This window comes from Streptomyces sp. NPDC090021 (assembly GCF_044748225.1).
Classification (GTDB): Bacteria; Actinomycetota; Actinomycetes; order Streptomycetales; family Streptomycetaceae; genus Streptomyces.
In genome coordinates this window covers 1-53382 of record NZ_JBIVFO010000007.1, presented here as the reverse complement: position 1 = coordinate 53382, position 53382 = coordinate 1, and the positions used below count along the sequence as shown (strand labels likewise).

Here is a 53382-nt window from a genome sequence, read left to right as displayed (position 1 = left end):
CGTCGAGGATGGAGGCGATGTTCCCCTTGCCGTGGGCGAGGCTCGTCGCGTTCACGACGAGGTCGCTCAGCGACAGTCCGGTCACATCTTTACACTCGAAGCCGAAGTAGTCGCAGATCAGCTCGCGGACCTGCACCACGGTGCCACGGAACACAGCCCAGGTGTCTTCGTATGATTTGCCGTATTTGATGGTGACGCCGATCGTGCCGTCCGCATAGGACGTTACGAGTTCCGCCTGATCTGCCTTCACTTCAACTCCCTGTCTCTTGGTACAAACTTAACACCCGTGCCGCAGTTATGCAGCCTTCGTATCTGTGACGCCGCTCACCCACGGGCGGAGTGCGCCCTTCACGCTGCGGGTCGCGCGTACGTCGAGGGCCAGGCGCGCGGCGGCCCACCCGATCTCCAGGTCGGCCCAGTGGAGCGTGCACTCACCCGATCCGGCCGGAAGGCTGATGACGATGCCCCACTTTCGGGACACCCCCTCAAGGGGCGTGTACGCCTGCGCGGCCTCAGCCGCCGGCACCTCGCGCTTCTTCCAGGCGGTGAACGCCTTCCTGTCCGCCGGGTCGACGGGGAAGCGGCTGTAGTCGTAGAACTCGCCGCGCGAGTACACGGCGAGCTGCATCGCCATCTTCAGCGCGTTGTACTCGATGCTGCCCGTCTTCAGGTCGCCGATGAACAGGCCCGAGACGTGGTTGCCGTCAGGGTCCGGGCCCTCGTATTCGAGGAGCCGGTCGAAGGTCCCGCCGGTCCGCAGCTCGGGCACGGCGACGAACCTCTCGACGGCCCTCACCGTGAAGTCGGCCGTCTCCATCAGGTAGGCGCTCATGTCGCGCTGGTCCACCGCGGATGTGCCGGCGGGAAGCGGGCATCCGGCATCGACGTACTCGGAGAGCTTGTGCAGGTGAGTGCCCTTCTCCCTCTTCACATTGGCGCCCGCGATCTCGGCGGCCTGCGCGGCGAGCTGGTTCAGCCGCCTGATGTCCTCCCGCTCGTTCGGATCGAGCTGCCTGACCGCGTCAAGGAGGTCGGGGCGCTTCGCGGCCCCGGCCAGGGTCATGCGGGACTTCCAGTCGGACAGGGCCGTCTTGTCTTCGAGGCAGTCGATGAACGTCGTGGTGCGGGTCAGGGCGACCGGCTTGCCGCCCTGCTTCGGGATGACAAGAGGCCGGTCCCAGCCGTCGCGCGGAACGGTGGGCTCGTGGGTCAAGTCGATGATCTTCAAGCGATGGGCTCCATGTTGTCGTTGTATTCGAACGGATCGCTGGGTGCTGTCGGGACTAGCCAGATACGGACCGACCCGTCATCGAGCAGATCAGGCTCGCACTCCTCCTCGCCAAGCGGTTCCAGGCCGAGGTGATGAACGAGCGCCAGTCCCTTGCGCATGTCCGCCGAGGAGGTGTCAGCTCGAACGACTAGCGCTTGGTCCCAGGTGGCCGCGTCGCCAACCAGCCACATGCCGTCTGGGAGTCCGGCGGAACTGTCAGTGGCGACGAGGGGCGCAGCGCCTTCGATTCGCAGTTCACCGTTCAACGCGCTGGGCCCCCTGTTGCATGTAAAGATTGGACTATCTGATTCCAGTTCTACGTGGGGCCCTGCATGGTTGTCAATCGAACAACCTTCACAACTCCGCCCCCCGGCAGGCATCGAACATACACTCGGATCGCTTGAAGTTCACCCCCTTAGCCGCAGGTCAGGGCCTTGCGCCGCCTCAGGCAAGAGGAAACCCCCCGCCTGTCAGTGGCGGGGGGTAAGGTCGAACGCGGACCGGTTGGGAGGGGGCTAGTCACGTGCCTGGTTGCCGGTCTTCAGCATGGGTTCGCGGATGAGGTCGGTATCGCGCTCCTCGCGCGGGATGTAGAAGAAGCCGTCTTCGGTCTCGGGGTCGTAGTGCACGACGAGGCTGTCCTCTTCGAGGGACTGCTTCCAGCTCGCCAGCTTCTTCATGATCGCCTCGGAGACCGGCTTGCCAGCCCGGAGGCGCCCCTCGGCTCGCAGCATCATGACTGGGTATAGGTGTCTGTGATCCTTCCTGATCTTCCAGGGGATCAGGTCGTCAGCGCGGGTATTCCGCCTGTCGAGGCCGTTCCGCCGGCGGAACGCTGCCCACATGGGGACCGTGGTCGTGATCTCGTACTTCTCCTCGTATGCCTGAACCATCCACTCGTAGGTGCGGCCTTCCTCGAACCAGCGCAGCACCTCTGCCTTGTCCTGGATCTTCGTGGCGGGCATGTCTCCCCTTGTGTGTGGTGGTCATCTCAATCAACCGGGTCAGTACAACCTTCTGCGTTCAAGGTAAAGATTGACCTAACCCGGATGATCATGTCAAGCTGTGACCAGACAACCGGGCGAGACTGCCCAAAATAAACAGGTGACCCCGGCAGCGCGCCAACGCTCCGGGGTCCGGCATCGAGAGTGGTAGCTCCCAATGCGTATCCATCGTACTCGGCATGACCGTGACTTCACGGTGGTGCCTAACAGCATCGCCCAGAACAAGGGGCTGTCGTTCACAGCCCGTGGCCTGCTCGGTTACCTGATCAGCCTGCCCAGCGGCACCAAGGAGAACGTGCGCAAGCTCGCGGACGAGAACCCCAAGGTCGGCCGCAAGGGCATCGAGCACGCGATCGACGAGTTGATCGAGCACAGGTACTACTTCCGCGTCACGACCCGTGACGACGAGGGCCTCATCCGGACGCAGGTCTACGTGTTCGACGAGCCCCAGGACAGCTTCTCTCCGCTTCCCGCCCTGCCGGGAACCGGTGAGCCGGGCGGCGAGGAAGCGGGAACGTCCCCTTCGGGGAAAAGGAACTCCTCAAAGGACGGTGGGAAACTCCCTCCCTTCCCTCCCGCTGACGAGCACCACCCGGCCGCGTCTGCGGCGAGGGAGGGCTCCAGCAAGAAGCAGGACACCCAGGCCCCCCAGCTCACCGAGGCGGCCCGCATCGTGCGCCGCTTCGCCGCGATCGACAGCCGCCTGAACCTCTCCGAGCGGCAGGTCGCCAAGCTCGCCCCCTCGGTCGCCGACTGGCTCGGCCGTGGCGCCACCATCGGCGAGATCACCGACGCCGTGACCCAGGGCCTCCCCTCGAAGGTCTACTCCGCCGCGCGCCTGATCGCCGATCGCCTCGACCGCAAGCGCCCCGAGCCCAAGCGCCAGTGGAAGCAGTACGCCGACTGCCCCGAGGGCTGCGGCAACCTGCTGCCCGCAGGCCAGGAGTCCGGCATCTGCGCCGAGTGCGCCCTCGGCGCCACCACGTACTTCGAGATCGACTGCACCTCCGGCGAGATCAGCGAGGCCCCGGCCGAGTCTGCGCCCGCGCCTGTGATCGACGGCCCTAACGCCGCCTGGCGTGCCGCCCGCGCGGCCATGCGCACCGCCTGACACACCCCTCACCTCCCTCCGCACCACCCTGAAAGGCACACCCATGTCTCAGCCTGCCCGTATGCCCCGGTACGCCTACGTCGTCGGCGGCCTGGTGCTCGCCGTCGCCCTGGCCATGTCCGCCCCGGGCGAGTACCAGCTCGCCCGCACCGCCGGATGGAACGAGTGGGTCGCCGCCGGTATGCCGGTCTGCATGAGCGTCTACGCCGTCGTCGCGGTCTGGTTCACCGAGAGCCGCGCCAAGGGCGAGAAGGGCCGAGGAAGCGCCATCGCGGGAGCCATCGGCGCCCTGGGCATGACCCTCGCCGGTCAGGTCGTCGCGCACTGGATCTCCGCTGGATACATGGCCTCGTCGAAGGAGCTGGTCGCCGCCGTCTCCGCCGTCCCCGCGATCGTCGCCGGACACGTCGCTCACATGGTGATCCGAGCCGTCAAGCAGGTGCCGGCGGAAGCCGCGCTGGTCGCCGATGACCAGGAGCGCGACGAGCCCCAGGGCCAGGATGCCGAGCCCGTTCAGACGACCCTCGACGGCGAGGAGCTGCCGGTCGACGAGGTGGCCAAGGCCCGCAACCGGCGCCGTCCCGGCCGCCCGGCCCCCAGCCTCGAAGAGATCAAGGAAGCCGCGAAGTCTCTGGTCGAGAAGGGGGAGGAGATCACCGGCCCGAACCTGGCAAAGGCCATGGGCCGTGAGCGCCGCACCGGCAGCCGCTATCTCGCCCGCCTCAACGCTTCCTGACCCGATCACGAGCCGCAGCCCCCAGGAGTGAGGGACAATACGACCAGACGTGCCTCACTCCTGGGAAGCGGAGGAATGGACCTAACGATCACCGTGCGTGTCTGCGACAAGTGCAAGCGGCAGGACCGGCCTGCCAAGAGGTACACCCTGACCCCGGATGAGGGCAGGCCGATACAGCGCGACTTGTGCGACGAGGACGCCGCTCCCGTACTCGACCTCTTCGACCTGGAGGCCGAGAAGCCCCAGCCTGCCTCCGAGGCCAAGCCGCCGGCACAGCGGAAGGCCACCGGCAAGAAGGCAACCGCGAAGAAGGCGACGACCAGGCGGGGCCGGACGCCGGTCAAGACCCTCGCGGAGATCGAGGCAGAGAAGGCGGCCAGGGCCAAGGAATCCTGAGACGACGAAAGGCGCCCCCCTGCCGACCCGAGAGGGCCAGGAGGGGGGCGCAGTGCTACTCGGCGTCGGGTCCGTCGACCAGACCCAGGGAAGTCGCGATCTGGACGATGAGAGCGACCTCGGGCTTGTCGGCGTAGACGATGGCGGCGACGCTCACCAGCACGCCGAGGGCCGCGAAGACGGCCCCGAAGCGCGAGCGGTAGCGGACGGGGAGGGCGGACAGGAAGGCCGTGACGGGCTTGCGGTGCTTACTCATCGGCGGCCCGCCTGCTTCTGGAGCGCGACGAAGCCCTTGGGCCCGATCCGCGGATCGTGCAGGCCGCTGCGGTACGCCGGGTTGCGGTCGTGGAACCTCGCGACCGCTCGCTGAGTCTCCGGACCGTAGAAGTCGGTGACCGCGCCCGCGATCGGGCCGTACCCGGCCTTGATGAGGAGCTGCTGAAGTTCGCGCACCTGCTTGTGCTTGGCGCCCGGCTTGACCGCCGCGTTCAGAGCGACGATCGTCGAGGCGGGCTTCGGGGCAGGCTTGGGTGCCGGCGGCTTCGGCTTCTCGACCGCAGGCTTCGGCGCCTTCCCCTTCCACGCCGGGTCGGCTGACTTGATCCCCTCGGCGAAGGCCGGGTAGCCGTACCCGTACACGTAGGAATCCTTGCGGCGGTGCTTCTTCAGGTAGACGCCATCGCCCTCGGGACTTCCGCCCGCGTTGGTGTTGCCTTCGACCGTGTAGACGTACCCGTCCGGGTCGTCGTCGTAGTCGTAGACGAGGCCAGTGTGCGTCCCGCCGTTCGCGCCGAAGAAGACCTGGGCACCGATTGCGGGATAGGCGCTGAACTGTCCCCGCTGCTTGAACCAGGACACCGCCGTCAGGCACCCGGCCGTCTTCGGGTAGAGGCCCGCGAGTCCCGCCTCGGCCGCGCACCAGGCCACGAACGCCGCGCACCACGGCCAGCCGTAGCCGCTCTCGCCGTAGCCGGGGATCTTCCCGAACCAGCGGTTGTACTTGGAGTCGTTGACCCAGTGGCCACCCGACCGCTTCTCCTGGGTGCCGACCTCGGCCTTTGCGATGCCGACGATCTTGCTTACCTGACTGGTCACGTGAGCCCCTCCTTCGGGACATGCGAAAGGCCCCGTCCGCTCGGGACAGGGCCTTCAGGGGGTGGATGTCTCAGGTGGAGACAGAAGAGATGTGGGAGTCGAGACGCTCGGAGACGGCCAAGCGCTCGGCGCGCTCGTGGGACAGCTCGGAGCGCAGTTCGCGGATGTCCCGGCTGTGCTCGGCCTGTCCTTCGAGGACGAGGTCAAGTCCCGAGATCACGCGGTCGAGGTCGTCTCGAAGGTTGCTGGTGTGATCGTTGGAGACTTGATCGCGGGCCTCCTGCGCGTGCTCGCGCACTTCGGCGAGGGCTGTCCCCTGGCGGCGAACCAGCTCGACGAGGACGCCCATGAAGGCCGCGGTGACCACTCCGCCGGCGGAGACGAGTGCGACCTGCACATTGGGGTCGAGGGTCATCGGGACATGTCCCTTACGAGCTGCTCCAGGCGCTCGATGCGCTCGGCCTGGTCCTGCACGACGCTCAGAAGGGCCACGCCCAGGAGGTCATAGCGGAGGGCGTCGATGCGTCCCTCCTCGTCGTAGGTGACGATCTCGGGGAGTGTCTCGGCGACCTCCTCGGCGATCAGGCCGAACTCGTCCCGGAGGTAGTCGCTGCCCTCCTCCTTCGGGCGCCGGTCGTAGACGCGGGGACGCAGGGACAGAACTGCGTCGGGGTCGATGTCGATGTCCCGGATGTTCTGCTTGAAGCGGCGCGAGCTGGTGTTGCGGGCGAAAGTGCCGTCGCCCTGCACCCACACCGCGTAGTACGTCCCGGAGCCACTGACGCTGTCCGCATGGACACGCTTCGTGCCGTTCGACCAGGCGATCGTGTCCCCGGGCTCAAGGTACTGGGAGTGGTAGTGCGTGCTGGGCGGGAACGTCGTCGGCTTCGAGGTGATGCTCGACCACGCGTGGGAGTGAGTTGAGGGCGGGTAGGAGGAAGGTGTCCCCGTGATGCTGGACCAGGCGTGTCCGTGCGTGCTGGGCGGGTAGCTCGTGGGCTTGCCCGTGACCTGTCCCCAGTCGTGCGTGTGTGAGGCCGGAGGCAGGGACGAGGGGGCGTCGGTGATGTCCGCCCACTTGTGGCTGTGCGTGGACGGCGGGAAGGTGGCGGGCTTGCCGGACAGGTTTGCCCAGTCCACATTCGAGATGAGCGGGACGTAGGCCGTCTCGTTCCAGTACTCCCATCGGTTGCTGTCGGCGTTGTAGCCGAGGAGGCCGAAGCGGGGATTCGTCGGGCGGGTGTTGGTGTTCCACACGCCGACGCGGTGGCCGGTGAAGGTGCGGATGCGGGCGATGTCCCCGGACGTGATCGAGGTGGCGTTTGCGCCAACTGTGACGGACGCGAGGGCGATCTCGAAGATGCCGGTGTCCGTCTGGGTCAGGTTCGGCGGAGTCGTCGAGCCCGCCGTGCCCTGCTTCACCGCCAGGACGATGCTGTTCAGGGACGGGTCGAGGCGCAAAACGACCCGGTCGACGCGGACGGAGGTGTTCGCGGCCGGGATCGTCACGGCCTCGGTCGCGGTGGACTGCACCATGAAGCCCCGCAGGAAGGCCAGGCCCGACGAGACGTTGACGCTCATGCCGGTGCCGGCGGTGACGTAGAAGCCCGACGACGAGCCGAAGCTCGCCACGATGCCCGAGTCCTGGAACTCGCGGAACATCTGGCTGTACTGGGTCTCCGTGACGACCTGGGCATCGAAGGGGTAGGAGGTGATTGCCAAGAGAGGGGACTCCTTAAAGGGCCGCGCCCGCGTCCTCGATCGCCAGTTGCGACATCCCGCTCGGCAGGTAGCGCACCATGCCGTACGTCGCGGCGGCCCTGCGGGTGTTGAGCGTGACGCCGACCGTGATCGGTCCGGCCGGGGGGTTGTTGATGAAGCAGTCGATGTTCAGACCGGTCGACGTGCTTGAGTCGTCGTCGTAGACCGTGCTGTAGAAGTCGGCGGCAAGCGTGCTCGACGGGGTCACGGTGGTGCCGGTGGCCCACCGAATGCAGGTGAAGGCGCTCTGCTTCGCGTAACGGATACTCGCGTTGGCATTGTCGCCCGCGCCGTCCGTGTCCACGGAGGCGACCCGGAGCGTGACCTTGTAGCACCGGCCCGCCTCAGCCGTGAACTGCTGTGTGTAGACCATCGTCGCCGTATCGCCGACGTACGCGCTCGTGCCGAGGGTCTGGAGGGCCTTGACCCCCCGTGCGGTCTCATTGGCGTACGAGAGCTGACGCCAGGCGGACCAACCCGACTCCGGGCTTCCGTGCCTCTGCCACTCCTGATGGGCTTCGGAGCTGGCACCGAGTCGGGTCCACCGCTGCGTAACGTAGCCGGTGCTCGTCGCCGTGGTCAGGATGTAGCCCCACATGGGCGCGAATCCCCAACCGCCGTTGACTGAAGCGGCGGAGTTGACGTAGAGGCGTGACTCGCCATACGGGTAGGCCGTGGGGGCTGTGGACTGCGTGAAGTCCGCTGAGTCGATGATCTGTACGTAGCCGAGGTGCCGCCAGGGTGCCCAACCTGTGCTGCGGTTGCCGCCGCGAACCCAGTCCTCACGGTTGGTGCTCGCGGCGTGGACGCGGCTCCACGTCTGGAAGGCGTCGCCGTTCTCGTGCCTACGGGTCATAAGGAAGCCGTACTTGCCGCCGAAGTCCCAGCCACCGGCCGTAGCCTCGGCCGCGGTGAGGTACGAGATGGACGCGCCCTCCGGGTAGGCGTCCGTGGGGCTGGCCTGGGTGATGGTGATCGCCGGCAGTTCGCGAGGGCCTGCGGGCATCGCTTCGGCCGTGCGCTCCAGCGAGGAGACCCGGGATTCCAGACCCTTCACGGCTTTCGCCTCGGCCGCCGCAGCGTCGAGCGGGGTCGGGTCACCCAGGATGGCGCCAAGCCGGTAGCCGTCCGAGTCGACCTTCAGGACCATGCCGGTGACCACGGCCGCCATCTCGGCGTTGCCCACGATCACGGAGACCCTGTCTCCGAGGAACCAGTCGCGGCCGAAGTCGAGGGCGCTGTCCTCCATGGGGACGGCCTGCGCCGCCCTGACCGTAGTGCCGCCGTCCGCGAGAGCCTCCGTGCCCTTCTGCGTCAGCTCGGCCGTGTCGGTCGAAGAGCGCTCGTCGATGAAGTTCTCGATCCGCCGGCCCCAGTCGGCCTCGGCCGCGAGCGAGTCGGCGTTGTCGACACCGACGAACAGCCGGTTCGAACCGTCCCCGTCGCCGCCCACGATGACCCGCGTCTTCTGTGGGGTGGACACTGCCACCCGCTGACCGGCGAGCGTGTTGTTCACGACGCCGAGCCGGGCCTCCTTCGTCCGGTCGGCGACCGCGTACGTCTCGAAGACCAGGTTCGCCCCCCGCTGCACGACGCGGAAGCCGAGCCCGGCAGGATCAGCCAGCTCCTTGCACAGCTCTCCGAGCTGCTGGAAGCGCGCGGCCTTCGAGACGCTCGCGCCCCGCGCGCCGTTGGTACCCATGATGAGCCCGGCCCGGCGACGGTTGGCCGGGGCGCTCGGGCCGCAGTTCGCGTTGACGTACGCGTGCATGAGCGTCTCGGCCGCGCCGGTGCGCTCGTCGTAGGCGAAGTTCTGCGAGTTGGCGTTGCCGTTGGCCGGGTCGGGCCAGGCGAGCATGTCCGACAAGATGATCGTGTCGTCCACGCCCTCGACGGTTAGCGTGCCAAGGGGATCGGTCGCCGTGACGGCCGTCTCCGTCTTCGTCACCGGCCCGGAGAACAGCACGTCGCTTGGGCCGGTCACGATGATGCCCGCGCCGGGCGTCGACAGGACGGCGGCGAGCGGGTGCTCGGCGTTGATCTGGAGCTTCCACGTGCCGACGTTGTTGTGGATGTCCTCGGCATCCATGGTCAAGAGATCCGCGGGGATGGCCCCGACGCGAGTCAGCGTCTTGTCGCGCACCTCGACGAGGAGATCGTCTTGCCTCACTAGATCACCACCCACTTGCGAGGACGCCACGAGACGACGATCTTCGAGGCGGCCGTCGTGTTCAGGAGCGAGACGGAGACCGTCGAAGTGCCGGGCGGGACGGCCCAAAAGCTCGGGGCCGGGGCGAGGTAGCGGTACACGTTCGTCTGCGCGCCGTCGCGCACGACGCCAGTCCCCATGTCCACGTTGATGCTGCCCATGGACGTGATCGCCCCTGTGTAGTGCAACGTCTGTCCCTTCGGGCCGATCGCCTTGAAGTTGTCGCCCGGCCCGAACACCTGGAAGGTGGGGTAGGCGGGCACGTCGCCCTCGTTGGAGAGCTGCACGGAGCCGATCGCCTGGGACGAGGCGAGCGGCATGGACGACATGGACGACAGGAAGGCGCCGGCTGTGGCCCCGCCGATCGTGACCGTCTGCGGTGACTCGGCGAGGAAGTAGGGGGACGGCGCCCGCAGGGTGATGACGGTCTGCACGTCCCGCGTTCCGGCGCCTGCGTCCATCTCCCCGCCACCGATCCATGCGACCGGCGTCGACCAGCGTCCGCCCTCGCTGTCGATGTACGTCAGGGTCAGGCCGCTCTCATCTGCCAGCACCCGCGCGAGACGAGTCACCAGTTCAGACAGGTGCGCCCTGTCCCTCCCCACGATGTCGAGGGGGATGTCGATGTCGCGGGGCAGAACGCGCCGCCCGCGATAGGCGGCGCCGTCCCCCGCTCCTTCGAGCCACTGAACGGAGAGCTGGGGGAGGCCCAGGCCGGTAGCCCCGGCAAGGGCCTGGAACCCCACCCCTTCCATCTCGAACCCGTCCAGGCTGAGCCTGTCCGAGGCGCTGCTCAGTTCGAGCTTCACCAGCCGACCATCCTTGCCCGCGAGGCAGCCGCGAACAGCTCCTCCTCGGACGAGAGGGAGCTTCCGGAACCCGCGTAGTAGTTGAGAACCTTCGTCACGGCCTGGCCGGACCCGGCAGCCGTCAGGCCGCCAGAGACAGCGGCCGTGACCTCGCGGGACGCCCCCGAGGTGGCGCTCGATGCGAGCGCGTTCGCCGCGCGCTCGACCCGCCCGCGCTCGTCCTCGACACCGAGGCCGAAGCCCTCGCCGACGAACGAGCCGAGCTTGCGGAACAGCCTCGAAGGGCTGTGGATGTCCAGCGCCTTCTTGATCGCCTTCACCATGGCGTCGGCGATCTTGAGCATCTGCTTCTCGATGCTGGACTGCTGCGCCTCCAGGCCCTTGACGAGGCCCTCGGCCGCCCGGACCCCCGCGTCGTACATGTAGTGCGAAGCGGTCGATCCGGCCTGCGTGGCGTACTTCTGCAACTCCTTCTGCAAGTCGTTGATCTCGGACACACCGGATGCGCCCGCGTTGGCGATGGCCTCGGCTGCGGCGAGCCCGGCCTCCGGTCCGGCCATGGCGATCTGGTCGAACGAGGTCTGGTTGAGCCCGAGCTTCTTGAGCTTCGCGAGGACGGCCGCAAAACGCTTAGCCTGTTCGACCGCGTTCTTGAGGGAGTCCGTGACCGTCTCGAAGGTCGCGTCCTTGACCTTGGTCACGTCGCCCGTGTCGAGCACCCGGTCCGCGACCCGCGCGGCGTAGTCGGACATCTGCTCGCGGAGCTTGTCGAGCTTGGCCTGAGCGGCTTCGAGCTTCTTCGCCCCGGCCTCCCAGGCGGAGGCCAGCTTGAGGAGCTGGGCCCGGTCCCGGTTGATCCGGTCCTTGAGGCCCTTCGAAGCGTTCTTCGGAATCCGCGCCGTCAGCTCGTTGAGCGACTTCTTGACGGCGTCGTACTGGGACTCCAGGCCCTTGATGAGGCCCTGGATGATCAGTCGACCGGCGTCGTAGAGGAGGATCGCGTCCTTGGGCGCCGGGCCCTTCCAGTCGGCGATCTTGCTCGTCAGGTCGCCGAGCGTGCTCTTGACGGACCCGATCATCGACTTCAGTCCGTCGATCAGACCGGTGATGATCTTCCTGCCGGCGTCGAGGAGCAGGCTCTTCGCGTCGGAGAAGATCTCCTTGACGTTCTTCGGGATGTCCCTGACGAACTTGACGCAGTCGTCGATCTTCTCGGAGAAGACCTTCTTGACCGCTTCCCAGGCGGTACCCGCCTCGGACCTGATCGTCCTCCAGCAATCACCGAAGAACTTGATGATCTCCCGAAGTGCGGCGCCCGGAGCGTTCCGCAGGTTCGTCATGAACGTCGAGAAGTTCGCCTTCAGCGAGTTCCAGAGCCCGATCGCGAACGTCTTGATACTGTTCCAGGAGTTGTCCCAGAGGCTCTTGATTCCGGTCAGGATCTTCTTTCCGACGCCGAGAATTCCGACATTCAGGAAGATCATGAAGGCGCCCTTGATGACGTCCCACAGACCGGACAGGAACGTCTTGATGCCGTTCCAGATCTGCTTGAGGCCGTCCTCGAACATGCTCCAGTCACCCGTGAGGGTGCCGACGAAGATGCCGACGACCATCTTGAAATAGCCGACGATCATGTCCCAGACGCCCTTGAAGACGTTCCAGAGACCGGTGAACACATCGGCCACGCCGTTGATGGCGGCGACTAGGGAATCAAGCAGGAGCCCGGCTATGAACTCGATCGCTGGCGCCAGGATCGGCATCAGGAAGTTCACGACCTGAAGCAGGGCGTTCAAGAACGGCTGGACCGCCGTCATGACTGCGGAAAACGCTTCCGAAATCTTGGGCAGGTATTCGGCGGCGAGCGACTGGACTACCGGGATGAGCGGCAGAATCGCGGCCGTCAAGATCTGCATCAGGATTTCGATAATCGGCTGAAGTGCAGCCGACATCGCGGACAGCGTCTCGACGATGAGCGGAATGATCGGCTGGAGGCCAGCGACCAGGGCCTCGATCAGCGGAACGAGCGCCGTGACGACGGCCATGATCAGCGGGGCCAGCGCGGCTACGACGCCGCCCAGGGCCTCGCCGAGGAGGGCGATCAGCGGCTCGATCGCCGGCACCAGCATGACGAACGCCTCGGACAGAGGCGTCAGAACGGCGGCGACCAGCGGGCCGAGCATCGTCAGGAACGAGCTGACCAGCGTGAGGATCGCGCCGAACGCCGTGCCGAGCGGGGCCAGGGCGGGAACCAGGGCGGTCACCGCAGCCTGTATGCCGTCGAAGAGGGCGTAGACGCCCGCGAACACCTCGGGCTGGTTAAGGGCCGCAGCGATGCCGCCCAGCGCCGTGCCGATGATCGTGCCGACCTGCGGCATGACTTGCGTGATGAGCCCGACGAACTGACCGAAGAACGCCTGGACTTCGGCGCCACCTGCGGACGCCATGTTGGACATCGCGTCGTGCGCGGCGGTGAACAGTCCGACGAGCTTGGCCTGTACGCCACTGCTGTCGACGGCTTCGTGGACTCCGGCGAGGGTGTCCCGGATCATCCCGAGCGTGGAGCCGCCAGCCTCGGTGGCCGCGCGGGAGATGCCGGCGAAGATTCCGCCGGTCTCCATGAGGATGCCGCCGAGATCCTTCAGGGCCGTGATGCCGTCGTTGATCTCCTTGCGGAGGCCAGACTCGCCCTTCTTCTCCAGCCAGGCGTTCGCCTTCTCGGAGACGTTGACGAACCACTGGGCGAGCTGGGGGAGGTATCCGGCGCCGACCTCACCGAGGATCTTGATCATGTTCGCCCAGGTGGACGTGCCGCCCGTGGCGATCTCGATCGACTTCGAGAGGTCGTCGAACATGCCGCCCAGCGCGGGGGCGACTGTGCTCTTGATGGCGGTGGCGAAGCCGCCGAAGAACCCGCCGAGCTGCGTCGCGGTCTTCCCGAAACCGGCCGTCAGCTCGGGTATCAAGCTGTCGATCAGCTTCCGGATCGGCGTCTCGGCCTTGGCCCAGAAGTTCTCGCTGATCAGGTTTTGCAGCTCAGACAGCTTGCCCTTGACCTCGGGAAGGACCTTGTTGAAGTCCTTGAAGGCGGCGACCGTGACGCCGAGGCCGATCGCCATTCCGCCGAGAATTCCCGGCAGCGCAAGGGAGGTTGCGCCGATCTGGGCCAGCGATGCCGATAGCGTGAACAGGTTGGAGGCCGCCGAGATACCCCATGCCGACAGGCCCGCAATCGCGGTCGCCAGGGTGCCGATGATCGGCGCCGACCGGTCGAGGTTCTTGATCGAGTTGCCGAGGCGCTCGAACATGTCGCCCAGGACGCGGGCGCCCGACAGGGCTTGCAGCATGGCCGTGGCCGTCGCGGCGGCCGAGAGCTTGACGCGGGGGATCAACTCGACGACCCGGTCCCGAGAGAGGGCCGCGAGGTGGGCGATCGAGGCCATGATGCCGGCGCGGGAGACTTCGGGCTCGATCGTCGACCGCAGCTTCTCGATCTTGTCCTGAAGCTCTTCGACCTCGCGCTCGACCTTGCGCTTCTCCATGGCGTCCAGCTCGGGCGTGATCTTCGCCTTCAGCTCCCGCATCTGCTCGAAGGAGGCTTCGAGCTGCCGCTTCGTCTGGGCGACCATCTCCTTGTCGAGCTTCGGCCGGACCTTGATCCCGTCCATCTGAGCCTGGATCTCGTCGCGCGCCTTCTGGGCGGCCTCGCGATCCGCGGTGACCTTGGCCTGTATCTCGGCGTCGAGGATGGCCTTCATCTGGGCCTGGGCAGTCACGAGGGACCGGCGGTCCATCTTGACCTTGATCTCTTCCCGGCCGAGATCGGCGAGCTGGTCCTCGATCTGCTTCAGTGCGCTCTCGACCGACGACATGGACTTCTTGTCGACCGTCAGGTCAAGGGTCAGGTGCTTTTCGAGGCGCTTCCGGGCCTTCAGGAGAGACGCCTCGTCCATCTTGACCGAGAGGTCGATCTCCTTGAACTTCTCCAGCTCGGCGTCGATCTTCGCGATGGCGGCCTTGACGGAGTTCGTCGAGCGGGGGTTGAAGCCGATCTCCAGGCGGAGGAGCTTTTCGAGCCGCTCCTTCTCTGCTTCGAGCGATGCCTCGTCGAGCTTGACCTTGACGTTCACGGCCCGGAGGTCGGACAGCTCGCGGTCGATCTGGGCGATGGCCGACTTCACGGAGGACTGGGAGTCCTTGTCGACGCGCAGGTTGATGTGCGCGATCTCGCCGAGCCGCTCTTCGAACATGTCCACGGCCGCGTTCAGCGAGTCCGTGTTGATGTCGATGTCGATGTCGGTCTGGGCGAGTTCGTCGAGCGCTGCGCGAACCTTGCCGATCGCCTTGGAGACCGACGCCTGTGAGTCGAGGTTGACCCCGAGGCTAAGGTCCGACAGCTCCTCGTCGGCGCCCTGGCGGACGCGACGGGCCTCCTGGATCATCTGCTGACCGGAGGCCCGGAAGGTGATGCGCTGCTGGTTCGCCCGCTGCTGGTACGCCTGGGCGGCCTTCTTGACCTCCGACGACATGCCGGTCAGGTCGAGCTTGGTGAAGAAACGTATCTTCCGGGAGTCGGTCGACTTGTTGTCCCGGTTGATGTCGCGTACGGCTTCGAGGACATCCTTGCGGGCGCCGGCAGCGTCGGCCTTCGTCCGGACCGTGATCGCGAGGTCGTTCTCGATCTTTTCGAGCTTCGTCTTCAGGTCTTGCTTGAAACCGGCGGTGTCCGGCATGACCTTGACTGCGATACGACCGACGATATTCGGTTCGGACGCCACGGGCTTACCTCCGCTGGAAGTGCTTGTAAATCTCCGCGACGGTCCGCGGCTTCTTGGCCTTGTCCTTCTTCTTTTCGGCCTTGGTCGCCTTCGGCCTCGGGTAGGCAGGGATCTTCGGAGCCTTGCCCTTGCCCCACTGGCCGGTCGCTCTAGTGTTCTGGTTCACGGCGTCGTACAGGTCGGCAGACAAATGCCGATCCTGACCCCAGCCGAAATGCTCACGTCCGCCCGATGCCAATGCGACCGTGAGGGAGGTATCGGGAAGCCTCTGCACAAGCAGAAGGACGAGTGCAGGGGAGGGCCCCCGGCCCTCGATTACCTCGACGAGATCGACGCCGAAGTGAAAGAGGAGATCCGGATAGAGGCCCTCCGCGTATTCGTCGATCAGCCCTGCGAGGCCGAGGCTTCCCCCACCTGAGTGCTCTCGCCGTAGTGGCCGAAGATCTCCGCGAGGATCGCGAGGTCCTCACTCACCTCGTCAAGGAGCTTCTCGGCGGCCTTCTCCGACTCGGCGACGGTGCGGATGGCCTGGGCGAGAAGGTCGGCCTGGTCGTTGTCCTCGTTGCCCATCTCCTCCTGGAGCGCGAGGAGCGCCTTGCGGCGGGCGGCCGACAGGCGCAGGGGGTTGAGGAGACGGACAACGTCCTCGCCGAAGGTGATGTCGGTCGAGCCGTACTTGCGCTCAGCGGCGGCGCGGATGGAGTCGAGGGAGAAAGAAGCCATGGGGTTGCGGACCTCCAGAGAGAAGAACAGGGAAGGGGCTGCGGACCGAAGAGGGGGAGATCCGGCGCGGGTGGGTCCGCACACACCCGCGCCGGAAGTGATCAGGTCGTGGCGACCCAGGCCGAGCCGTCCCACTTGGCCTTCGAGCCGTCGCCGAGCACGACGTGCTGACCGGTGGTCCACGCGCTCGTCGGGGTGGCGATGACACCTGCCAGACCGGCGAGGTTCGCCGGGGCGGCGGCGCCCTCGGGGCTGAAGGCGCCGGGAGTGCCGGCGGATGCGCCGGTCGCGAGGGTGCCGCCGAGCGGTGTGATCGCGTACGTCCAGACGTTCGAGCCGTAGGCCATCGGCTTCACGCCGAGCGGCAGGCCCGCGAGGGACTCCGTGTCCGAGATCGCCATGTCGTCCGCACGGTAGATTTCGGCGCGGGGGGCGTAGAAAGCGAAGTGGTTGTCCCCGTCGATGAATACCGCGAGGAAGGCCGCCTGCGTCGGCTCAGGCTCGGTGGGAACACCGACCGAACCGTCCGGCAGAATCGGCGCGTTGGCGCCGAAGTACAGCTTCAGGGCGGCCGTGTCGAACTGCTGGAGCGTGAAAGTCATGGTCTCGGTCCTCGCGCTGTACTTCGTGCGCAGGGACTTGTTCTGAAGCGATCCGATGGTGGTCGCCTCGCCACCCTCGGACGTAATGCCGAAGATGTCTTCCAGGCTGGTGTGGCCGACGTTCTGCCACGGACTGACCGGGGTCAGGAGATCCGCCGGCATCGCCGTTCCGGTGGGCGCCGTCAGGTAGTTACCGGACCCAACGACAAGGGTTGCGTCGTCATTGATCGCCAAGGGGCTGCATCCTTACTCGCGCACGCAAAAGGCCCGCACCCCCGAAGGGGCCGGGCCTGCGTGAAAGGGAACTGGTTAGGGGGTGTAGGGGCGAGTCCGTGGCTTACGGATCTGCACGTCGTAAATCGACTCGTAGCGCCAGATCCCCGTAGGGAGGTCGGCGTATTGCACGGGCCCGGTCGCCGTCGCCCAGTCCGTTGCGCGTCGCGGCGCGGAATTCAGGTCCACGCGGATGATGTGACCGAGCCGGGGATAGACCTTCTGGTTCAGCCAGGCGTTCCGCATGACGACGCGGACGGCCTCGCTGAGAACCGCCGCGTCTTCGTCTCCGTTGGGGTCGGGCGCGAAGGCGTTGATGACGATGCGGGCCGCGTCGGTGAAGCGGGTGTCGCCCTGCCACTCGCCCCAGGTGGGGTCGCGGCGGACCAGGACGAGCGGGAAGGTCTCGTGCGCGTCGACGAGGGACTTCACGCGAATTCCGGGGAGGCCCTCGCGCAGCACCGCGAGGAGGAGATCCTCGACGGGGGACAGCTCTGCCATGGCCTTGATGTGGTCGGGGAGTCCTGCCATCAGTCGAGGTGCACCTTGCCCTTCCGCTTCTTCGGGAGGTTCGCGGCGCGGGCCAGGATGAACAGGCCCTCGGCGGCCGGGATCACGTCGAGGTACGTCGTGCCGTCCTTGCGCTTCTTGACGACGACGGATTCCGCGCGGCCGTACTCGATCGACAGGGCGGCGTCCTTGCCCCGCTCGTCGTCGAGGATCACGTACTTGTCGATCCGGCCGTCTTCCACGTCGATGTGGGCGTGGCCTTCCTGGCGGTGCTGGAGGAGGAGGGCCTCGGCTCGCGCGGCGACTTCGAAGCGGGCCTCGTCGAGAGACCGCTGCACGCCGGGCATACGGGCGAGGTACTCCTCCAGCTTCTTGCCGGCCACGCTGTCGTAGATCTCTGCCATCAGGGCCGCTCCCGAATGTCGATCGACCAGTGCCGGGTGCGGCGGTCGCCGTGGTGGTAGGCGGGCGGCGTCACGATGTCCCACATGCGGCCCTGGTACTCGATGCGGGACCAGAGGGTGACGCCCTCGACATGGGCGTCCACGATCATCCGCGTCACGTTGATCTGCTGCTGGCCGGGCACCTCCGCTTTGCCGGACCGCTGCGGGATGAAGGCGGCCCGCACGGTAACCGGGTGGTCTTCGTCCACGGTGATCACGGTGTTGCCTCGGCGGTCGGTGACTTCCTTCGTCCGCCATACGCGGGCCGTCTGACCGCGCCTTCGCTGCACGCTCACCAGGGGCTCACCCCGTCACTGAACAGGGGGAAAGGGTCGCCGCTGTAGTCGACGGGGACGTGCCCGGCCGCGTCGCACAGGGGGAGCTTCGTGCCCCAGGCGGAGACGGGTGCGCTGTAGATGCCGCGCTTGCGCCCGGCGAGTTCCTCCAGGAGGCGGATCTCCTCGCGCGAGAAGTACACGGTGCCGGCGTCCCGGCCGATGTCTGACCAGGCCAGCGTCTCGTCTCCCGCCCTGGACTGCGTGTAGCCGTTCGGGTTGCGCATGTACCGGGCGGCCGACTTCAGCACCAGCGTCTTGACCAGCCGGGGCGCGGTGTCCTCGGGCCAGTCGCGGCCGTAGGTGGCCGCGAGGTCCGAGGCGTCGTCCAGCGCGCCCGCCGCGATGCGCAGCTCGTCTTCGTCCAGCTCCCAGTCGAGACGGCCCTTCAGCTCGTCGAGTGTGGCGTACGCCAAGCTGACTCCTTTCGCCGGGACCGGCGGCCATGCAGGTCCAATGTTTACACGGCCGCCGAGCGGGATCAGGCGTTGGCCGGGTCGGTCTCGGCCTTCATGCCGGCGGGGGTCCACACCTTCGCGTCGGAGACGCCGGTGATCTTGGCCAGCTCGGACGAGGCGGCCGGGTAGTTGGACGCGCCGTCGAGGGTGAGCTTGATGCCGCGCACGAAGTGCTCGCCGGTCGAGACGATCTCCTTCTCGTTCGCCGCGTCCCAGCCGACCAGGACATCGGTCACCGAGCGGAAACCGGCGTAGGTGTTCACGACGGAACGGTCCTGCATGTAGAGCGGGTCGTAGTCGCGGACCCAGCGGAGCGCGATGTTCTCGAAGGAGGTGGTCGCGCCGTACGGGACGGACTGCGGGACGCTCGGGGCGCCGGACAGGAAGATGAACGCCGAGGAGGCGAAGGCGTACGCGGCGTCGGCCGGGATGGTCTGGTCGACCACGATGCGGAAGCCGAAGCGGTCACCGATGCTTGCGGTCCGCAGCGCGGTCTCGGCCTCGGAGTCGCCGACGTTCTGCGCGAGGTTGAGCTTGTCGTCGTTCAGGAGGGCCGACTCGAACTCGGTGCCAACCAGGAGGTAGCGGCCCTCCTTCGGGGCGTGGAACGCGTTCAGAACCCTACGGGCCTCGATCAGCGCGCCGCGAAGGTTCTGACCGGCGTTGCCGATGACGGCGTTGTAGGTCTGGCCGGTCAGGAGGTTGACCGCCCGGCGCTGGAGGCCGCGAGCGACCGCCTTGGACTGCGGGCGCAGGAGCTTCGACCAGTTGTCGATGTCGAAGTCGTTCTGCTCATCGGTCAGCTTGACGGCCGAGTACACGTTGCCGCCGAAGGTCACGGCGATGGTCCGCTCCGCGTACTCGTCGAAGACGATCGGGGAGCTTCGGTCGTTGCGCCACGCGTAGTCGTGGAACGGCAGGATGCCTTCCACCTTCATGGAGATGGTGTCGTTCTCGGCGCCCTTGAACTGGTCGACGCCCTGCTTCTGGAACAGGTTCGGGATGATCAGCTCCTGTTCGAGCATCCCGACTGCGGCGTTCACGAGCTTCTGGGGCTTGACTACCTGGTGCTGAGGGGTGGGCAAGGGAGCTACCTCCGGGGGCATGAGGAAACCCCCGGCCGAGTCAGCACGGGGGTTGAGTAAGGGGGGTCATCGGGGGCGCTAGAAGCGCCGGGTGCGCCGCGCGAGCTTGCGCGGGTCCATCTCGCCGTCGTCCTCGTCGTCGGACGGCGTGAGGCCGCCTCCCAGTGCGGGAGGGGTGGCAGGGGTGACGAATGCCTGAAGGGCCTTCGCGTCGGCTTCCAGCTCCTCGGGAGTGGCGCCGCGCAGGCGTCCGGCCAGCGCTTCGGGAAGGTCGTACTTCCGGGCCACGGACGCGACAACGAGCGAGTGCTCCAGCTCCGCGTTCTTCTGCCGCACCTCGGTCAGGGCCGCCTCGAACTCCTCGGGCGACTTGGCCGAGGAGAGCTTCGTCTCGGCGTCCCGCAGGCGGGTGCGGTAACCGGCCGCTTCGCCGCGAACCTTGGCCAGCTCCTTGCGGGCCCAGTCGGGCAGTTCGTCTTCCGCCGCGCCGCCGGCACCGGCCTTGTCGTCCGGCTTCTGCTCGTCGTCCGGCTTCTGCTCGGGCGGAGTTTCGCCGGTCGGCTTCTCGTCAGGCTTCTCTTCGGGCACTTCACGCCTCCGGGGCTGTGTCAGTGGACTGCCGCGCCTCCTGGGCTGCGGCTCGTTGCTTGCTGCGGATGAAGCGGCGCCAGACGGTCACCGCGGCCTTTCCGCTGTGGCCCTTCGTGACCTTCGGCCAGAGGGCCTCGTACTGCCGCGAGAGCGCGGTCAGCTCGCTCGACTGGTACTGATCCCGGCTCCAGACCGGCATCGCGTAGCAGTTGCAGTTGTTGTGGTACTTGTCGCCGTCGTTGAACAGCGCGGACTCGCGGCTCTTGTAGACCGGGCCCCGGCTGATCAACATCGCGCACCAGCCGCACGGCGTACCCGTACGGGACAGACGCACGTACCCGAGCGCCCGCCGGTCGCGGCGCATGTGGTTCCAGTTCGTTGACCGGGCGCCGTTCATCGCGACCCGGCTCGCGGCTGCGGCCTGCTGCGCGCCCGCCTGGCGGTGGGCCTCATCGGGGTCGGCGTCCTCGACGGTCAGGCGCCGGTCGAGGTTCGAGGTGCCGAGCGCTTCCAGTGCGATCCGAAGCTCGGCTTCGGCCTGGCGCTCGATGCGCTCCTCTTCCTCGCGAAGCCCTTCGAGATCCTCGACAAGAACTCGCTCCCAGTCGGGCTCGTCCTCTTCCACAGGCTGTGGGTCTGGGGGGCGGGCTTCCCCGTCATCGACGGTCGCGGCCTCGCCCCCCGGCTCGGTCGGCGGCTCGTAGTCGCCTGCCAGTTCCGCGAACTCCCGGCGCAGGTCTGCCAGGGTCACGTACGACGGTTCGGGGTGGTAGGGGTCGGCAACGGTCCGGCCCGTCTGAAGTGCTCGGGCAAGCCGGTAGTAGGCCCGCGCGAGGTCCCGACTCTGCCGGCGCCTGCTCATGACGAGCGTGATGGCCTTGCGCAGCCAGGCCCCAGCGGTCGCCGCCCGCCGCTCGACCGGAACGTCCTGCCACAGGGCCAGGGCCTCGGCTGTGGTCCTGGCCCCGATCTCCGTCAGGGCGGTATGGAAGGCGGCTGCAACCTCGTCGGTCTCGGCCATGCGGGACAGGGCCACTACGCGGCCACCGCCACCGAATCCGCGGTGACCGGCTCAGGGTCCGAGGTCGCCCGTGTCAGCGCGGAAGCGAGCTGGCCCACGGAGTCTTCCTCGTCCGCGAGGTCGTCCCACTCGTCCAGCTCGGTTTGCGTGACGTTCGGGACTCGCTTCCACAGTCCCTTCGCGGGGATGCCGAGCTGCTCGCGCAGCTTGCCCAGCGCGTCAGCGGACTGGGCGAGCGAGCGCTGTTCCATGTCGCGCCAGATGACCTCGCCCGTGAAGTCGTCGACACCGGCCGCGCTCCCCAGCTCGGCCGCCAGGCGGAAGACCCTTTCCCAGGCTTCGCCGAATCCGGTACGGAACTCCTGGATCATGCGGCTGAGCGAGATCTCGGCGGCCTGGAGAGCCTCCGCCGACAGATTGGCGATCTGCCCCAGCATCGCGTGCGGAGGCACCTGCGCGATGGCGCTCAGGTGCCGGATGCTCATGTCGATGGACTCGATGAACCCGGCGAGCGGAGTCTCGTCCAGCGATCCAAACTTTACATCTGGATCTTCCGCGAAGAGGAACCGTTTCGCGTTGTGATTGATCGGCAGGGGGATCGGGTTGCCCTGCTCGTCGTAGACGACCTCGCCCGTCTCCGGATCGCGCTGGACCGGCGGGGCCATGCCCGTCACGGTCCTGACCTTCGTCGAGCCGTACGACTGGGCGAGCAACAGGTCGAAAATGGTCTGATTGATTCTGTTTTGCAACGGGATCATCGGCTCGATCACGCCGACCGTCCGGCCTTCGAGGTCGACCGACGCCGCGAAACGGGTGACCGGGCACTCCGAGGCCCCGTGGCGCTTGCCCCTGACGACCTTCACGCCGTTGGCGTCGTCAAGCGACTTGAAGCGGACCGCGTACTCGAAGCGGCCGTCCCACATGCGGGCGGTGCCGGCGACTTCAGCGACCGGCCAGGCCGTCACGGTCAGGGCCGCGTGCGGGGTGTCGTCGTTCGCGGGGTCCTCGTACAGGGCGGCCGTCCGCAGCGCGGACAGGCCCTTCGTCAGGACCACGCCCTTGACGCGCTCCGTCAGGGTGAAGCTGTGCCCGTACGTCAGCGCGCCCTTGTAGACGGCCGACTGCCGGGCGTCGAGGCGGGACCGCTGCCAGTGCTCCCACTGCGGAGAGGTGAGGTCGGTCGCTGAGCCCTTGCCCTTGTCGTCACCCGCGCGGTAGCCATCGACGTAGAGGGCCTGCGCTGGGGTGTTGACCAGGAGTGGCGTCCAGTTCGAGATGGCGCGCTTCGCGAGGAGCCGGTACTCGTCGTCCGCCATGGCGGGCATGTACGGGTCGTCATGCTTGCCGTGGAGGTAGTTGTCGATCCGGGTCAGCCGGTCGTTGTCCCGGCCAAGGATGGCGAGGAGCTGCACCGCCAGGGCGGTGGGCGTGGGGTCGGCCATGGTTCACCACCCTTGGTCCAAAGTTTACATTGCTACAGGAAGAAGCCCCGGCCGGTCCGCTTGCGGACCCGCTTACCTCGGGCTCGAAGATCGAAGAGGGCCTCGTGCGCGAGCATCAGCGCGGCGTAGGCGTCGACCTTCTTGGGCGACTCCCTGCTTTCCTTGCCGAACGAGACGCCGTAGTTGTTCACCCGGCGCCGCGCGTTGAGGACGTGCCGGCGCAGCTTCAGGTCGCCGTCGTGGCGGAGCTTCCTGTCGAGAATGGAGCGCATGAGACGCTCGTGCGCGAGGGTCGAGGACTTCAGGCTCGACCGCATGTCCCAGCCGATCGCGTCCTTGCCGGGCGCCTTCACGGCCAGGCCCTCGCCGTACGTCTCCGACCACTCGGAGATGTACGACTCCCAGAGGGCAACGTCGGCGTACATGCCTTGCACCGAGAAGACCCGGAAGGCGTCGTGCACGGCCGAGTCGACCTCGGCCTTCGGGACCTCCCAGTTCTTACCGGCCGGGCCGTCCGGCTTCTCCCACAGGCCGATCAGGAAGGCGGCCATGTCGGAGACGCGAACGGCAACCAGTGCGGTCGCGTCGTCCCGGAGGCCGCCGTCGAAGCCGACCGTGATCTCGTCGCCGGGCTTCAACGAGAGCGAGGTGTCCCGCAGGACATCCCACTCGGCCGGGCCGTGCACCGCGTCCTCTTCGGCGACGATCTGATTCAGGTACATGCGCCGCGAGCGCGCGGCCGAGATCGTCAGGTTGAGGACGGACTTGATGATCGACTCGACCTTGAGCCACACCGCGTCACCCCTGATCTTCGGGATGACGACGCGCAGGGCCTCGGCCGTCAGGGGCGTCGCGGGGTGCGCCTCGATCGAGTCGTACAGCGCGCCGACATCGGCCGCCAGGCCCGCCCGGACCTTCTCGTACGCCTCGCGCATCCGCTCGGCCACGCTGTCTTCGCCCGGCATGAAGGCGTTGGTGATCGACAGGTAACGGCTGTCCATCTTCGTGGCGTTGCCGTCGATGGTCTCGTACATCTTGACGCCACCGTTGCCCAAGACCCAGTGATGGGTTTCGTTGAGCAACGTGAAGGTGGTCCGCTTGCCCTCGATCGCGCGGTACGAGCTGGTCACGGCCTGAAGGCGCTTGCGCCCCCGGTCCGCCCGGATCAGCTCGGCACCGAGCTTGATGCCGTACGTCGAGATCAGCTTCTCGGACATCAGGACCGGCAGGTAGCCCATGGTGTTTACCGTCTGCTCCTGGCTGACGGCGGTCACCTGCACCCACGCCTGCGGGTGCGGCTTGGCCACGGGCTCGCCGCTCTCGTCCCAGTGGGAGAAGCGGCTCGGCCCGACGAACTCCACGAGCGAGATCACGGCGAGCAAGGGGTCCTTGCCCCAGCCCTTGAGCCTCTGCAAGACGCCGGTCCGATAGACGAACTCGCCGTCCTCGTCGATGGCGTACCACCACAGGAGGAAACGAAGCTGCTCGCGGGTGAACTTCCAGGGGACGCGCTTCTCGTCGGTCGAGCCCTCGCCGTCGAGGTACTCCGCGCACCATCCGGCGATCTGCCAGCCGAGCGTGCGCGCCGGCAGCTTCCACTGCCCGAAGGCGTCCTTCTGCCAAGTCGGCCCGTGGAACTCGGGCTCCAGGGCCTCGATCTCTTCGAGGGTGAGTTCCGCCTTTACGGCCATGGCTCACCCCCCGAGATCAGGCTTCGAGGCCGAGATCCTTCTTGTAGTCAGCGATAGCGAGGACCGCCGCGGATTGCTCCTCGGGCACAGGCTCGTGCAGCTCGATGCGCACACGGCGCCGGTCGCCCTCGGCGACGAGGAGCCGCTCGAAGGCGCTGTAGATGGTCTGGAGCATCTGCCCCGACCTCTTCCCTGACTTCTTGTAGAAGGAGAGGTCTTCACACAGCGAGTAGGCGAGGGCCCAGTCGCTCGCCTGGTAGAAGTCGGCCTGGCCGGACTCCTTCAGGGAGTCCCATAGGCGCTTCGCGATCGGGTGCCAGGTGCGGTCGCCGTTCGGGACCTTCGTAGGCCGGGCGACTCCGCGCGACACCGGCTGGACATCGCCGCCCTTGCGTTCGCGGGGGCGGGCGAGGTCGTCCTCGCGGTTGGGTACGGGGCCGGGCATCAGAACACCCCGCCCGTCAGGAAGTGGGCGGAGAGCCAGGCCATGAACGCGACCAGGACGAAGCGGCGCAGTCGGGTGGTCCGGTCCGGCACGGTGCCCTTCGCGGTGTGGAACCAGCGCCAGACGTGCTCGGACAGGGTGTCGCCCGGCTGCTTCCGGTAGAGGGCGATGCCCTCGATCACACAGAAGGCGGCGATCCATGCGGCCCATGCGGCAGTGAACATGTCCACCCCCTACATCAGGCCCGGGTGGGCCTCCGTCCGCCTGAAGCGCTTATTGATCTGGCGCCGCCGCGCGGCGAGTGCGAGGGCTCCCTCGCGAGAGGACTTGGCCTGGTGATGAAACCCGCAGAGCGCTCGTAGGTTGGTCTCTCGATGGTCATCACCAGGCACGATGTGGTCCACGTCCGTGGCCAGCTCCTCGCAGCGCTCCCCGTACTGATCGCGGTGAGTGCAGCGGTGGCCGTCGCGGCGCAGGATGCGTATCCGGATGCGCGGCCAGTCCGCCGGCAGACGCTCGCGCCTGTCGGACGAGGACCAGTTCGGCATCTACACCTCCAGGTCGAGGAGCGCGGTGAACGCGAGCGCGGCCTGCTGGGGCACGACGCCGTTGCCGAGGATCTGGAGTTGCTGTCCGCGCGTGAGGCCGGGGACGGCCGTGACGTGACCGAGGGGGAGGCCCATGAGCCACTCGACCCACTCGGCAGTCACGCGGGGACCGCCCTTGCGCCCGGCCTCCGTGGGAGGTGGCGCTGCTCGGCCGGTCACGTCCTCCCACTGTCGGATGGTCGGGAGGTACTCGCCCCACCAGTGCGCGGGGGAGCGGGTGCCGGCCACCGCGGCTTCGGGGGTGCGGCCTTCGCGGATCGCCTCCGAGTACGGGAGCGAGTAGCACGCCTCGTCGTCGAGGGTCGGCCCGTGGCCACCAGCTCGACGTTCGGCCGGCGGGCGTGCGCCGCCGTTAGAGCCCAGGTTCGAGGTCGGCGTCTTCAGGGGTCGCGACACAGAACCACCGGTCACGGAGGTGAGGGGCTTGAGCTGCGGTAGCTCGTACGCACACCCACCGCGCGCTGTACCCGATCTCGGCCAGGTCACCGAGGACGACGCCGAGGCCCCGCGTCCGGATGTTTGAGACGTTCTCCAGGAAGGCGGCCTTGGGTCGAATGATGCGAACTGCGTCAACGACGTGGGTCCAAATTCCAGAGCGAGAGCCTCGTATGCCAATCCGGTTCCCCGCAATGCTGATGTCCTGGCAGGGGAACCCTGCGGTGATTACGTCGACTTCGCCGACGAGCTGAGACCAGTCGATCTCGCGGATATCGCCGAGATTCGGGGCGTCCGGGTATCTCTCGGCGAGGACTGCACTCGGGCCTGGAGCTGTCTCGGCGACGTACGCCACACGGCCACTGACCAGGGGAGCTACAGCCATACCCAGCCCGCCGTACCCGGCGCAGAGTTCGAGGATCTTCAAGTAGACCCCCTTGAGCGGAGTACGTATGTACGTACTCCGTCTTCACCAGGTGGCCCCTTCGGGGCCAAGCCTGCAATTCGCTTAGGAGCAAGGCGTCTTCATGCTGGCGAGCCCCGCTAGGGGCTCAAGCCTCGCGGGTCTTGCGACTTACGTACTTACACTTATAAGTCGCTAGTTGATCTTGCTTTCGGAAAGGCGACGACCAGTGACCTGCGTCACATCTCGGCGGCGCCCGAAGGGCGACGGCGAAGAAGTACAGCGGCGAAGGAGCAGTGCCGCCCGGAGGGCGGACAGCGTAAAGACGGCAAGCCGCTGTGGCGGCCGTGAGGCCGCCCTTCATGAAGACGCCCTACGTGGAGTCGAGCGCCGCTAGCCTGAAGTCATGACGAACGATGACCGGCCCACGCTGAGGGCCGCCATGGACCCCCTCGACGACTTAGTCCTTGCCGTGCGGGGTGACGAGAACAGCGGCACACCGGACTACGAGCTGCCGCCGGCGGTCACCCTCGACAAGGCGTCAGAGGTGCTCGGGCTGAACCCGGCCGAGGGCCTGAGCCTGGCCAAGAGTGGCGCGTACCCCGTGCCCGTGATCAACGTCGGCCCGGAGGGCTTCCGAGTCGGAACCGCACACCTCATCCGCGCCGTAGGACTGGACACGGTGCGCCGAGCCCTGCGCGTCGAGGGGTAGCGGTGCGCAGCGCAGACGACCACCTCGCCCAGGCTCACGCCGAGGTGATGACCGAGATCGCCCGCACAGACAGCAAGGCATCGGCACTGCTCACGGCGCTCGGGATTCCGCTGGCCGTGCTGGTGGCGGTGCTGCCCGGACGCGGGCTCCCGGTCGCCGGCACTGTGCTCGCCGGGATCGCGGTGGCGGGCATGGTGGCCGCGATGTTGTCCACCCTGTTCGTCCTGCGACCTCACATCAGCCATGCGACCGAGGGGTCCTTCCTGCGCTGGGCCGAGTGCAGCGCGGACGAGGTGCTCGCCGACCTGGCCGTGGACCGTCGTACCGCGCAGCTTGTCGTCCGTTCGCAGATCGCCCGCCGCAAGTTCGCGGCCCTGCGGACGGCCATCCACATCACCGCGGCCTCGGTCTCCGTTCTCGCGCTCGCGCTCCTCGTCGGCCTCGTCGCGTAGCCCTCATTCCTGTGCAGTGCCGGCAGCCTGGTGACGGGGTGGGCACACCGGTGCTGACCTGCGGAAACTTGCGGTGCAGGGGTGCGCGCGCTAGCGATCTCGTCGACCCAGGAACCGTGGCAGAATCCGAGCTGCTAAGACGTGGCGGCCGGAAAAGCCTCCGGCTCGGGGTCATCCCCCCACCCCTCCGCCCACAGCCGCGCGAAGCGGTCGCACAGCGCGCAGGTCGGTCGCTTGCGGGTGAATCGGACATCGAGGCGCCATGCCGGCCGTTCGCGGGCATAAACGGGCATGTAGGCGCATGAGTGATCATCCATCCCACAGTTACACGCAAGCTCACGCAAGCGTCACAGCGCCATCGATGGGCGCAGAGTGTATGAGTGCAGACAGGGCAGGGCAGACAGGCCAGGCCGGGACGGAGCGCACAGCGTCACAGGTACGCGCGCGTAGAGGCTGAGGACTACGGCACCCAGCGGGCAGGGTTGCAGTGCGGCCGGACGGACGTGTTAAGGTGTGACCACACCACGACGAACGGCCCGGCAACGGGGCGCACGGATGGCACGCAGAACCGGGAAACCGCAGCTCACGCAAGGGAGTTGCGGTACGGACCGGAGAATGTGTTAAGGTGTGACCACGCCGAACGGGCCGCAAGGTCCGGGAGGGGTAGCGCTAGCGGCCACACGGTCCGGGCGGTGGGACAATGGGAGTGCCTACCGCTGACCAGGCAAAACGCGAAACTCCGAACGGCAAGCGTGATAAGGTGAGACCACGCCGAACCAGCCCGGTTCGGCAAAAAAATACCGGCTGGTGTAAACTTTGGACCAGCCCCACACGGAAGACCAGGTCACATGACCGAGTACGTGTTCAGCGACGCCGACCGCCAGTACGGCAAGCGCGTCGGAGTCAAGAAGTTCGACACCGATTTCAGGTGCTACCAGTGCATCGACTTCTCCTTCTACGAGCGGGAGGTTACCGAGGCGGACGCGGAAGAGCGGTGCTCCTACTGCGGAGGGTTCGTCTTCATCACCCCCCAGGTGATCGTTCAGCTCGAAGCCCCGAAGCCGGTCGGTTCGGTCAACCTCGTCAAGCGTGAGGTTCAGCGGTTCGACCTGCTGACCATCTCGTACAACCTGTCGCGCCGCCTCGAAGAGGTCTCGTACGCCTACGACAAGGCCCGGCAGCGGATCGCGGAGCTGGAGGCCCAGCTCGCCGAGCGCGAGACCGCCGGTTTCGTCGAGACCGTCGACTTCTAAGCCCCAGGTGTAAACATTGTACCGGCTGCCCCTACCCACACAGGGAGAGGGCGGGGGCAGCCCCTCTCGAAACGAGGAAACATGATCAGCTACCAGTGCGACGACGACACCCTGAGCGAGTATGCGTGTCGGCTCCTGGAGCGCCCCACGAACTTCGGCGGTGACGATCGGTACTACCGGACGCACGCCCCGGTCCTGGCCAAGGCCGACTACTCCGACGACATCTTGGCCGAGTCCAACTACAAGACCGCGCTCGACCTCCTCCGAGCCGCTGCCGATGACGGCCGCGACGACACCGAGGTCTCGGACGAGCACGTCATCGACGCCGGCATACGCCATTGGGCTATGGGCTACTGCTCCGAGATCTTCGTGCAGGTCTACGAGGGCGGCTGTGACGAGGACTGCACGGGACCGTGCGCCACGGAGTGCGGATACCCGAAGTCGTGCGGCTGCGAGGGCAACCGCGACGAGTGCATGACCGCCTGCCCGTCCGACTGCGACGGTGAAGCCTGGGTCCACCAGGGCGAGTGCACGGGCAACTGCGACGGCACCCGCACGTTCACCGCCGCATGGCGTGAAGCGTGCTCGATCCTCTCCGCACTGGAGGGCTATCCGATCCTCGACGAGTCGGACTACTCCGAGCGCGAGTACGAGCGCTGGCAGTCCAACGTGAACGAGGCCCTGGAGCGGGCCCAGCGCGAGTACGAATACGACACCGAGGCGCAGACGGCCGACATCGCCGACTCCTGCCACGAGTCCCTGTCGGACCTGTACGGCTACGAGCCGGACGGCGGAATCGACTGGGAGAAGGTCGAAGACATCTACCGCGAGGCCCGGGATGCCTACTTCTCCCGCCTGGCGAACGAGCACCTGAACGCCCCTCTCGCGGGACAGCTCTCGCTCGCCTGACCCCCCCGACCGCCGTCCCTCCCTGACTCCCCTCTCGGGGAGGGGCGGCCCCAGCTCCGACAGGACAGCCATGCTCAAGCCCGGTTACACCAGCCTCGACCCTGAGTGGCTCGCCCCACTGCGGGACCGCATAGCCACCGAAGCTCCGGGGGTCGACGTGTGGATCTCGTTCGACTCCGCCGGCCACCTGGCCCTGCACAAGCTCGTCGTGCCGCGAACCCTGCGCAACCAGGGCATCGGAACCCGGGTCATGCGCCTCCTCACCGCCGAGGCCGACCGCCAGGGCGTGACCGCGACCCTCTCCCCGTCGAGCGAGTTCGGCGCCACCAGCGTGCACCGCCTCCGTCGCTTCTACCGCCGCTTCGGCTTCAGCGTCAACGGGGGGCGAGTCAAGGACTACACGACCGCCCACTCCATGATTCGGCGCCCCTCCGCCTGACCTCACCAGCTCACCTACCGCGAAAGCGAGCCAACACATGATCACCATCGACGACCAGATCGCCTTCATCGACCCCGAGTGCGGCGCCGTTTCCCTCCTCATCCGCATCGGTGACCTGGTGATCGCCGCCTTCTACGACCCCTTCGAGGTCGACCCCCGCGCCCAGATGCTCATGGAGTTCGATCTCCCGACCCGCGACCAGCGGGAGGACGCCGCCAAGGCGTACATGGACGACAAGGCGATCGGTCACATCCTCCAGGGCTGGGACCTGATCTCCGCCTGACCTCACCGGATGCAAAGGCGAAACCTCCGAAAGGAGGTCGGCGGTAGGTGGTGCCTACCCCCTGACGATGCCAGCCCGCATCGAACCCTCGAAAGGTTCCAACATGGCTACCTCCATGCCTGAAAACGGCAAGCTCGCCCGAGTCCGCGCCATCCTCGCGAAGGCCGAGGACCCGGCCGCCAGCCCCGAGGAAGCGCAGGCGTACTTCGCGAAGGCCGCCGAACTCATGGCGAAGTACGGCATCGAGCGGGCCATGCTCGCGGAGACCCGCCCTGAGAGCGACGCGCTCACGTCCCGGACTGTCGACGTAAAGGGCTCGTACATCCTCGACAACGCGAACCTCTTGATGGCGATAGTCGAGGCGATCGGCGGTCAGTCCGTCCGGTGGCGTCTGTACGACCGTACGGCCGGACGCTACTACCAGCACGTCAAGATCTACGGCCACGAGTCGACCCTCGACCGCGCCGAGATGCTCTACACCTCGCTTCTGCTTCAGGCCCACAACGGCATGAAGCACGGCCGCCCCGAGTGGGGCGAGTCGACGACGGCCTACCGCAAGTCGTGGCTGTCCGGGTTCCGCTCCGTAGTCGTCAAGCGCCTGGAAATGGCCGAGGGGCAGGCAGCCGCCGAGACCGCCAGCCTGCCGAGCGGACGTTCCGCCGAGCTGGTCCTCGTCGACCGCGCCGAGGCCGTCCTCGCCCTCTTCAAGCGCGAGCACCCCAAGATCCGCACGGCTCCCGCCCGACGCCTGACCGGCTCCGGATGGCACGAAGGGGCCGAAGCCGGAAAGCGAGCCGACCTGGGCCAGACCCGTATCGCCCCTCGCAGGGCAGCGCTGTCCGCCTGACCCCCCTCGGCCGCCCCTTCCCACACAGGGAGAGGGCAGGGGCGGCCACCTCTACCGCGAAAGCGAGGAAACATGATCACGGTCACCAAAGTCGACCCGCAAGTCTGGATCGGCTGCCTGGCCTGCTACAACGCCGGTCACCTGGTAGGCGATTGGTACTCCGCCGACACGGCAGACCTTGTCACCCCGGCCGACCTGCACAAGCGGGAGACCTCCCACGAAGAACTCTGGGTCATGGATCACGAGGGCTTCGCCGGAGCCCTCGACGGTGAGTGCTCGCCGTCCGAAGCGGCCGAGATCGCAGAGGCCCTGTCGGAGCTGAACGAGTACGAAGCGGACGCCTTCGCGGCCTGGTTCACGCTCTACGCCCAACGCAGCAACCGGCATCACTGGGTCGAGAAGTTCCGCGAGGACTACCGCGGATTCCACGACAGCGAGGCTGACTTCGCCCGCGAGTGGTTCGAGGACACCTCTGACGAGGAGGACAAGGCCCGCCTCACCACGTGGCCCTACTACGACATCGACTGGGAGCGCGCTTCGGTCGAGCTGTTCACGGGCGGATTCCACGCCGAAGACGCCCCCGGCGGAGTCCACGTCTTCCACGTCGGCTGACCGCCCATCCATCCCGGCCGCCCTCCGCACACAGGGAGAGCAGGGGGCGGCCCCCATCGAACACAGGAAGAGACGTACATGATGCCGTCCATCAAGAACGCCGAGTCGATCGCGTTCAACCGGATCAAGCTCCTCGTCGCCGACGTGCTGAAGGCCGCGCGAGAGGTCACCCGGCGCGACGAGCCCCTCGACACCCAGGAGGCGTACGCGCTCCTGAACCTCGCCCAGACCGCCGAGAGCCTGGCCCTCTCGCTTCCGGTCGAGATGCTTCCAGAAGAGGAGTGGCGCTGGGTCAGCCCCGCCGAGTACGCGGCCGTCGACGAAATCCTCGCGCTGATCGAAGGGACCGAGAGCAAGTGAAGTCCCTCCGCGCCACGGTCGCCGGACTCGCCGCCACCATCTTCGTCCTCCTCGCCGCCTACGCGGGCGCCGATCACCCCCCGGCACCCACCGAGCCGAAGCCCGCCCCCACGTTCACCGGGCGCATGAAGGCCGAGGGCCGCGTCCCGTGGGGCGAGTACGACGGGCACCGCGACTGCTGGGCCCTGATCGGCGACACCTCGTACATCACCTGCCGCGACGGCTACAAGACCACGTCCTGACGCAAGCGGCCCCCTCCCACAGGGAGAGGGAGGGGGCCACCCAGAAAGGCTACCTGTGATCACCATCATCTGCGCCGAGTGCAGCAAGAGCCCCTTCGGGGTGACGGTCCACGGCTTCTTCCGCTGCGACCACTGCGGCTCCGAGATCACCGTCCGCGATCTCGTTCTCGATCCCGGCGAGGTCTGGGCCGTCGACTCCGCCGGCACCCTCGGCTACCTCCCCGCCCTCGACCACTCCTGACGCTCAACTCACCGAAAGGCAAGGCAACATGACCGCCGGACCGTCTCTCTCCTCCTTCCTGCCCGACAACAAGCGCAACCGCGATTCCCTCGCCGCCGTCTGGCCGCGCGTGCTCGAACTCGGCTACGCCCTCCGAACCGTCCCGGTCGACGAGCCGGAAGGCTGCACCCGCACCCGATGCGCGGGCGTCCACCAGGGCTACCCCGGCAGCGAACACCGCTGGGCCCTGTACTGCCTCCTGTGCGCCGTCGACATCGAGCCCTACCCCAGCCACATGCGAGAGCGCACGGGCAAGAACCCCGCCCCGCCCCGCCGACACAAGGGGTGCAAGTTCTCCGGGCCCAGCCGCGCCCAGACCCGCGCCGCTCGCTACATCGCGCTCGGCCTTCCCCTCCCCGACTGGGACAAGGACGCCCGCGCCGCCGTCGCCGCCCTCGCGGCCTGACCACCCCGCACACCTGAAGGAGACCACCATGTCCGACGACGTTCTGACCACCACCGATGACGGCCGCTTCCGTGTGCGTCTGGTCCGCGACGAGTACGCCGAGAACCCCCGCAACGACCGCGAGACGCTCGTACACGTCATCACGATCGACACCCACCTCGGGCACTACCACCCCGTCGACAAGGACGGCGGCCCGTTCGCCGAGGCGTGGGAGCGCCTGAAGTGGAACCGCTGGACCGGCGTGGACCTGTTCACCCGGTACGTCTCGATCATGCACGGCGGGCTCGTGCTGGAGTCCAGCCCCGAACGAGGCCCGCGCTCCCTCTGGTACGTGACCGGCGAAGAGGCCCGCGCCATCGACGGCGGCCTCCTCACCGAGGGCTACGTCGAGGCCGAGATGCAGGAGTACGAGGCGTGGGCCAACGGCGACGTGTGGACCTTCATCGTCGAGGAGCGCGTCCTCTGGACCCGCGATGGCGACTCCGACGTGTCCATGGAGACCTGGGAGGAAGTCGACTCCTGCTCGGGCCTCTACGGCAAGCCGTACGCCCGGAGCCAAGCCCGCGAAGCCCTCACCTTCTACGCCGCCCGCGACGCCGCCCTGTGCGGCTGACCCCCGACCCCTCGGAAGGACCGACATGAAGCCCTACACCGACCGCATGACCCTCTCGGACGGCGCCACCATCCGAGTCCGCATCGAGCGCGGCCTCACCGGAGACGCGGTGCTGCACGAACTGAACTCGAACAACTGGCGCGGCGGAGGCCGGATCTACTGGAGCGGAGGAGCGCTCTACCTGATGTTCGGCGACGAGCTGCTCCAGATGCAGAACTCCCGCTACGAAACCGCCGGCACCACGGCCGAGGCCGCCGAGAAGGCCCTCGCCTTCTTCACCGAGTGCGCCGAGAACTGCATCCGGCACGCCCAGGCCGAGGGCATCCCCGTCCGCGACTGCTACGGCGACTAACCCACCCCAGCACGGCCACCCCGTCCACACAGGGAGAGGGCAGGGCGGCCCCCTCACAGAGAGCAGAAGAACCATGAGCGAGACCGAGACCTTCGAGTACGCCGGACACGTCGGCCTGTCCTTCGGAACCGTCTACTTCGAGCGCCTGGCCGAAGAGCCCAACGGCAAGCCGTGGACCACGTTCCCCGACCCGTGGGTGACTGCGTACCGCGTGACCGGCCCCCGAATCCGCGGAACGATCCGCATCGCCCCGAAGTACGACGAGCCGCTCGTCACCTGGCACACCAACGGCTCCAACGAGACCGCTTGGGAGTTCCTCCCGTCCGGCTTCTACGTCGGCTACGGCCGGGCCCACTACGTCGACTGCGAGGGCGACCTCGAAGTTTGGGGCTCCAAGCTGGCCGAAGGGGTGCACGTCTACACGAAGCGCGACATGGACTGGAAGTTCACGGTGCGCCGCAGGGAAACCGGCATCGGTGACTACGCGGCACCCAAGGGGACACGCGACAAGACGCGCGAGCTGATCAAGGCCCTGGTCGAGCTGCACCAGGAGGACGCCGCACTCGTCCACGCGAAGGCCGTCGCCCTGGCTCGCGAGAAGCGCGCCAAGCGCACCGCCGACCTGGCCGAGGAGTACCGGGAGGTCGACCGGATGCTCCGCGAACTCCAGGGGCGTCACGCCGAGTTGCAGATGCGCCGCAGCCTCATGGAAGGCCAGTGGTCCTTCGAGACCGCCATCGACGAGGCGGCCCCCGAGACCGAGCACAAGGTCGCCGGCACGTGGACGCTCGGCGAGCCCCGCCCCGCCTTCATCGCCCCGACCGGGTGAGACACCAGCTCCGCAGGCGCCCGGAAGGCCGCTACCAGTGCACTCGGTGCCGGGCAGCCTTCCGGGACCGCGAGGCAGGGGCCAGCGCCCGATTTGCCTGCCCGGGCGAGAAACTCGTCCACGGCCTGACCCGTGAGCACATCGTCTACCCGACGTGGGGTCGGAACCGGAGCTGCGAGTCGTGGGGATGCCCCGACCCTGACCCGGCCCACGACTTCCACGGGCCCGGCCTGTACTGCGATGAGACCACCTGCGCTACCTGTATGCACGACTGCGACTGTCACGTCTGCCTTGGCCTGGTGAAAGCGCCGGGCCTGACCCGGCTCGTCGACAGCCGCGAAATCTGACAAAGGAAGGACCACGATGTTCCGCCTGCACATGCCTATGGAGTTCGAGACGAAGGCCGACGCCCTCGACTGGTTCGACGGCCTCCGTCGCTCGGGAGCCATCCCGGCCGAGGCCGAGCTGTACGAGCCGGACGCGCTCGACAAGGACCGCCTCGGGATTACCTCGCGAGACCTGATTGTGCGGCGGTCCGGAGACCGTTCCGAGACGACCGCCGTACGCAACCAGCTTCCGCGCCAGCACTGACCACTTACGTAGGAGACAAGCAGATGAACGCTCCCCTGATCGGCCTTGCCGGCGCCGCGCGCTCGGGCAAGGACGCAGCCGCCCGCTTCTTGGTCGACGAGTGCGGATGGCAGCGGAAGGCTTTCGCCGACAAGGTGAAGGATTTCCTGTACACGCTCAACCCCTGGATCGACGCCGTAGAAACCGCCGAGGGAGCACCCTTGGTGGATGAAGTCGACCGTCACGGATGGGAGGAGGCGAAGGAGGAGTCCGAGGTGGTGAGGCGGCTGCTTCAGCGATGCGGCACCGAGGCCGGGCGCGGAATCCTGGGTGATCACGTCTGGGTTGACGCTCTCTTCCGTGACTTCGAGTCGTGGGGGCCGACCGTCGTTTCTGACGTGCGGTTCCCCAACGAAGCAGACGCGATTCGAGAACGCGGCGGCCTTGTCGTGCGGATCGAGCGGCCCGGCCAGAGGCCGATCACCGCAGCGGGCCACAGCAGCGAGAACGCTCTCGGTGGATACCTGTACGACGATGTGATCCTGAACGACGGGAGCCTGCACCAGCTCCGCGACCGTGTGATGCAGCTCATCCCGCTCGCCATGTAAACATGAGACCGCGATGTTAAGGTTGGTCCATGCGACTGACCCCCCGGAAGGAAGAGGTCGAGGCGATCAAGGAGCTCCTGGAGGACCCCACCTTCGAGAGCGCCGACCAGATGGCCAAGGCGGTCTTCAAGGAGGCCGCCGACCTCATCCAGATGCGCAACACCCTGGCCCTCGTGCACACGTGGGCGGACGGCCATCGCGGCCTGAATTTCGGACCCTTCGCGTCCGAGGCGGAGATCAAGACCTTCGCTTCGAAGATGGCGTTCGGAGGTACAGGCCGCCTCGTCCAACTCCACAGCCCCGGAGTGATGTTGGCCAACGTGGACGGCAAGAAGGGGTGGAAGGGCTACTGCTTCCACCCCGACTGCGGACACGCCCCCTTCACCCACTCCGCAGCCGGCGCCGCACGAGGCGCCTGCCAGATACCCACCTGCCCGTGCGACAAGTTCCGCGCGAAATGACCCAGAAACGGAAACCACCATGACCGACGCCCTCCTCGCCCCGCAGATGACCGACGCCGAGATCGACGAGCTGCGCGCCCTCAACCGTGGACCGCGTGTTACCCACGCCTTCCTTACCCGCCTCGCCGCCCACTACATCCAGGCCGAGATCGACGGCGTGATCAACCCGGCCCGCCACCTCGCCGAGTACCTCGGCGTCCAGCGTCAGACCGTCCTCACCTACATGCGCATGGCCCGGCGCAACGGCCTGATCATCCAGAAGCGCCCCTGACCCCGGAAGGAACCCACCATGAAGACCGTCTGTTTCCACATCTGCGAGTGCTCGGACAAGCGGGCCTTCCCCGACAAGCGCTCCGCCGAGAAGGCTCTCGGCCGGGCCCAAGCCAAGCGCGACCGCCAGGCCCAGGGCATCCGAGGGCGCGGCCCCATCAACCGCGAGAACAGGATCTACGAGTGCGACTTCGGCTCGTGGCACCTGACGAAGCAGTCCCGCCGCTCCTACGAGGACTACGCCGCCAACTACGCGGCCTGACTGTAAACTTTGTACCGAAGGAATCGATCGTGACCCGCATCAACTTCCGCAGCTCCATGAAGGTGCAGCTCGTCGACCACAACCTGTCGGACAGCGCCGTCGTACGCGCCGCCCGAGTCTCGACAGTCGGCGGAACTCACCGCCTCCTCCCCGAGCCGCCCACGGCCGAGAGCACCGAACGGGACGCGGGCCTGATCGGCTACCTCATGCGCGAACGCCACGGCAGCCCCTTCGAACACGGCTCCCTGACCCTGTACGTCGAAGCCCCGATCTTCGTCTTCCGCGAGTGGCAGCGCCACCGCATCGCCTCGTACAACGAAGAGTCCGCGCGTTACCGCGAGCTGAAGCCCGACTTCTACCTCCCGCCCGTCGACCGCGATCTCGTCCAGGTTGGCAAGCCCGGCGCCTACACCTTCGAGCCAGGCACGATCGAGCAGCTCGCCACTGTCGACACCGAACTCAGCACTGCCTACCGAGCCGCCTACGAGGCGTACGAGCGAATGCTCGCCGCCGGCATCGCCCGCGAGATCGCCCGAGCCGCCCTGCCGGTCGGCACCTACAGCTCGATGTACGTCACCATGAATCCGCGGGGCCTGATGAACTTCCTCAGCCTCCGTACCCACCGCCAGGACGCGACCTTCGTCTCCCACCCCCAGCGCGAGATCGAGGTGTGCGCCGAGAAGGCCGAGGCGATCTTCCGCGCCCTCATGCCGATCACGCACGCGGCCTTCGAGAAGAACGGCCGGGTCGCCCCGTGATGACGAAGGAGGAGTGGCTCAAGCGCGAACTGGCCAAGGCGCCGGTGCGCGACGAGGCCCACCGCCGCTACGTCATGAAGCTCTGGGGCCTGAAGCCCGCCGAGAGAAAAGCCCCTCTCCCCGCATAGGGAGAGGGGCTTCCCCCGTCAGGCCACCTGGTTCTTCTGCCAGACGATCTCGATCAGCTCCGGATCAAACCGCTTTCCCCTGCCGGCGGGATGCACGATCACGGCCCGCACAGCCGCCTTTAGCCGCGTGCGCTTCTCCGCCATCGTCAGCCCCTTCCAGTCTGCAAGGGCATCCGGCGTCAGTATCGCGCGCTTTCGCTTCTGAAGGGCGAGCTGCCCTCGCTTCGAGGTGAGCTGTTCACGCTCGGCCTCCAGCTCCTCGATCATGTCCAGCGCCGCAGACATCGTGATCCGCTTCTCTCGGCGCCGGGCATTCACGTCCTCCAGCTCTGCCGCGATCTCGCCGAGCCGCTTGTCGTGAACGGTCACGTCGATCTCGTCCGCCTTCGCCACGTCCTCACCCAGAGTCGATCGTGTCTCCAGGAGGAAGGCCGTCTCGACCAGATCGTCTATCGGCGGCCCCACTCTCGACACGCCTCCGCATCCGCCCTGGTTCGACTGGCACTGGTACCGGAAGCCGTACTTCTCGTAGGCGCTGGTCCCCTTCGTGTACGGGTTCGACCACATCGGAGACGAGCACTTTCCGCACCGCACGATGCCGGAACAGAGGTAGGCGGCCGTGGTGTCGTGCTTGCCGCTCTTGAGGCCCTCCTTGTTCGCCTCCTTGCGCCGCTTGATCTCGTGCACGGCGGCCCACCACTCGTTCGGCGAGCACGGCGCCTCCCAGTCGCCCCGTACCGGCTTGCCCTCCTTGTCGAGGACGATGAAGTCCGGCAACCACAGGCGACCCTCGGCCGCCCGTCGAGCCTGCTCGGGTACGTGGAACCGAAAGCCCGCGACGCGCGGACTCATGAGGATCTGCTCAGCGGCCGTGTGCTGTATGACGCGGACGCCGTCTCCGGACCGCTTCGTCTGCTTCGGCACGTAGCCGTACTCGGTGAGTGCCCGCTTGAAGTCGGCGATCGTGTACCCGCCAGGAATGGCGAGGATCGCCTTGCGGATCATCTCGCTCTCGACGTCATCCAGGGTGCGCCGATCCTCGCCCCAGCCAAATGGGCGGGGCGCCCCGTGCATCACGCCCTTCTCGGCGACACGGCGGTTCGTGCGGACGACACGGCGGCGTGTGTTGCCGATCTCCATGTTGCCTACGGTGGCCTGCATGACGAACATGCCCCGACCCTCGACAGTCGCGAGGTTCACGCCGCCCTCGACGCTCAGGCCGATGTAGTGGGGGTTCATCTCGAAGATCCGGCACACGCGGGCGGCGTCGTAGACGAGGCGGGCGAGGCGGTCGGAGTGCAGGAAGAGGATGCCGCGAATGATCCCGGCTTCGAGATCCTTCAGCATGTCCTCGAAGTACTGCCGGACGATGTAGGGGTCTGAGGCGGGCGTGTTGTTGTCGCAGTAGTCGCGAACAATCGTCACGTCATCAGGGAGGTCGGAGGCCAGGGCGCGAATCGCATCGTCCTGTTCTTTGACCTGCTCCTCGATCTCACGCCATGTCGAGGCGAGGCCCTTCATGGCCTTGTCCTCGGACACGCGCCGGTACATGCCGACGGGTATCAAGTGGTGCTCCCTTGCTTACTCGCTGCGCGCTGACGCAGGCGTCCAACCCGGTCGGTCAGCGGCTTCGAGCTGAATCAAGGAGCGATTATCACATGTGGAACCATCGATTCCCCAGGAGGGCTAAACGCTGTCCTTGGGCCACGCGAAGACGACCTTCCACTTGCCCTCGTAGGTCTTGTGGTCGATCTGCGCGAACTCGGATCCGGCCTCGAGCGAGACGCAGGCGGTCAGGTCGAAGGCGGGGAACTTGTCACCAACAGTGAGCACGCGCTCTCCTTGATCAATGGAAAGAGACCCCTTTTGGGGGCTTTCCGATGGGGTTGGACGTGTCTCACATGCTGGCACAGCCTGCATTGATTATGGAAATAGCTAGTCTTGCTGTGGGTGATCGGAGGTACCTATCAGTGGCTGTGGGTAATAGGGGAGCGAAGCAACCGACTCTCGCTCAGTTGCGCGCCTTCGCGGCGGTCGCCGAGCACTTGCACTTCCGTGACGCCGCCGCGGCCATCGGCATGAGCCAGCCGGCGCTCTCCGGCGCCGTCTCCGCGCTGGAGGAGGCCCTCGGCGTGCAGCTGCTGGAGCGCACCACCCGCAAGGTGCTGCTCTCCCCGGCGGGCGAGCGGATCGCCGTCCGGGCGCAGGTGGTGCTCGACGCCGTCGGCGGGCTGCTGGAGGAGGCGGAGGCGGTACGGGCCCCCTTCACCGGGGTCCTGCGGCTCGGGGTGATCCCCACCGTGGCGCCCTACCTGCTGCCGACCGTGCTCGGGCTGTTCCACCGGCGCTACCCGCGGGTGGACCTGCAGGTGCACGAGGAGCAGACCGGTTCGCTGCTGGAGGGGCTGGCCGCCGGCCGCCTGGACCTGCTCCTGCTGGCGGTGCCGCTCGGCGTTCCCGGCGTCAGCGAACTGCCCCTCTTCGACGAGGACTTCGTCCTGCTCGCGCCCCGGGACCACCCGCTGGCCGGACGCCGGGACATCCCGCTCGACGAACTGCGTGACCTGCAGCTGCTGTTGCTGGACGAGGGGCACTGCCTGCGGGACCAGGCCCTGGACATCTGCCGGGAGGCCGGGCGGACCACCGGGGCCGACGTCACCACGACCGCCGCCGGACTGTCCACGCTCGTACAACTGGTCGCCGGGGGACTGGGGGTGACGCTGCTGCCGCGGACCGCGCTACGGCTGGAGACCGCCCGCAACGAGTACCTGTCCACCGGATGCTTCGCCGAGCCGGCCCCCTCGCGGCGGATCGCCCTGGCCATGCGCACGGGGACCGCCCGCCAGGAGGAGTTCGCCGCGATCGCCGCCGCCCTGCGCGAAGCCGTACGCCCGCTCCCGGTCTGGCCCACCGACTAGGGGGTGTCGCCGGGGCCGCGGGGAGCGGGCGTACGGGTTCAGGGGCGTACGGGTCACTCCGTGCGCAGGCCGTCCGGGCGCATCAGCCGCAGCAGCGGCGGCAGGCTGAGCAGCGTCACGGCGGCGACCACGCCCGCGCCGACCCCGGTCATCCCGAGCACCGAGGGCCAGTCGATCCGGACCGGCTGGGCGGCCATGCCCATCAGGACGGCGCCCAGGGCGGTGCCCACCGCGGCCGCCAGCACCAGGCCCAGCACGATCGGCACGGCCGTCTGCCACAGCACCGACAAGCTCAGCGTGGAGCGCCTGGTGCCGAAGGCGACCAGCGAGGACAGCAGCCGACGCCGTTCGCGCAGCTGCTCCAGCTGCGAGACGAACAGACTGGCGCCGATCAGGACCAGTACCGCGGCGGCGCCGAAGAACAGCCCCGTGCGGATCGAGGAGAAGCCCACCGCCTGCTCGGTGTGGTGCAGCGTCATCGCCGTGACGAACGGATCCGCCTTGAAGACGGCGTTGCGCGCCCGGTCCAGGGCGTCCGGACCGGACTCGTCGACCTGTACGAAGATCCGCGTGTCCGGGAAGTCGCCCAGCTCCCGCGGCGCGACCGACGGAGTCACCAGCAGGCCGGTGCGCAGCTGCCCGGCGGGGTCCTCCCGGGCGGGGACCGTACGGGTGCCCGCCGGGACCTGCCACTTCACCGGACCGGGCCGGTCGTCCGGCTCGGACTCGTAGCGATGGACGTTGCCGACGAACAGTTCGTCGCCGGGCTTCGCCGTGTCCCCGTAGATCCCGTCGGAGGCGGGGCCGGTCAGGATGAAGGCGTCGCCCTCCTTGCAGGAGTCGAGCGTGGCGACCTCCCCGAGCGCCTCGCACGTGCCGACGGTCACCTGGATGGTGTCGTCCTCCGCGGGCATCCGATGGGCGGCCTGCGCCGAGGTCAGCGGGACCGCGCGGGTGACGCCCGGAACGGAGCCGATCCGCTGCGCGAGGTCGCCGATCGGCGCGTCCGTCGCACGGTTGACCATGACGGCGACGGCGGCCCGGGAGGGGTCCTGGCCGGTCGACCTGATGTAGTTGCCTTCGACGCCCGCGAAGAGCATCTGGAGGGCGATGGCGCCGGCGACGGCCACCGCGATGCCGTTGACCAGGCGGGCGGCGCTGCCGCTGTCGACCTGGAGCCGGCGTACGGCCAGCTGCCAGGAGACCGGCCCCCCGGACATCCTCCCGACGAAACGCTCCAGCAGCCAGGGCAGCAGCACCGTGATCCCGGTCAGCAGGAGCACCACACCACCGCTGACCTGCCACTGGTTGAACCTGCCGTGGTCGTTGCCGCGGCCGCCCAGGGGCACCAGCAGACCGAGCCCGACCAGCGGCAGCAGCAGCCGCCACCAGATGCGGCGCCGGGAGGGCCCGGCCGTACGGACGACGCCGAGCGGCTCGATGACGACACCGCGCAGCGCGAACAGGGTCACGGCCACGGCCGCAGCGGGCACCGCGACGGCGACCAGGGCGGCCAGCCAGGGCGCCGGGTCGAGGTCGGCGGGGAAGACACTGCGCTGCCGGAGGCTGACGCTGCCGACCAGGGAGCGGCCGACGGCGAAGAAGCCGGTGCCCAGCACCAGTCCGACCAGTGAGCCGGCCAGTGCCTCGCCGGCCGCGATGCGGCGCACCATCCTGCTGTCCGCGCCGACCAGCCGCAGCGCGGCGAGCCTGCGGTCGCGCCGATCCCCGCCGAAGCGGACGGCGGTCGCGATGAACACGGCGACGGGCATCAGCAGGGCCACGAACGTCAGGACGACCATCAGCATGAGGACGGGGTCGAGGGTGTCGCGGTCCGCCTCGTAGCCGAAGCTGGTGATGCGCTCGACGCGGTGGTCGTCGGGGCCGTTCTTGGTGAGGGTGCCGCTGCCCAGGTAGAAGAGCAGTTCGCCGGGGCCGACCAGGCCCTGGTCCCCGACGATCTCGCTGACCGGCCCGTCGAGCCGTTCGCGCAGCAGGGCGCCCTCGGAGGACTTCAGCAGCCGGTCCAGGGCGGGGGAGAGGGCCAGCTCGCCCGGGCCCGGGATCTTCTTCAGGCCCGGCGGCAGCGGGGCGTGGGGGCCTTCCGCCCGCAAGACGTGCCCCTCGATGTCCTTGCGCTGGTACGTCTGCCCGATCCGGGCGTACAGGAGCGTGTCGGGCCCGGGGGCGTCGGCCGTGTCCGAGTGCATCGTCGACCGCGCGTCACCCCGCTCGTACCGGGCGGTGAGGGCCCCGGGGATGGCCGTGCTGATCAGCAGCAGGGCTACGCCGAGGCCGACGCCGACCCCGGTGAGCAGGGTGCGGATCCACCCCTCGCGGCCGCCGCCGAAGGCGAAGCGGGCGCCCATGCCGAGGTCGCGGGTCCATACCTGCAGCCGGCTCATACGATCCGCTCCATGTCGCGGGACCTGCCGTCGCGCACGACGATCTCGCGGTCGGAGTAGGCGGCCACCCGCGTCTCGTGCGTGACCAGCACGACGGCGGCGTTCGCGGACCGGGCGGCCTCGGTGAGCAGTTGCATGACGAGTTCGCCGTTGAGGGAGTCGAGGGCCCCGGTGGGCTCGTCGGCGAAGATCACCCGGGGTCCGGTGACGAGGGCGCGGGCGACGGCCACGCGCTGACCCTGGCCGCCGGATATCTCGCCCGGCCGCTTGACGCCGAGGTCCTCCACCTGGAGCTGCTCCATCCAGTGCAGCGCGGTGCGTTCGGCCTCCTTGCGCTTCACGCCGGTCAGGCGCAGCGGGAGGGCGACGTTCTCCACGCAGGTCAGTTCCGGCACGAGTTGACCGAACTGGAAGACGAAGCCGAACTCGGTGCGGCGCAGCTCGCTGCGCTCGGCGTCGTTCATGGAGGTGAGCTCGCGGCCGGCGTAGACGATGGAGCCGGAGTCGGGCGGGACGATCCCGGCGAGGCAGTGCAGCAGGGTGGACTTGCCGGAGCCGGAGGGGCCCATGACGGCGACGACCTCGCCGGGGTGGATGGAGAAGTCGGCGCCGTCGAGGGCGTCGGTGCTCCCGTACGCCTTGCGCAGGCCGGTGGCGGCGAGTAGGGAGCCCGCCGGGGCGGCCGTCATCGGCGTACCTCCTCGGCGAGCCGGCCGAGGCGGGCGGCGGTGAGCTCCAGCCACCGCAGGTCCGCTTCGAGGTGGAACAGGGCGTGGTCGCAGACCAGCTGGTCGGCGAGGTCCCCCTTGCGCTTGCGGGTCGTCAGCACGCGCATCAGGCGCAGGTGCTCGGCCCGCTGGGTGTCCAGCAGTTCGTCGGCGCGGCGGCCGGTGAGCAGCGCGAGGACGACCTTCGTGTAGAGCGTCGAATGGAGGTACGGATCCGGCTTCTCGGGCTGGGACAGCCAGGCCTCGACGTCGGTGATGCCGGCGTCGGTGATGGCGTACCGCTTGCGGTCGGGGCCTCCACCGCTCTCTATGCCGTCGACCTCGACGAGGCCGTTCTTCAGCAGCCGGGACATGGTCGAGTAGACCTGCCCGTAGGCGAGGGGGCGGTCGTGGCCGAACTTCTCGTCGAAGGCCCGCTTCAGGTCGTAGCCGTGGCGCGGGCCGGCCTCAAGGAGGCCCAGGAGGGTGTGACCGATGGACATGGCGCCGACTATACACCGCGTGTATACGTCGAGTGTATAGACGCTGTATCGGCGCCTGACCTGCGGAAACGCGAAAGCCGCTCCCGTGTACGGCACGGGAGCGGCTTTCGGGTGAGGTCAGTTCGTGGGCTTCGGCGGCCGGCCCCGGCGCGGGATGGGACCCGGAGCGGAGGGGAGCCGGCCGGCCTCGGTGAGGGCCCGGCGGAGCAGGAACTCGATCTGCGCGTTGGCGCTGCGCAGCTCCTCGCCCGCCCAGCGCGCCAGCGCGTCGTACACCTGCGGGTCGAGTCGCAGGAGCACCTGCTTGCGCGGCTGCCGACCCGCGGGCTTCTCCTCGCCGGAGGGGGTCACTGGTAGAGGGTGCCGGTGTTGAGCACCGGCTGTGCGGCGCGGTCGCCGCACAGGACGACCATCAGGTTCGAGACCATGGCCGCCTTGCGCTCCGAGTCGAGGTCCACGATCTCCTCCTCCGCCAGCCGGGTCAGGGCCAGCTCGACCATGCCCACCGCGCCCTCCACGATCTGCTTGCGGGCCGCCACGACGGCGCCCGCCTGCTGACGCTGGAGCATCGCGGAGGCGATCTCAGGAGCGTACGCGAGATGCGTGAACCGCGACTCGATGATCTGCACACCGGCGGCCTCCACCCGGGCGTGCAGTTCGGCCGCGAGCTTCTCGGTGATCTCCTCGGCGTTCCCGCGCAGCGACAGGCCGCCCTCCTCGTGGGCGTCGTACGGGTACTCGATCGCGATGTGCCGGACCGCGGCCTCCGTCTGCGTCTCGACGAACTCGGTGAAGTCCTCCACCTCGAAGACGGCCCGCGCGGTGTCCTCGACCCGCCACACCACGACCGCCGCCAGCTCGATCGGGTTGCCGTAGGCGTCGTTGACCTTCAGGACGGCCGTCTCGTGGTTGCGCACCCGGGTGGAGATCTTCTCGCGCGAGGTCAGCGGATTGACCCAGCGCAGTCCGTCGGTGCGGATGGTGCCGCGGTAGCGGCCGAACAGCTGGACGACCCGGGCCTCGCCCGGCGCCACCGTGTTGAGGCCGCTCATCGCCATCACGGAGGCGAGGCCCAGGAGCACGCCGGCCACGATCAGGGCCACCTTGACCCCGGTCGCCGACGACACCGCTCCGGCCACGACCAGACCCGCGCCCGCGAGCAGGCCGGCCAGTCCGAGCAGCAGCGCGAGTGCGCCACCGACGCTGCGCGCGGTGAACTCCCGTACTCCGCCAGCGTTGACTATTTGATTCGTCACGGTTCGCCCCGTTTCTCTGCGCGCGGCCGATCGAGCCGCTTAGCAAAGTGATATCACTTTTTTGCGCAATGGCAACCCATCCGCTTATCTGAGCGTCGGTTCCTGTGATGTGGGTGCTGATTCTCACGTCCGAAATAGCCGGAATTGGCCAGGATTGGCCAAACTTTGTCACAGCCTGCGGTGTTAGCTTTCTGAGTTGACGTCGGGGGGTAATCGAGCGGAGCGGGAGCGATGGGCCGAGCAGAAGCGCGTAAGGCGCAGCAGCAGCGCGGTGCGCGGCGGGCGCCGAGCGGACGCGCGAAGGGCGCCAAGGGAGGCGGAGGCGCCGGGAAACGCACGGGCATACGCCGCTTTTTCACCTGGAAGAAGATCCTGGGCGCGTTCTTCGGGTCGGTCCTGCTCCTCATGGCCGCCGCGGTCGCCCTGTACTTCTCGGTGAACGAACCCACCGACCCCAACAAGCAGGCGGTGCTCCAGAGCAACACCTACCGGTGGTCCGACGGCTCGATCATGGCCCGTACCGGTGAGATGAACCGCGAGAACGTCACCCTCGACAAGATCCCGGTCGAGGTCCGCACCGCCTTCATCGCCATCGAGAACAAGTCCTTCTACCAGGACCGCGGCATTGACGTGATGGGCGTGGCCCGAGGCCTGTTCAACACGGTCCGCGGCAAGGGCACGGCCGGCGGCTCCACGATCACCCAGCAGTACGTCAAGAACTACTACCTGACGCAGGACCAGTCGGCCGTCCGCAAGCTCAGGGAGCTGGTGATCGCCCTCAAGGTCGACGAGCGCATGGAGAAGGACGACATCCTCGCCGGGTACCTGAACACCAACTTCTACGGCCGCAACGCCTACGGCATCCAGGCGGCGGCCCAGGCCTTCTACGGCGTCGACGCGGACAAGCTGACGCTGGAACAGGGCGCCTACCTCGCCGCCGTCATCCAGGCGCCCAGCCAGTACGACCTGGCGACCGCCGGACCGAACGGCACCCGGCTCGTCAAAATCCGCTTCGAGGCCGTCCTCGACAACATGGTCGAGATGGGCGAGCTCGACCCGGCCAAGCGCAAGACGATGACCCTCCCGCCGCCCATCAAGCCCAAGCCCCGCCCGGGCATGGAGGGGCAGAAGGGCTACCTGGTCCAGGCCGCCAACGACGAGCTGAACAAGCAGAACATCACCGACGCCATGATCACGGCGGGCGGCTGGAACATCACGCTCAACGTCGACAAGAACAAGCAGGGCGCGCTGGAGAAGGCGGTCCACGACGAGCTGGAGTCCAAGCTCGACCGCAAGGACCCCAAGAACCGCCCGCAGGACCAGAGCGTCCAGGCCGGCGCCACCTCCGTGGACCCCAAGACCGGTGCCATCGTCGCCATGTACGGCGGCGTGGGCCTGGAGGAGAAGTCCGCGAGCAACGCCCTGCGCACCGACTACCAGCCGGGCTCGACCTTCAAGCCGATCGTGCTCGCCTCCGCCCTGGAGAACGGCTCCAACACCCAGGACGGCAAGCCGATCACCCCGAACGCGCTCTACGACGGCACGAGCAGGCGCCAGGTCGTCGGCAGCAAGATCCCGTTCAACCCGCAGAACCAGGACAACACCAACTACGGCAACCCGATGATGACGGTCCAGGAGGCGACCAACTTCTCGGTGAACTCCGTCTACGCGCAGATGATCGTGGACGTCAAGCCGCAGAACGCCAAGAAGACGGCCCTGGAACTGGGCATGCGGGACCGCGAGGGCTGGCCCGAGGACAAGCCGGCCATGGCCCTGGGCACCATGAGCGCGAACACCGTCGAAATGGCAGGCGTCTACGCCACCTTCGACAACCACGGCAAGAAGGTCACGCCGACCATCATCAAGAAGGCCGAGCACAAGGACCTGGAGTTCACCCCCCAGGAGGGGGTGGGCAGCCAGGCCATCAGCCGCAAGACCGCCGACACCGTCACCAAGGTGCTCCAGGGCGTCGTGGAGGACGAGGGCGGTTCCGGCAACAAGGTCCGCAGCAGCGCCTACGAGGCGGGCGGCAAGACCGGCACCACCGAGTCCAACGTCGCCGCCTGGTTCACCGGCTACACGCCGGAACTGGTCACCGTCGTCGCCATGTTCGGCGAGGACCCCAACAACCACAACCAGGTCACCCTGACCGGTACCGCCGGCCTGGGGCGCGCGGGCGGCTCCAGCTTCCCCGCCTCGATCTGGAGGGCGTACACCCTCGCCGCCCTGAAGGGCACCAGCACGGGCAAGTTCCAGCTGACCGAGGCCGAGATGGGCGCCGTGCAGACGCCGTCCCGCAGCACCTCGCCGACGGCCTCGACGAGCCCGTCCACCAGCACGCCGTCCGCCACCACCAGCCCGACGCAGTCCCCGACGCAGACGTCGCCGACCCCCACCGCGACCAAGACGGGAGCGACGCCCACCGGGACGACGTCCCCGACGGCCACGGCCACCAAGACAGGCGGTCCCAAGCCGCCGGACCCGCCGGTCCTGGGTGAGCAGCAGACCAGCGGCAACTGACACAGCGCCGCCCCGCAGCCGAGCAGGCTGCGGGGCGGCGCTGTTCTCGTTCACCCGCGCACGGTCAGCGCCGCTCGCCCGCGGCCGGCAGCGGCAGCGGCAGCTCGAACCAGACGACCTTTCCGCTGCTGAGCCGGGTCGCACCCCAGCGGCGGGCCAGCCGGTTGACCAGGAACAGACCGCGGCCGCCCTCGTCGGTCTCCCGCGCCCGGCGCTGGCGCGGCAGCTGCGGGGAGTCGTCGCCGACCTCGCAGCGCAGCACGTCCGTCCGCAGCAGACGCAGCGTCACGGGCCGCTCGGCGTACCGGACCGCATTGGTGACCACCTCGCTCACCAGCAGCTCCAGCGAGTCGCTCAGCTCCTCCAGGCCCCACCGGGTCAGGGCGCGGCGGGCGAACCGCCGGGCCCGGCCCGGAGCGGTCTCCTCCGGGTCCAGGAACCAGTACGCGACGTCACTGGGCGCGATGCCGTCGAACCGGGCCGCGAGCAACGCGATGTCGTCGTCCCGGTCGCCCGGCCCCAGCATGTCCAGGACGTCGTCGCAGAGGGCCTCCAGCGGCGGCGGGTGGTCCAGGCCGGTCAGCTGGGCGGTGGTGGCCAGGCGCTCGCGCAGCTGCTCGATGCCGGTCCACACGTCCCGCAGCCGCGACTCGACCAGGCCGTCCGTGTAGAGCAGCAGCGTGGCCCCCGCGGGCGCGTCCAGCTCCACGGCCTCGAAGTCCACACCGCCGACCCCGATGGGGGCGCCGGGCGGTACGCGCAGCACCTCGGCCCGGCCGCCCAGGTGCAGCAGCACCGGCGGCGGGTGGCCCGCGTTGGCGATGGTGATCCGGTGCGCGACCGGGTCGTAGACGGCGTACATGCAGGTGGCCATGCGGTCCGTGCCCAGACGCTGCGCCTGTTCGTCCAGGTGGTGCAGCACCTCGGCGGGCGGCAGGTCCAGCTGCGCGAGGGTCTGGGCGGTGGTGCGGAGCTGGCCCATGATCGCGGCCGAGGTCATGGAGTGCCCCATGACGTCGCCGACGACGAGCGCCACCCGGCTGCCGGGCAGCGGTATGGCGTCGTACCAGTCGCCGCCGACCCGGGCCGTCTCGGCCGCGGGCAGGTAGCGGGAGGCCAGCCGCACCCCGGTGGGCTGCGGCAGACTGTCGGGCAGCATGGTGCGCTGCAGTTCGTCGGCGATGTACGCCTCGCGGCCGTAGAGGACCGCCTTGTCGATGCCGAGCGCGGTGTGGGTGGCCAGCTGGGCGGCGACCAGCAGGTCGTTCTGCTCGAAGGCCGGACGCTCGGGGCTGCGCAGGAAGACCGCGGCGCCGATCACCCGGCGGCGGCCGCGCAGGGGCGCGAGGACCGCCCGGTTGCCGCGCGGCAGCGGATGGTCCACCCCCAGCAGCTCGGGCAGTGCCGTGCGGGCGGCGGCGGAGGACGCGAAGACGGGCCGTACGCCGCGCAGCACCTCGGCGAGCGCGCCGCCGGGCCGGATCTCGCACAGCTCCGCCGCGGGCAGGTCACCCTGCGGGCCGACCAGCGGCAGCTGGCTGAAGTCGAGCTCGCCGGTGGCCCCCGCGGCCCCGGCGAGCTCCATCCCCGCGCCGATGGTGCCGCTGATGTCGGTGAGGTCGTCGATCGGCCGCAACCGGTCGGTGCGGCGCAGCCTTAAAACGACCGGGCCGACGGGCCGTTCGTCGCCGACCGGGAGCGGGTCGCGCAGGTAGACGAGGATGGCGTCGGAGAAGGTCGGAACGGTCGCCCGGCACAGGCCGAGGACGATCTCGTCGAGGTCGATGCCGCGGGCGATCCGCCGGGTGGCGGCGCCGACGAACCGCAGCCGGTCGCCTTCGCGACGCGCCGCGGTGGCGTCCGGGACACCCCCTGCCGGTGTTCCGGGCCCGCCGGCCCCCTGGAGGCCCGCAGCGCCGCCCCCGGCGCCCTCACGGGCCGGACCGGCCCCCGCGGCGCGCGCGGCGGCCTCGTGGGCCTCGGCGGTGTCCGAGGTGTCCCGGGGACGGGCGTTGTCGTGGCCCTGGCCCTGGCCGGGGCCCGCGCCGGCGGGGACCTCCGCCGACGCCGCTCCGCGCGGCCGGGGGAGCCCCGGGGCCGGGCCCGCGGCCGAGCGCGCGGCCCGCACGTCGGAAGCGGCCGCGGCGGCCGCCGCGCCCGGCTCGGCCGCGGGGCCGGTGCCTGCGCCCGCGGCATGCGTGCGTACGGCCTCGGTGGCTGCGATGGGCGCCTTGCCGTGGCCGGCCTCGTCCGTACCTCCGCCGGAGGCGACGGGCTGCGGGCCCTCCTGGGAGGTGGGGTACTCCGTCACGCGTGGAATTCCGTCCGTTTGCGCTCGATGTGCGCTGCACTCAACTCGGTCAGTCGCGGTATACCCGCTCAGCGGCCCGGGCACCACCGCCCAGAGGTTCCTCGCTCGAACTTCTCCCCCCGGCCCCACGGCCGGGAGCGCCCCGGGCGGCCCCCCGCCCCGTCGTCGCCTCTCGTCGTGTGTCGACCTCCGGTCAGATCCCGTGCACGGAAAGACACTTGCCGATGTACGCTCCGACCGCACCGCCCTGAGCGCGTGACCTCGCGGAGGACGATCCTACGTTTGAACCCCGGGGGCGCATCAAGGGTCTCATGAGGTCATATGCGCCGGGGTGCGGTCCCAGTCCTCGGGCAGGGCCGGAATCCGCCAGGCCGGATCCGGCCGCCAGTCCTCCCAGCCGGCCGAGAACGGAGCGGCCCACTCCTCGATCTGCGCGACCGCCGCGCGACCCGCCTCCCGTACCCGCAACGCCTGCTCACGGTCCATCAGGCCGGAGCGCCGGGCCTGGGCGAACTCGTCCTCGTCCAGCCACTTCCAGCTGCGGTCGGGGTAGACGGCGATATCGAGGAAGTGGTCCACGGAATCCACTCCTCCGGCCCATCTCGACCGCGGTTCCTCCAGGTTCACGTACCAGTTCTTGAACTGCCAGCCCGGCCCCCAGAACAGCCAGACCGACCAGGGGTCCCCGGGGCGGGCCAGTTTCAGGACACCGCCGCCGAACCAGCGCGAACGCACGGTGGTGCGCGGCGCGGTGTAGCGGGTGGCGAGCGGTTCCTCGTGGACGGGCGTGCCGTCGGCGAGGACCGGTTTGACGCATTCGGTGCCGGGGGCCATCCAGACGGCGAGCATTTCGGCGGTGTCCTGCACCACGGTCACCGGGCGGCAGATGTGCACCGCGCCCGTCGGCCCCGGGGCGTGGTCGCGGTAGCGCCAGAGGATCCGGTCCCCGGGCGCCCAGTGCGTGCCACGCGCGGGGCCGGCGGCCGGCGCGCCCGGCGTCCGGCCGCCCCCGGACTCGAAAGTACCTGTCATGCGCAGATCTTAGGGCGGGGGCCCGTACGCCCGCTGCGTCGCAGGTGACCGAGCGGTTGCGGGACTGTGAACGACCGGATCCGGCCCCCGCCCGGGGGTGCGGACGGCCGGTCAGGGGCGCGTCATGCGCAGGACGTCCAGGGCCGCGTCGAGCTGTTCCAGGGTCAGGTCGCCGCGCTCCACGTAGCCGGACTCCAGCACGACCTCCCTGATCGTCCTGCGCTCGGCGAGGGACCGCTTGGCCACCTTCGCGGCCTCCTCGTAGCCGATGTAGCGGTTGAGCGGGGTCACCACGGAGGGGGAGGACTCGGCGTACTCCCTGGCCCGGGTCTCGTCGGCGGTGATCCCGTCGACCGTGCGGTCGGCCAGCAGGCGGCTCGCGGAGGCCAGCAGCCGGATCGATTCGAGGAGGTTCCTGGCCATCACCGGGAGCATCACGTTGAGCTCGAAGTTGCCGGAGGCCCCCGCCACCGCGACCGTGGCGTCGTTCCCCATGACCTGTGCGGCGACCATCAGGACGGCTTCCGGGACCACCGGATTGACCTTCCCGGGCATGATCGAGGAGCCGGGCTGGAGATCCGGGAGACTGATTTCGGCCAATCCGGTCCGCGGGCCCGAGGCCATCCAGCGCAGATCGTTGCAGATCTTGGTGAGCGAGACGGCGACCGTACGGAGCATGCCCGAGGTCTCCACCAGCGCGTCCCGCGCCCCCTGGGCCTCGAAGTGGTCGCGGGCCTCGGTCAGCGGCAGTCCGGTCGCGACCGCGACCTCGGCGATCACGGCGGCGGAGAAGCCGGGCGGGGTGTTGATGCCGGTGCCCACCGCGGTTCCGCCCAGGGGGAGTTCGGCGAGCCGGGGCAAGGACGAGCGCAGCCGCTCGACGCCGTGGCGGATCTGGGCCGCGTAGCCGCCGAACTCCTGGCCGAGGGTGACCGGGGTGGCGTCCATCAGGTGCGTCCGGCCCGCCTTGACCACCCGGTCGAACTCGGTGGCCTTGCGCTCCAGGGCGGCGGCGAGCTGCTCCAGGGCCGGGACCAGGTCGTTCGCGACGGCGGCGGTGGCGGCGATGTGGATGGACGACGGGAAGACGTCGTTCGAGCTCTGCGAGGCGTTGACGTGGTCGTTGGGGTGCACGTTCCGGCCGAGGCGCTCGGTGGCCAGGGTGGCGATCACCTCGTTGGTGTTCATGTTGGACGAGGTCCCGGAGCCGGTCTGGAAGACGTCCACGGGGAAGTGGTCGTCCCAGCGGCCCTCCGCGACCTCGGCGGCCGCGGACCGGATGGCGTCGGCCACGTCCTGCTCCACCACGCCGAGCCGGGCGTTCACCAGGGCCGCCGCGGCCTTGATCCGGGCGAGGGCCGCGATGTGGGCCCGCTCCAGCCGCTGCCCCGAGACGGGGAAGTTCTCCACGGCGCGCTGGGTCTGCGCCCGCCACTTGGCGTGCAGGGGCACCCGTACGTCGCCCATGGAGTCGTGCTCGGTCCGGAACCCGCCGGTCTGCTGATCGTCGGTCATGTCTACCGCCTCCTCGAAAAAGGTGAGCAATTCTCTTGTTGAAAGTGTTCCCAACTCCCCTACTGGCCAGTAAATACCGTGGGTAACACCGACATTCGGGGAGGCGTCCATGGCACGTTCCCGCACGAGATCCACGCTCAGATCTACCTTCGCCGCCGTCGCGGCGTTCGCGGCCGCCCTGGGGGGTGTCACCGCCGTCACCCCCTTGGCCCAGGCGGCCACCACCACCAGAGTTCTCGGGCAGGGTGCCCGCCCCTTTAGGGGTGGGGGGAATGCCCGCTCCCGCGTAGCGGGGCAGGGGAAGCCGAATCGCCGCCAGGGCGATTCGGCGTTTCCTT

At 68.3% G+C, this 53382-nt stretch carries 64 protein-coding genes and 1 pseudogene (1 of these 65 only partly in view); 27 read left to right on the top strand and 38 right to left on the bottom strand.

Going from position 1 to position 53382, the window contains the following annotated elements; translation table 11 throughout:
* The 4 genes from ACIPXC_RS06990 to ACIPXC_RS06975 form a co-directional block, all read right to left on the bottom strand.
* A protein-coding gene (locus ACIPXC_RS06990; protein WP_401614293.1) for a hypothetical protein crosses the window boundary here: on the bottom strand, positions 1–250 show its 5' portion. It extends 236 nt beyond the left edge of the window; only the first 250 of its 486 coding nucleotides appear in the window; its start codon is at positions 248–250; its stop codon lies off the left edge, out of view.
* A gap of 45 nt (positions 251–295) precedes the next feature.
* Positions 296–1228, bottom strand: a complete 933-nt coding sequence (locus ACIPXC_RS06985; protein ID WP_401614291.1) for a hypothetical protein — start codon at positions 1226–1228, stop codon at positions 296–298.
* A complete protein-coding gene (locus ACIPXC_RS06980) occupies positions 1225–1536 on the bottom strand; it encodes a hypothetical protein (RefSeq protein WP_401614289.1) in 312 nt (103 codons plus the stop codon). Before ACIPXC_RS06980 ends, ACIPXC_RS06985 begins: the two co-directional genes overlap by 4 nt.
* A 249-nt stretch (positions 1537–1785) precedes the next feature.
* Positions 1786–2235, bottom strand: a complete 450-nt coding sequence (locus tag ACIPXC_RS06975) for a hypothetical protein (protein ID WP_401614287.1) — start codon at positions 2233–2235, stop codon at positions 1786–1788.
* Between the two features lie 238 nt (positions 2236–2473).
* On the opposite strand from ACIPXC_RS06975, the gene ACIPXC_RS06970 reads away from it, so the two are divergent.
* From ACIPXC_RS06970 to ACIPXC_RS06960, 3 genes are all read left to right on the top strand, one after another.
* A complete protein-coding gene (locus ACIPXC_RS06970; RefSeq protein WP_401614285.1) occupies positions 2474–3385 on the top strand; it encodes a hypothetical protein in 912 nt (303 codons plus the stop codon).
* 61 nt (positions 3386–3446) lie between these two features.
* Positions 3447–4121, top strand: a complete 675-nt coding sequence (locus ACIPXC_RS06965; RefSeq protein ID WP_401614283.1) for a hypothetical protein — start codon at positions 3447–3449, stop codon at positions 4119–4121.
* Positions 4122–4196: 75 nt separating this feature from the next.
* Positions 4197–4517 carry a hypothetical protein gene (locus ACIPXC_RS06960; protein WP_401614281.1) on the top strand — a complete coding sequence of 107 codons (321 nt, stop codon included), beginning with the start codon at positions 4197–4199 and terminating at the stop codon, positions 4515–4517.
* A gap of 55 nt (positions 4518–4572) precedes the next feature.
* On the opposite strand, the gene ACIPXC_RS06955 is transcribed toward ACIPXC_RS06960, so the two are convergent.
* The 24 genes from ACIPXC_RS06955 to ACIPXC_RS06840 all read right to left on the bottom strand — a co-directional run bounded on the left by ACIPXC_RS06955 (position 4573) and on the right by ACIPXC_RS06840 (position 26255).
* Positions 4573–4773 carry a hypothetical protein gene (locus tag ACIPXC_RS06955; RefSeq protein ID WP_401614279.1) on the bottom strand — a complete coding sequence of 67 codons (201 nt, stop codon included), beginning with the start codon at positions 4771–4773 and terminating at the stop codon, positions 4573–4575.
* Positions 4770–5612 carry a CHAP domain-containing protein gene (locus ACIPXC_RS06950; protein ID WP_401614277.1) on the bottom strand — a complete coding sequence of 281 codons (843 nt, stop codon included), beginning with the start codon at positions 5610–5612 and terminating at the stop codon, positions 4770–4772. Before ACIPXC_RS06950 ends, ACIPXC_RS06955 begins: the two co-directional genes overlap by 4 nt.
* Before the next feature lie 70 nt (positions 5613–5682).
* Complete coding sequence (locus tag ACIPXC_RS06945; RefSeq protein ID WP_401614275.1) at positions 5683–6027, bottom strand: hypothetical protein; 345 nt, start codon at positions 6025–6027, stop codon at positions 5683–5685.
* Entirely contained in the window at positions 6024–7334 is a 1311-nt protein-coding gene (locus ACIPXC_RS06940) for a tail fiber domain-containing protein (RefSeq protein WP_401614273.1), read from the bottom strand. Before ACIPXC_RS06940 ends, ACIPXC_RS06945 begins: the two co-directional genes overlap by 4 nt.
* A gap of 13 nt (positions 7335–7347) precedes the next feature.
* Entirely contained in the window at positions 7348–9543 is a 2196-nt protein-coding gene (locus ACIPXC_RS06935) for a hypothetical protein (protein ID WP_401614271.1), read from the bottom strand.
* Positions 9543–10391: a phage tail domain-containing protein gene (locus ACIPXC_RS06930; RefSeq protein ID WP_401614269.1), complete on the bottom strand. Its 849-nt coding sequence runs from the start codon at positions 10389–10391 to the stop codon at positions 9543–9545. The genes ACIPXC_RS06935 and ACIPXC_RS06930 overlap by 1 nt, the downstream gene beginning before the upstream one ends.
* On the bottom strand, positions 10388–15166 hold the full coding sequence (locus ACIPXC_RS06925; protein ID WP_401614267.1) for a hypothetical protein: 4779 nt from the start codon (positions 15164–15166) through the stop codon (positions 10388–10390). The genes ACIPXC_RS06930 and ACIPXC_RS06925 overlap by 4 nt, the downstream gene beginning before the upstream one ends.
* 4 nt (positions 15167–15170) lie before the next feature.
* A complete protein-coding gene (locus ACIPXC_RS06920) occupies positions 15171–15356 on the bottom strand; it encodes a hypothetical protein (protein WP_401614265.1) in 186 nt (61 codons plus the stop codon).
* Between the two features lie 194 nt (positions 15357–15550).
* Positions 15551–15889: a phage tail assembly protein gene (locus ACIPXC_RS06915; protein WP_401614263.1), complete on the bottom strand. Its 339-nt coding sequence runs from the start codon at positions 15887–15889 to the stop codon at positions 15551–15553.
* Between the two features lie 101 nt (positions 15890–15990).
* On the bottom strand, positions 15991–16725 hold the full coding sequence (locus ACIPXC_RS06910; RefSeq protein WP_401614261.1) for a hypothetical protein: 735 nt from the start codon (positions 16723–16725) through the stop codon (positions 15991–15993).
* Positions 16726–16800: 75 nt separating this feature from the next.
* Positions 16801–17295: a hypothetical protein gene (locus ACIPXC_RS06905; protein ID WP_401614259.1), complete on the bottom strand. Its 495-nt coding sequence runs from the start codon at positions 17293–17295 to the stop codon at positions 16801–16803.
* The gene (locus tag ACIPXC_RS06900) at positions 17295–17678 is read right to left on the bottom strand and encodes a DUF5403 family protein (protein ID WP_401614257.1); all 384 of its coding nucleotides are present in this window, start codon (positions 17676–17678) and stop codon (positions 17295–17297) included. Before ACIPXC_RS06900 ends, ACIPXC_RS06905 begins: the two co-directional genes overlap by 1 nt.
* Entirely contained in the window at positions 17678–17926 is a 249-nt protein-coding gene (locus ACIPXC_RS06895) for a phage head-tail adapter protein (RefSeq protein WP_401614255.1), read from the bottom strand. Before ACIPXC_RS06895 ends, ACIPXC_RS06900 begins: the two co-directional genes overlap by 1 nt.
* Before the next feature lie 83 nt (positions 17927–18009).
* Entirely contained in the window at positions 18010–18468 is a 459-nt protein-coding gene (locus tag ACIPXC_RS06890) for a hypothetical protein (protein ID WP_401614253.1), read from the bottom strand.
* 65 nt (positions 18469–18533) lie between these two features.
* Positions 18534–19595 (bottom strand): hypothetical protein, encoded by a 1062-nt coding sequence (locus tag ACIPXC_RS06885; RefSeq protein WP_401614251.1) that lies wholly within the window; start codon positions 19593–19595, stop codon positions 18534–18536.
* 78 nt (positions 19596–19673) lie between these two features.
* Positions 19674–20183: a hypothetical protein gene (locus tag ACIPXC_RS06880; protein ID WP_401614249.1), complete on the bottom strand. Its 510-nt coding sequence runs from the start codon at positions 20181–20183 to the stop codon at positions 19674–19676.
* 1 nt (position 20184) lies between these two features.
* Positions 20185–21207 (bottom strand): hypothetical protein, encoded by a 1023-nt coding sequence (locus tag ACIPXC_RS06875; RefSeq protein WP_401614247.1) that lies wholly within the window; start codon positions 21205–21207, stop codon positions 20185–20187.
* A gap of 14 nt (positions 21208–21221) precedes the next feature.
* Complete coding sequence (locus ACIPXC_RS06870) at positions 21222–22649, bottom strand: phage portal protein (protein ID WP_401614245.1); 1428 nt, start codon at positions 22647–22649, stop codon at positions 21222–21224.
* Positions 22650–22681: 32 nt separating this feature from the next.
* Positions 22682–24340 carry a terminase gene (locus ACIPXC_RS06865; protein ID WP_401614243.1) on the bottom strand — a complete coding sequence of 553 codons (1659 nt, stop codon included), beginning with the start codon at positions 24338–24340 and terminating at the stop codon, positions 22682–22684.
* A gap of 16 nt (positions 24341–24356) precedes the next feature.
* Positions 24357–24785 (bottom strand): hypothetical protein, encoded by a 429-nt coding sequence (locus ACIPXC_RS06860; RefSeq protein WP_361586572.1) that lies wholly within the window; start codon positions 24783–24785, stop codon positions 24357–24359.
* Positions 24785–25009, bottom strand: a complete 225-nt coding sequence (locus tag ACIPXC_RS06855) for a hypothetical protein (protein WP_401614240.1) — start codon at positions 25007–25009, stop codon at positions 24785–24787. The genes ACIPXC_RS06860 and ACIPXC_RS06855 overlap by 1 nt, the downstream gene beginning before the upstream one ends.
* 9 nt (positions 25010–25018) lie before the next feature.
* Entirely contained in the window at positions 25019–25333 is a 315-nt protein-coding gene (locus tag ACIPXC_RS06850) for an HNH endonuclease (protein WP_401614238.1), read from the bottom strand.
* The gene (locus ACIPXC_RS06845; RefSeq protein WP_386363217.1) at positions 25334–25495 is read right to left on the bottom strand and encodes a hypothetical protein; all 162 of its coding nucleotides are present in this window, start codon (positions 25493–25495) and stop codon (positions 25334–25336) included. It lies immediately after the preceding gene.
* A gap of 250 nt (positions 25496–25745) precedes the next feature.
* Positions 25746–26255: a DNA cytosine methyltransferase gene (locus tag ACIPXC_RS06840; RefSeq protein ID WP_401614236.1), complete on the bottom strand. Its 510-nt coding sequence runs from the start codon at positions 26253–26255 to the stop codon at positions 25746–25748.
* A 382-nt stretch (positions 26256–26637) separates the two neighbouring features.
* On the opposite strand from ACIPXC_RS06840, the gene ACIPXC_RS06835 reads away from it, so the two are divergent.
* The 22 genes from ACIPXC_RS06835 (at position 26638) to ACIPXC_RS06730 (ending at position 37877) form a co-directional block, all read left to right on the top strand.
* Positions 26638–26943, top strand: a complete 306-nt coding sequence (locus ACIPXC_RS06835) for a hypothetical protein (protein WP_401614234.1) — start codon at positions 26638–26640, stop codon at positions 26941–26943.
* A gap of 2 nt (positions 26944–26945) precedes the next feature.
* Positions 26946–27395 carry a Pycsar system effector family protein gene (locus tag ACIPXC_RS06830; RefSeq protein WP_401614232.1) on the top strand — a complete coding sequence of 150 codons (450 nt, stop codon included), beginning with the start codon at positions 26946–26948 and terminating at the stop codon, positions 27393–27395.
* Positions 27396–28243: 848 nt separating this feature from the next.
* Complete coding sequence (locus ACIPXC_RS06825; protein ID WP_401614230.1) at positions 28244–28648, top strand: hypothetical protein; 405 nt, start codon at positions 28244–28246, stop codon at positions 28646–28648.
* 81 nt (positions 28649–28729) lie between these two features.
* A complete protein-coding gene (locus ACIPXC_RS06820) occupies positions 28730–29557 on the top strand; it encodes a hypothetical protein (RefSeq protein ID WP_401614228.1) in 828 nt (275 codons plus the stop codon).
* A gap of 70 nt (positions 29558–29627) precedes the next feature.
* Entirely contained in the window at positions 29628–29996 is a 369-nt protein-coding gene (locus ACIPXC_RS06815) for a GNAT family N-acetyltransferase (protein ID WP_401614226.1), read from the top strand.
* Positions 29997–30033: 37 nt separating this feature from the next.
* Positions 30034–30279: a hypothetical protein gene (locus tag ACIPXC_RS06810; protein ID WP_401614224.1), complete on the top strand. Its 246-nt coding sequence runs from the start codon at positions 30034–30036 to the stop codon at positions 30277–30279.
* 103 nt (positions 30280–30382) lie between these two features.
* On the top strand, positions 30383–31126 hold the full coding sequence (locus tag ACIPXC_RS06805; RefSeq protein ID WP_401614222.1) for a DUF2786 domain-containing protein: 744 nt from the start codon (positions 30383–30385) through the stop codon (positions 31124–31126).
* Positions 31127–31198: 72 nt separating this feature from the next.
* Complete coding sequence (locus tag ACIPXC_RS06800; protein WP_401614220.1) at positions 31199–31738, top strand: antirestriction protein ArdA; 540 nt, start codon at positions 31199–31201, stop codon at positions 31736–31738.
* Between the two features lie 78 nt (positions 31739–31816).
* Entirely contained in the window at positions 31817–32098 is a 282-nt protein-coding gene (locus tag ACIPXC_RS06795; RefSeq protein ID WP_401614218.1) for a hypothetical protein, read from the top strand.
* Positions 32095–32340: a hypothetical protein gene (locus ACIPXC_RS06790; RefSeq protein ID WP_401614216.1), complete on the top strand. Its 246-nt coding sequence runs from the start codon at positions 32095–32097 to the stop codon at positions 32338–32340. The genes ACIPXC_RS06795 and ACIPXC_RS06790 overlap by 4 nt, the downstream gene beginning before the upstream one ends.
* Before the next feature lie 55 nt (positions 32341–32395).
* On the top strand, positions 32396–32581 hold the full coding sequence (locus tag ACIPXC_RS06785; RefSeq protein ID WP_401614214.1) for a hypothetical protein: 186 nt from the start codon (positions 32396–32398) through the stop codon (positions 32579–32581).
* Positions 32582–32609: 28 nt separating this feature from the next.
* Positions 32610–33026, top strand: a complete 417-nt coding sequence (locus tag ACIPXC_RS06780; RefSeq protein WP_401614212.1) for a hypothetical protein — start codon at positions 32610–32612, stop codon at positions 33024–33026.
* A gap of 28 nt (positions 33027–33054) precedes the next feature.
* A complete protein-coding gene (locus ACIPXC_RS06775; RefSeq protein ID WP_401614210.1) occupies positions 33055–33639 on the top strand; it encodes a hypothetical protein in 585 nt (194 codons plus the stop codon).
* Positions 33640–33664: 25 nt separating this feature from the next.
* Positions 33665–33991 (top strand): hypothetical protein, encoded by a 327-nt coding sequence (locus ACIPXC_RS06770; RefSeq protein ID WP_401614208.1) that lies wholly within the window; start codon positions 33665–33667, stop codon positions 33989–33991.
* 73 nt (positions 33992–34064) lie between these two features.
* Positions 34065–34820 carry a hypothetical protein gene (locus ACIPXC_RS06765; RefSeq protein ID WP_401614206.1) on the top strand — a complete coding sequence of 252 codons (756 nt, stop codon included), beginning with the start codon at positions 34065–34067 and terminating at the stop codon, positions 34818–34820.
* A 363-nt stretch (positions 34821–35183) separates the two neighbouring features.
* Positions 35184–35411: a hypothetical protein gene (locus ACIPXC_RS06760; protein ID WP_401614204.1), complete on the top strand. Its 228-nt coding sequence runs from the start codon at positions 35184–35186 to the stop codon at positions 35409–35411.
* A 23-nt stretch (positions 35412–35434) separates the two neighbouring features.
* Positions 35435–35998 carry a hypothetical protein gene (locus tag ACIPXC_RS06755; RefSeq protein ID WP_401614202.1) on the top strand — a complete coding sequence of 188 codons (564 nt, stop codon included), beginning with the start codon at positions 35435–35437 and terminating at the stop codon, positions 35996–35998.
* Between the two features lie 29 nt (positions 35999–36027).
* Positions 36028–36459, top strand: coding sequence for a hypothetical protein (locus ACIPXC_RS06750; protein WP_401614200.1), 432 nt, complete (start codon positions 36028–36030; stop codon positions 36457–36459).
* Between the two features lie 19 nt (positions 36460–36478).
* On the top strand, positions 36479–36730 hold the full coding sequence (locus ACIPXC_RS06745) for a hypothetical protein (protein WP_401614198.1): 252 nt from the start codon (positions 36479–36481) through the stop codon (positions 36728–36730).
* An 18-nt stretch (positions 36731–36748) separates the two neighbouring features.
* Entirely contained in the window at positions 36749–36991 is a 243-nt protein-coding gene (locus ACIPXC_RS06740) for a hypothetical protein (protein WP_401614196.1), read from the top strand.
* 56 nt (positions 36992–37047) lie between these two features.
* A complete protein-coding gene (gene thyX / locus ACIPXC_RS06735) occupies positions 37048–37749 on the top strand; it encodes an FAD-dependent thymidylate synthase (protein WP_401614603.1) in 702 nt (233 codons plus the stop codon).
* Positions 37749–37877, top strand: a complete 129-nt coding sequence (locus tag ACIPXC_RS06730) for a hypothetical protein (RefSeq protein WP_401614194.1) — start codon at positions 37749–37751, stop codon at positions 37875–37877. The genes thyX and ACIPXC_RS06730 overlap by 1 nt, the downstream gene beginning before the upstream one ends.
* Positions 37878–37895: 18 nt before the next feature.
* On the opposite strand, the gene ACIPXC_RS06725 is transcribed toward ACIPXC_RS06730, so the two are convergent.
* Together ACIPXC_RS06725 and ACIPXC_RS06720 are read right to left on the bottom strand one after the other, a co-directional pair.
* Positions 37896–39416 (bottom strand): recombinase family protein, encoded by a 1521-nt coding sequence (locus tag ACIPXC_RS06725; protein WP_401614192.1) that lies wholly within the window; start codon positions 39414–39416, stop codon positions 37896–37898.
* 156 nt (positions 39417–39572) lie between these two features.
* Positions 39573–39710: pseudogene (locus ACIPXC_RS06720) on the bottom strand (peroxiredoxin); the annotation flags it as partial.
* Positions 39711–39802: 92 nt separating this feature from the next.
* Here ACIPXC_RS06720 and ACIPXC_RS06715 point away from each other — a divergent pair.
* Positions 39803–40795 carry a hydrogen peroxide-inducible genes activator gene (locus tag ACIPXC_RS06715; RefSeq protein WP_259656653.1) on the top strand — a complete coding sequence of 331 codons (993 nt, stop codon included), beginning with the start codon at positions 39803–39805 and terminating at the stop codon, positions 40793–40795.
* Positions 40796–40848: 53 nt separating this feature from the next.
* Here ACIPXC_RS06715 and ACIPXC_RS06710 read toward each other — a convergent pair whose 3' ends face one another.
* From ACIPXC_RS06710 to ACIPXC_RS06690, 5 genes are all read right to left on the bottom strand, one after another.
* Positions 40849–43200, bottom strand: coding sequence for an ABC transporter permease (locus tag ACIPXC_RS06710; protein ID WP_401614190.1), 2352 nt, complete (start codon positions 43198–43200; stop codon positions 40849–40851).
* Complete coding sequence (locus ACIPXC_RS06705) at positions 43197–43889, bottom strand: ABC transporter ATP-binding protein (RefSeq protein WP_401614188.1); 693 nt, start codon at positions 43887–43889, stop codon at positions 43197–43199. The genes ACIPXC_RS06710 and ACIPXC_RS06705 overlap by 4 nt, the downstream gene beginning before the upstream one ends.
* Complete coding sequence (locus tag ACIPXC_RS06700; protein WP_030963213.1) at positions 43886–44410, bottom strand: PadR family transcriptional regulator; 525 nt, start codon at positions 44408–44410, stop codon at positions 43886–43888. The genes ACIPXC_RS06705 and ACIPXC_RS06700 overlap by 4 nt, the downstream gene beginning before the upstream one ends.
* 117 nt (positions 44411–44527) lie before the next feature.
* Positions 44528–44761, bottom strand: a complete 234-nt coding sequence (locus ACIPXC_RS06695) for a hypothetical protein (protein ID WP_401614186.1) — start codon at positions 44759–44761, stop codon at positions 44528–44530.
* A complete protein-coding gene (locus tag ACIPXC_RS06690) occupies positions 44758–45666 on the bottom strand; it encodes an SPFH domain-containing protein (RefSeq protein ID WP_401614184.1) in 909 nt (302 codons plus the stop codon). Before ACIPXC_RS06690 ends, ACIPXC_RS06695 begins: the two co-directional genes overlap by 4 nt.
* 231 nt (positions 45667–45897) lie before the next feature.
* Between ACIPXC_RS06690 and ACIPXC_RS06685 the strand changes: the two genes are divergently transcribed.
* Positions 45898–48186 (top strand): transglycosylase domain-containing protein, encoded by a 2289-nt coding sequence (locus ACIPXC_RS06685; RefSeq protein ID WP_401614182.1) that lies wholly within the window; start codon positions 45898–45900, stop codon positions 48184–48186.
* Between the two features lie 64 nt (positions 48187–48250).
* On the opposite strand, the gene ACIPXC_RS06680 is transcribed toward ACIPXC_RS06685, so the two are convergent.
* The 3 genes from ACIPXC_RS06680 to ACIPXC_RS06670 all read right to left on the bottom strand — a co-directional run bounded on the left by ACIPXC_RS06680 (position 48251) and on the right by ACIPXC_RS06670 (position 53044).
* Positions 48251–50497, bottom strand: coding sequence for a SpoIIE family protein phosphatase (locus tag ACIPXC_RS06680; RefSeq protein WP_401614180.1), 2247 nt, complete (start codon positions 50495–50497; stop codon positions 48251–48253).
* 309 nt (positions 50498–50806) lie between these two features.
* Positions 50807–51529 carry a DUF402 domain-containing protein gene (locus ACIPXC_RS06675; protein ID WP_401614178.1) on the bottom strand — a complete coding sequence of 241 codons (723 nt, stop codon included), beginning with the start codon at positions 51527–51529 and terminating at the stop codon, positions 50807–50809.
* Between the two features lie 111 nt (positions 51530–51640).
* On the bottom strand, positions 51641–53044 hold the full coding sequence (locus ACIPXC_RS06670) for a class II fumarate hydratase (protein ID WP_401614176.1): 1404 nt from the start codon (positions 53042–53044) through the stop codon (positions 51641–51643).
* Between the last annotated feature and the right edge of the window lie 338 nt (positions 53045–53382).

Excerpts from the sequence above, each read along its gene's own strand:
- ACIPXC_RS06835 (WP_401614234.1), top strand. The coding sequence starts at position 26,638 with ATGACGAACGATGACCGGCCCACGCTGAGGGCCGCCATGGACCCCCTC.
- ACIPXC_RS06730 (WP_401614194.1), top strand. The coding sequence starts at position 37,749 with ATGACGAAGGAGGAGTGGCTCAAGCGCGAACTGGCCAAGGCGCCGGTG.
- ACIPXC_RS06775 (WP_401614210.1), top strand. The coding sequence starts at position 33,055 with ATGTCCGACGACGTTCTGACCACCACCGATGACGGCCGCTTCCGTGTG.
- thyX (WP_401614603.1), top strand. The coding sequence starts at position 37,048 with ATGAAGGTGCAGCTCGTCGACCACAACCTGTCGGACAGCGCCGTCGTA.
- ACIPXC_RS06685 (WP_401614182.1), top strand. The coding sequence starts at position 45,898 with ATGGGCCGAGCAGAAGCGCGTAAGGCGCAGCAGCAGCGCGGTGCGCGG.
- ACIPXC_RS06740 (WP_401614196.1), top strand. The coding sequence starts at position 36,749 with ATGAAGACCGTCTGTTTCCACATCTGCGAGTGCTCGGACAAGCGGGCC.
- ACIPXC_RS06705 (WP_401614188.1), bottom strand. The coding sequence starts at position 43,889 with ATGACGGCCGCCCCGGCGGGCTCCCTACTCGCCGCCACCGGCCTGCGC.
- ACIPXC_RS06800 (WP_401614220.1), top strand. The coding sequence starts at position 31,199 with ATGATCACGGTCACCAAAGTCGACCCGCAAGTCTGGATCGGCTGCCTG.
- ACIPXC_RS06955 (WP_401614279.1), bottom strand. The coding sequence starts at position 4,773 with ATGAGTAAGCACCGCAAGCCCGTCACGGCCTTCCTGTCCGCCCTCCCC.
- ACIPXC_RS06700 (WP_030963213.1), bottom strand. The coding sequence starts at position 44,410 with ATGTCCATCGGTCACACCCTCCTGGGCCTCCTTGAGGCCGGCCCGCGC.
- ACIPXC_RS06675 (WP_401614178.1), bottom strand. The coding sequence starts at position 51,529 with ATGACAGGTACTTTCGAGTCCGGGGGCGGCCGGACGCCGGGCGCGCCG.
- ACIPXC_RS06750 (WP_401614200.1), top strand. The coding sequence starts at position 36,028 with ATGCGACTGACCCCCCGGAAGGAAGAGGTCGAGGCGATCAAGGAGCTC.
- ACIPXC_RS06945 (WP_401614275.1), bottom strand. The coding sequence starts at position 6,027 with ATGACCCTCGACCCCAATGTGCAGGTCGCACTCGTCTCCGCCGGCGGA.
- ACIPXC_RS06960 (WP_401614281.1), top strand. The coding sequence starts at position 4,197 with ATGGACCTAACGATCACCGTGCGTGTCTGCGACAAGTGCAAGCGGCAG.
- ACIPXC_RS06760 (WP_401614204.1), top strand. The coding sequence starts at position 35,184 with ATGTTCCGCCTGCACATGCCTATGGAGTTCGAGACGAAGGCCGACGCC.
- ACIPXC_RS06850 (WP_401614238.1), bottom strand. The coding sequence starts at position 25,333 with ATGCCGAACTGGTCCTCGTCCGACAGGCGCGAGCGTCTGCCGGCGGAC.
- ACIPXC_RS06805 (WP_401614222.1), top strand. The coding sequence starts at position 30,383 with ATGGCTACCTCCATGCCTGAAAACGGCAAGCTCGCCCGAGTCCGCGCC.
- ACIPXC_RS06965 (WP_401614283.1), top strand. The coding sequence starts at position 3,447 with ATGCCCCGGTACGCCTACGTCGTCGGCGGCCTGGTGCTCGCCGTCGCC.
- ACIPXC_RS06870 (WP_401614245.1), bottom strand. The coding sequence starts at position 22,649 with ATGGCCGACCCCACGCCCACCGCCCTGGCGGTGCAGCTCCTCGCCATC.
- ACIPXC_RS06915 (WP_401614263.1), bottom strand. The coding sequence starts at position 15,889 with ATGGCTTCTTTCTCCCTCGACTCCATCCGCGCCGCCGCTGAGCGCAAG.
- ACIPXC_RS06770 (WP_401614208.1), top strand. The coding sequence starts at position 33,665 with ATGAAGCCCTACACCGACCGCATGACCCTCTCGGACGGCGCCACCATC.
- ACIPXC_RS06755 (WP_401614202.1), top strand. The coding sequence starts at position 35,435 with ATGAACGCTCCCCTGATCGGCCTTGCCGGCGCCGCGCGCTCGGGCAAG.
- ACIPXC_RS06670 (WP_401614176.1), bottom strand. The coding sequence starts at position 53,044 with ATGACCGACGATCAGCAGACCGGCGGGTTCCGGACCGAGCACGACTCC.
- ACIPXC_RS06765 (WP_401614206.1), top strand. The coding sequence starts at position 34,065 with ATGAGCGAGACCGAGACCTTCGAGTACGCCGGACACGTCGGCCTGTCC.
- ACIPXC_RS06820 (WP_401614228.1), top strand. The coding sequence starts at position 28,730 with ATGATCAGCTACCAGTGCGACGACGACACCCTGAGCGAGTATGCGTGT.
- ACIPXC_RS06860 (WP_361586572.1), bottom strand. The coding sequence starts at position 24,785 with ATGCCCGGCCCCGTACCCAACCGCGAGGACGACCTCGCCCGCCCCCGC.
- ACIPXC_RS06780 (WP_401614212.1), top strand. The coding sequence starts at position 32,610 with ATGACCGCCGGACCGTCTCTCTCCTCCTTCCTGCCCGACAACAAGCGC.
- ACIPXC_RS06865 (WP_401614243.1), bottom strand. The coding sequence starts at position 24,340 with ATGGCCGTAAAGGCGGAACTCACCCTCGAAGAGATCGAGGCCCTGGAG.
- ACIPXC_RS06810 (WP_401614224.1), top strand. The coding sequence starts at position 30,034 with ATGATCACCATCGACGACCAGATCGCCTTCATCGACCCCGAGTGCGGC.
- ACIPXC_RS06715 (WP_259656653.1), top strand. The coding sequence starts at position 39,803 with ATGGAAATAGCTAGTCTTGCTGTGGGTGATCGGAGGTACCTATCAGTG.
- ACIPXC_RS06855 (WP_401614240.1), bottom strand. The coding sequence starts at position 25,009 with ATGTTCACTGCCGCATGGGCCGCATGGATCGCCGCCTTCTGTGTGATC.
- ACIPXC_RS06875 (WP_401614247.1), bottom strand. The coding sequence starts at position 21,207 with ATGGCCGAGACCGACGAGGTTGCAGCCGCCTTCCATACCGCCCTGACG.
- ACIPXC_RS06975 (WP_401614287.1), bottom strand. The coding sequence starts at position 2,235 with ATGCCCGCCACGAAGATCCAGGACAAGGCAGAGGTGCTGCGCTGGTTC.
- ACIPXC_RS06745 (WP_401614198.1), top strand. The coding sequence starts at position 36,479 with ATGACCGACGCCCTCCTCGCCCCGCAGATGACCGACGCCGAGATCGAC.
- ACIPXC_RS06710 (WP_401614190.1), bottom strand. The coding sequence starts at position 43,200 with ATGAGCCGGCTGCAGGTATGGACCCGCGACCTCGGCATGGGCGCCCGC.
- ACIPXC_RS06795 (WP_401614218.1), top strand. The coding sequence starts at position 31,817 with ATGATGCCGTCCATCAAGAACGCCGAGTCGATCGCGTTCAACCGGATC.
- ACIPXC_RS06815 (WP_401614226.1), top strand. The coding sequence starts at position 29,628 with ATGCTCAAGCCCGGTTACACCAGCCTCGACCCTGAGTGGCTCGCCCCA.
- ACIPXC_RS06900 (WP_401614257.1), bottom strand. The coding sequence starts at position 17,678 with ATGGCAGAGATCTACGACAGCGTGGCCGGCAAGAAGCTGGAGGAGTAC.
- ACIPXC_RS06905 (WP_401614259.1), bottom strand. The coding sequence starts at position 17,295 with ATGGCAGGACTCCCCGACCACATCAAGGCCATGGCAGAGCTGTCCCCC.
- ACIPXC_RS06825 (WP_401614230.1), top strand. The coding sequence starts at position 28,244 with ATGACCGAGTACGTGTTCAGCGACGCCGACCGCCAGTACGGCAAGCGC.